Raw genomic sequence first — 56,258 nt, 5'->3', positions numbered from 1 at the left:
TCGGCACCGGCGTGCTGGCGCTGCTGTTCGTCGAGCACGAGACCGGGAGCGCTCTGCTGGCCGGGCTGGCCTTCACCATCGGCTTCATCGCCCTCACGCTGGCCCGCAGCGAGCTGTTCACCGAGGACTTCCTGGTGCCGGTGATGACGGTCGTCGCCCGGCAGGCCCGGGCCCGGATGCTGATGCGGCTGTGGATCGGCACGCTGGTGGCCAACCTGGTCGGCGGCTGGCTGTTCACCGGCCTGGTGCTCACCGGGTTCCCGCAGTTCGCCGACACCGCCATCGAGGCCGGCGCCTTCTACGTCGACCTGGGCCTCGGGATGAAGGCCTTCGCGCTCTCGGTGCTCGGCGGCGCCGTGATCACGCTGATGACCTGGATGCAGCACACCACGTCCTCCACCGGGCTGCGGCTGGTCCCCGCGGTCACGACCGGGTTCCTGCTGGCCGGGGCCCAGCTCAACCACGCCGTCGTCAACTCGCTGCTGATGTTCGCGGCGCTGCACACCGGCCGGGCGCCGTTCGGGTACGTCGAGTGGGCCCAGACCGCCGGGTTCGCCGCGGTGGGCAACCTCGTCGGCGGGGTCGTGCTGGTCACGCTGCTGCGGCTGTTCCAGTCGCCGCACACGATCGAGCGGGAGCGGGAGCGGCCGGCGCTCGGGGTGCCCGTCGGTGACGACCGGCGGGAGAGCGACCGGCCGAAGGCCGAGCCGGGCATCTGACCCCCCGCTGGTCAGCCGCCCTGCGCCGCCCGGCGGATCGCCACGACGTACCGGTCCAGCGCCAGCCACTGCACCCGGGAGCTGACCGGCCCGCCCAGCCGGGCCAGCGGCGTCGCCAGCCGGGAGAAGGCCCGGAGCGAGTAGACGACGTCGCCGTCCGCGTCCAGCGACACCACGAACGACTCCTCGCCGCTCTCCGGGTGACCCGGCAGCGTGCCGTAGCCGAAGCCCCGGCGGTCGGGCTCGTCGAGCACCCACACCACCCGGCAGGGGACGTCCAGTCCCAGCCGGCGCAGCCCCGCGGTCATCAGGACGACGGTGCCCGGGGTGTCCGCCGGGCCGCTGGCCTGCACCCGCAGCCCGGCACCGCGCTGGGCGCGCCAGTCGAACACGGCCGCCGCCGCCCGGTCGAGGGCAGCACGGCCGCGGCCCACCACCTCTGCCCGTTCGAGGTGGGAGTAGCCCGCGGGCAGCGGACCCTCCCGGGTCGCGCCCACCTCGGGGTAGGTGAACGGCGCGTCGGCCAGCTGCTGGAGGGTCGTGCGGCGGAGGACTCCCACCGGCCCAGTCTGCGTGCTGCCGCCGGAGCGCGGCCCGTAGGCTCCGCGGCACTGTGCTCCCCGCCGTCACCGCCACCCGCTACGTCACGCCGCTGCGTGAGGGCGGCTCGCTGCCCGGGCTGATGGAGGCCGACGACCTCGGCACCTACGTGGTGAAGTGGCGTGCCGCCGGGCAGGGCGTCCGGGTCCTGGTCGCCGAGGTGGTCTGCGGGGAGCTGGCCCGCCGGCTGTCACTGCCGGTGCCGGCCCTGGTGACCGTGGACGTCGCGCCCGAGCTCGCCGTGGGGGAGCCGGACCAGGAGGTGCAGGAGCTGCTGCGGAACTCCGCCGGGGTCAACCTGGGCATGGACTACCTTCCCGGCGCCCTGGACTTCGAGGCCGCCGCGGCCGGCGTCCAGCCCGAGCTGGCCGGCCGGGTGCTGTGGTTCGACGCGCTGGTCGGCAACGTCGACCGCTCCTGGCGCAACCCCAACATGCTGTTCTGGCACGGCCGGCTGCACCTCATCGACCACGGGGCCACGCTGACGTTCCACCACTCCTGGCCCGGCGCCGCGGCGGCGGTGGCCCGGCCCTACGACGCCTCCCAGCACGCCCTCGTCGAGTGCGACCCCGACGTGCGCGCCGCCGACGCCGCGCTGGCCCCGCTGGTGACCGAGCGGCTGTTGACCGAGGTGCTCGCGCTGGTGCCCGACGACTGGCTGGAGGGACCCACCCCGGAGGAGTCGCCCGCCGCCGTCCGGGTCCGCTACGTGGGCCAGCTGCTGGCCCGGCTGGCCGCCCGGGACGCCTGGCTGCCCGGGGTGGTCGCGGCGGCGGCCGCCGGGGGTGCCGGGCGCCGCGCCGCTCCCCGGGGACAGAACCGGCCGTCCTGGCTGGGGCCTCCGCCACCCGAGGGGGTCAGCCAGCGGTGAGGGACGGGACGTCGAAGGACACGTTCGAGTACGCGGTGCTGCGGGTGGTGCCGCGCGTGGAGCGCGGGGAGTCGCTCAACGCCGGGGTGCTCGTCTACTGCCGGCAGCGGGACTACCTGGGCTCGCGGGTGCACCTGGACGCCGACCGGCTGCGGGCGCTGGACCCGACCGCCGACCCGGCCGCCGTCACCGCGGCCCTGCAGGCGGCCGCCGACGTGTGCGCGGCCGCCCCGGTATCCGGGGCCGCCGGGCGGGAGGCGCTCGGCTCGCGGTTCCGGTGGCTTACCGCGCCGCGGAGCACCGTCGTCCAGCCGGGGCCGGTGCACACCGGGCTGACCGCCGACCCGGACGCGGAGGCCGACCGGCTGCTGCGGCTGCTGGTCCTGCCGGTCTCGGACTGAGGGAGCCCGGGCTCGGACCGCGCTCCAGCGCAGCCGGCTCGGCACGCTCCGCAACCGGTCGGCGACGGTGTCCGGCCCGCCACACCTGTCGTCGGGGGTTCATCCGCCGGCCATGTCCTCCGCCCGGCCGTCGGCCTGGGTTCCGAGTACTGGTCACGCCCCCTCGGAGGACATCCATGACCGATCCCGGCCCCGCCCGCCGACGCCCGCTGCTGCCGCTCCTGGACAGCCTCCGGCACGGCAGCCGCAGCCACACCACGTGCTGGTACAAGTGCGGCAACGCCTGTGACGCCCCCGTGCCGAACCGGACCGACAACCCCACCATCGCGGAGGTCGTCGAGGGGGCCTTCAGCCGGCGCAGCATGCTGAAGGCGGCCGGCGCCGGCGCCCTGGTGGTGGCGGTCGGCCCGCTGGCCTCCGCCGCGGCGGCCGAGATGCCCGGCGGGGACGGCGCCCCGGCCCCCGACGGACCGCTCACCTTCGAGCCGGTCCAGCAGAACCTCCTGGACGAGTTGGTCACCGCGGCCGGCTACGAGCACGCCGTCGTCCTGCGCTGGGGCGACCCGGTGGAGCGGGACGCGCCGGACTTCGACGTCGACGCCCAGACCGCCGAGGCGCAGGCCCGGCAGTTCGGCTACAACTGCGACTTCCTCGGGCTGCTGCCCCTCGGGCGGGACGGGCACCGCGGTCTGCTGGTGGTCAACCACGAGTACACCGACGAGCAGCTGATGTTCGCCGGCGTCGCCGACGAGGAGGCGCCCACCACCGACGAGCAGAAGCGCATCGCGATGATGGCGCACGGGCTGTCGGTCGTGGAGGTCCGGCGGACCGGGACGGCGGGGGCGTGGGAGGCCGTCCCGCGGGGGAAGCGCAACCGGCGGCTCACCGCGATGACGCCCTTCGAGCTCACCGGCCCGGTGGCCGGCTCCGAGTACGTGCGCACGTCCGCCGACCCGGGGGGCCGGCGGGTGCTGGGCACGCTGAACAACTGCGCCGGCGGCATGACCCCGTGGGGCACCACGCTGCACGGCGAGGAGAACGTCTACCAGTACTTCGGTGCCACCACCCCGGTGACCGAGGACCCCCGGGAGCCGCGGTACACCCGGTACGGCATCACCGTCGACGAGCCGGCCGGGCGCCGCTGGCACGTGGTGGACCCTCGGTTCGACATCACCGTCGAGCCCAACGAGCCGAAGCGCTTCGGTTTCATCGTGGAGCTGGACCCGTACGACCCGGCGTCCACGCCGAAGAAGCGGACCGCCCTCGGGCGGTTCAAGCACGAGGGGGCCAACGTCCACGTCGCCGAGGACGGTCGCGTCGTCGCCTACTCCGGCGACGACGAGCGGTTCGAGTACGTCTACAAGTTCGTGTCCCGCCGGCGCTACCGGCCGGGCACCGACGCGGCGTCCCGCGCGCACAACATGACGCTGCTGGAGGACGGCGACCTCTACGTCGCCCGCTTCACCGGCGACTCGCCACCGGAGCAGATCGACGGCGTCGCCACCGTGCCGGCCGACGGCGAGTTCGACGGGACCGGCCAGTGGGTGCCGTTGGTGCGCGGCGGGCAGTCGATGGTCCCGGGCAGGTCGGTGGCCTGGGTGCTCACCTTCACCCGGCTGGCCGCCGACCGGCTGGGCAAGGAGCTGGACGCCGCCGGGGACTTCCCGGACCCGGCCGCCCCTGTCGTCGTCGACCCGTCCAAGGTGCCGACCCGGATGGACCGACCCGAGGACATCCAGGTCAACCCGGTCAACGGCCGGGTCTACGCGGCGTTGACAACAACTCCCAGCGCGAGGTCGCCGACGAGGCCAACCCGGTGGCCCGGTCGTTCGCGTTCGACGTCGAGACGGGGACCTACGAGGAGCGCACCGGCAACCGCAACGGCCACGTGCTGGAGTGGCAGGAGACCGACGGGATCGACGGTGACGACTTCTACTGGCGGGTGTTCATCGTCGCCGGTGACCCGGACGACCCCGCGACGTTCTTCGCCGGCTTCGACAAGTCGCGAGTCAGCGCCATGTCCTGCCCGGACAACCTGGAGTTCGACCCGGCCGGGAACCTGTGGATCTCCACCGACGGCAACGCCCTGTCCACGGTGGACCAGGAGGCGGGCACGGTCGGGGGGACGAACGACGGGCTGTTCGCCGTCCCGACGGCCGGCCCGGAGCGGGGGCACCTCAAGGCCTTCCTCACCGTCCCGGTGGGCGCCGAGTGCAGCGGTCCGCTGATCACGACCGATGCCCGCTCGGTGTTCGTGTCCGTGCAGCACCCGGGTGAGACGACCGGGTCGACCCGCGACGCGCCGTCCAGCACGTGGCCGGACCGGCTGGCGGACCGGGGCTACCCGCGGCCGAGTGTCGCGGTGGTGTTCCGGAGCGACGGCGGCCGAGTGGGGAGTTGAGGAAGGACTGCCCTCAGCCCGGGAGCAGCGCGTCGATGCGGCGGGCGAGCTGCAGGTCCAGCTCGGAGACGCCGCCGGCGGAGTGGCTCACCAGGGTCAGGTGCAGGGTGCGCCAGCGCAGGTCGACGTCGGGGTGGTGGTCCATCTCCTCGGCGACGTCGGCGATCGACACGATCGCGGCGACGGCGTCCCGGAAGCTCGGGAGCTGCACCGTGCGACGCAGGCCGTCGGCGTCACCGGACCACCGGGGCAGCTCGGTCAGCGCAGCGGCGACCTCGTCGGCCGACAGCTTCGGTGGGCGTGGCATGGCCCGATCATGCCCTCATGGCCTCGTCCCGAGGCTCACCCGGCCTCGTCCCAGGGTCCCGCGGCGTCGGCCCCGTCCCGAGGCCCTTCCTCAGAGGTGCAGGCCGCACTCCGTCTTGCCCTTGCCGGCCCACCGGCCGGCGCGCGGGTCCTCGCCCGGGGCGACCGGCCGGGTGCAGGGGGCGCAGCCGATCGAGGCGTAGCCGATCTCGGCGAGCGGGTTGATCGGCACCTGGTGCTCGGCGACGTAGGCGTCGACGTCGTCCTGCGTCCAGGCCGCCAGCGGGTTGACCTTGACCATGCCGCGCTTGGCGTCCCAGTCCACGACCTTCGTGCCGGCCCGGGTCACGGCCTCGTCGCGACGCACTCCGGACCCCCAGGCGACCAGCCCGGACAGCGCCTGCGCCAGCGGCTGCACCTTGCGCAGCGAGCAGCACAGGTCGGGGTCGCGCTCGTGCAGAGCGGGCCCGTGCTCGGCGTCCTGCTCGGCCACCGTCTGCGCGGGGCGCACGTTGACCAGCGTGATCGGCAGGACGCTGCTGATCCAGTCCCGGGTGCCGATCGTCTCGGCGAAGTGGTACCCCGTGTCCAGGAAGACGACCCGGACGCCGGGGACGGCGGTGCTCGCCAGGTGCGCCAGCAGCCCGTCGGCCATCGAGGAGGTGACCGCGAAGTCGTCCCCGAACGTCCCCCCGGCCCACCGCAGGACGGCGAGGGCCTGCTCCACCGGGTCGGCGATGCCCTCGAAGCGGGCGTCGGCCTCGGCGGCGAGCTCCGGCGTCGGTCGGGCGACGGCGGTGGTCACGAGCGGGTCACCCCTGTTCCGGTCAGTCGGACGACGAAGCTGCGCAGGCAGGCGCCGCAGCGCCATCCCCCGTCGTCCTCACCGTGCGGGATGAGGTCCTCCTCCCCGCAGTACGGGCAGTGGAACGGGGGCAGCTGCCGGGTTCTTCCGGGCGAGGCCTGCGTCACGGTGGTCAGACCAGCCAGGCCTCGTCGGCCCGGGTCACGTAGGTGGCGAACCGCTCGCCCGGCTCGCGGCGCTCCTGGTACCCGCGCAGCAGCCGCACGACGTAGTCCGCGGTCTCCTCCTTGGTCACCTTGTGACCGCGGAGCTTGCGGCCGAATGCGGCCTCGACGCCCAGGTGGCCGCCCAGGTGCACCTGGAAGCCCTCCACGCTCTCGCCCTCGGCGTTGGTTACGATCATGCCCTTGAAGCCGATGTCGGCGGTCTGGAACCGGGCGCAGCTGTTGGGGCAGCCGTTGACGTTGATGCCGATCGGCTCGTCGAACTCCGGCAGCCGCTTCTCCAGGTCGCTGTAGAGGTCCTGGGCGAACTGCTTGGTCTCGACGATGGCCAGCTTGCAGAACTCCAGCCCGGTGCACGCCATCGTGCCGCGGCGGAAGGCGCTGGGCCGCACCTGCAGGTCGTGCGCCTCCAGCGCCTCGACCAGCGCCTCGACCCGCTCGTCGGGGACGTCCAGGACGACCAGCTTCTGCTGGGTCGTCGTCCGGATCCGGCCCTCGCCGTACTCGTCGGCCAGGTCGGCGATCCGGGTGAGCAGCGAGCCGGTGATGCGGCCGGTCCGCAGCGCGAAGCCGACGGCGTTGCGGCCGTCCTTCTGCTTCGCGACGCCGACGTGGTCGCGCTGGTCGTGCTTCGCCGGGGCGGGCGCCGGGCCGTCGGGCAGCGCCGCGTGCAGGTACTCGTCCTGCAGGACCTGGCGGAACTTCTCCGGGCCCCAGTCGGCCATCAGGAACTTGATCCGGGCGCGGTTGCGCTGCCGGCGGTACCCGTAGTCGCGGAAGATCGCGGTGCAGGCGGCCCAGACGTCGGTGACCTGGTCGGGCCGGACGAAGACGCCGATCCGCTGGGCGAACATCGGGTTCGTGGACAGCCCGCCGCCGACCCAGAGGTCGTAGCCGGCCTCGCCGGCCTCGTTCCGCACCCCGACGAAGGAGACGTCGTCGATCTCGGGCTCGGTGCAGTGGTCGACGCAGCCGGACATCGACGTCTTCCACTTGCGCGGCAGGTTGCTGAACTCGGGGTTGCCGACGTACTTCTCGACGGTCTCGGCGATGACGTCGGTGGCGTCGAGGACCTCGTCCTCGAGGATCCCGGCGAGCGGGCACCCGAGCATCACGCGCGGCACGTCGCCGCAGGCCTCCATCGTGCTGAGGCCGACCGACTCCAGCCGCCGCCAGATCTCGGGCACGTCCTCGATGCGGATCCAGTGGTACTGCACGTTTTGCCGGTCGGTGACGTCGGCGACGTCCCGGCCGAACTCGGTGCTGATCCCGCCGAGGACCCGGAGCGCGTCACTGGTCAGCTGCCCGCCGTCGATGCGGGCCCGCATCATGAAGTAGGAGTCCTCGAGCTCCTCGGCCTCCAGCACGGCGGTCTTGCCGCCGGGGATGCCCTGGGCGCGCTGGGTGTACAGCCCCATCCAGCGCATCCGGCCGCGCAGGTCGCCGGGGTCGATGCCGTCGAAGCCGGTCTTCGCGTAGATGTCCAGGATCCGCTGCCGGACCTCGAGGCCGTCGGAGTCCTTCTTCATCCGCTCGTTGGGGTTCAGGGGCTCCCGGTAGCCGAGCGCCCACTGGCCCTGCCCACGGACGGGGCGGTTGCTGGTGCGGGTGGGGGAGGACACGTCAGTACTTCTCCTCTGCGCCGGCGCGCGCCGCACGGGCGGGCGACCGGGGTGCTGCCGAAGGGGTCTGCAGCGGGGGCTGCGGCCAGAACCGGGTCAGCGCGCGGTGCGACACGCGGCGCTGGAGACCCGCGCCAGATCGACGTGCAGCCGCGCCACGAGGAGCGAGCCGCAGTCAGTCACCCGCCGATCGTCCCACACCCGGCCCGGATGGGCCCGTGACCCCGGCGGGTCGCGCTCAGGCGGGCGCCGTCGTGCGTCCGGCGGTGTCCTGCCCGCCGTCCGCCCGGCTGGACCCGGGGTCCTCGGGAGCGCCGAAGGAGCGCCAGGCGCTCTCCAGCTCGGCCAGCTCCGCCACGTGGGGCGGCAGGGTGCCGGCGACGACGTCGGCCAGCGTCACCCGCTCCAGGACCTGCCGGTAGCTCTCCCGGGCCGCCACCCAGACGCCGGCCAGGGGCGCCGCGGTGCCCGGGTACTCGACGTCCTCGGGCCGCTGGCCGTGGACCTCGGCGAGGAACCCCTGCTCGACGCGCATCACCCGGGCGATCGAGACCTGCTCCGCGGGGAGCGCGAGCCGGTAGCCACCCTCGCGGCCGCGCTGGCTGGTGACCAGCCGGGCGTGCTGGAGGTCGCCCAGGATCGCCTGCAGGAACCGCGAGGGGATGCCCTGCGCCTGGGCGATGCGGTCACAGGTCAGGGCGCCGGGGGCCGCGGCGGCCAGCTCGATGGCCGCCCGCACCGCGTAGTCGACTCGGGCGGATATGCGCACGGAGCCCATCCTGCCGTGTCTGACAGGCTGCGGCCGTGTCCCAGCTGCGGTTCACCACTCTGGTGGAGGCGCCGTTGACCGTGGCGTTCGACGTCGCCCGCGCCCTCGGCCGGCCCTGGCCGCACCCGCTGCGCGAGGTCGAGTCGGTCCGCCCGCACCGGGACGTCTACCAGGGTGCCTCCGGCGCGCTGACCCACACCCGGCACTTCTCGCCCACCCAGGCTGGCACGCTGGTGGTCGAGGAGGTCGACTGGGCGTCCGGCCGGTCGCCGCTGATCGGGCGGCCGGTGCTGCGGCGCCGGCTGCTGCGCTCGATGCAGGCCCATCGGGACGCCTATGCCGCGGCCGCCGCGCTGCGGGCCCTGTCGGTCACCCAGGTCGTCGGTGCCGCCCTCGTCGACCAGCGGCGCCGCGTGCTGGTCGCCCGGCGCGGGACCGGACCGCTGGCCGGGCTCTGGGAGTTCCCCGGTGGCAAGGTCGAGCGCGGGGAGGACCACCTGACCGCGCTGGTCCGCGAGTGCCAGGAGGAGCTCGGCGTCCTCGTCGCCCCGCAGGCGTTCCTCGGCGAGGTGCCGCTGGACGGCGTCGTCTCCGGCGGCGACCCGGGGGCCTCGACGCTGCGCGTGTGGTGGGGCCGGGTGGCCGTGGGTGAGGTGGTGGCCCACGAGCACAGCGAGCTGCGCTGGGTGGCCGGGCACGACCTCGAGGCGCTGGACTGGATCCCCGCGGACCGCCCCCTGCTCCCCGCCGTCCGCGCCCTCCTGCTGCGCCTCTGACCCCCACCCCCGCGCTTTCGGTACCGAAAGCACCCCGCGCTTTCGGTACCGAAAGCGCGCGGGGAGGCGCCGCCTGTGGACGGCGCGACGGTCGGCCGCTCCGCTCGGCCAGGCTGGCCGGATGCTGCGACGGCCGCTGCCCCACGGTGTCTTCCTCGGCAGCCATGCCATCGCCGAGGGCGCGGTCACCCGACGGCAGCTGCAGAGCGGCCTCTTCCGGCGGCTGCTGCACAACGTCTACGCCGACCCGGGCATCTCGCTCGACCACCAGCTGCTCAGCCGGGCCGTCGCCCTGGTCGCGCCGCCGGACGGGGTCATCGCCGGTCGCTCGGCGGCCGGCTGGTTCGGCGCGCCCTTCGCGAGCGCGTCCGATCCCGTCACCGTCATCGTCCCGGCGCTCAGCCCGTGGCGGGGACCGCGGGGTGTCCGGGTGCACCGCACCGACCTGGCACGTTCGGAGGTCGTGGTGGTCGAGGACGCCATCCCGGTGACCACTCCGATCCGGACGGCGTGGGACGTCGCCACCCTCGACCGGACTCCGGACGCCGTCGCGACCCTCGACGGCATGCTGCGCGACGGGGCCCTCTCGGACGTCGACCTGGCCGCGCTGCTGGGGCGTGCTCCGGGCAGGTGGCGCGGTCGGCGGGCGCAGCGCGCGCTGACTCTCGCCGACGGCAGGGCACAGAGCCCGCCCGAGTCCTGGGTGCGGGTGGCGTGCCAGGTGGCCGGTCTCGCCCCGCCCGTGCCGCAGTTCGTGCTGGCGGTCGAGGGGGCGTGGCTCGGTCAGGTCGACCTGGCCTGGCCGGAGCACAAGGTGGTCGTCGAGTACGAGGGTGCGTACCACTTCGACGGCCTGCAGATCGTGAGGGACGACCTGCGCTACGCCCGCATGACCGCGGCGGGCTGGCGGGTCATCCGGCTGAGCTCGGTCGATCTCCGCGACATGGACGCCGTCGTCCGCCGGATCCAGGCTGCGCTCGTCCTCTGAGCAGCGCCGCCGTGCCGCGCTTTCGGTACCGAAAGCGCGGAGGTAAGAGTGCGGCCCGGGGGTGGACGTGGCGGAGCGCCGTCGCGGACGGGCCGCGCCGGCGCTCCGACAGGGGCGGGCGGTGCACCGCCCGCGGTGGCTCCGGGGAGCCGGGCCTCACCAGGTGAGGCCGGAGGTCACTTGAAGATGTCCTTGACCTTCTCGCCGGCCTGCTTGGCGTTGCCGCTGGCCTGGTCCACGTGGCCCTCGGCCTCCAGGTCGCGGTTCCCGGTCGCCTTGCCGGCGGCCTCCTTGCCCTGTCCGGTGAGCTCCTCGGCCTTGTTCTTCATCTTGTCCATGGCACTCATGGGTCCTCCTCGGTGCGGCAACAGGTCTGTGGAGAGGTACCCGGGTGGGCGGTGCGCACACATCCCCGACCGCCGGGCCGGCGCGTCCGTCAGGCAGACCGCGACCGGCTCCACGGAACCGTGGGCCGGGCGCCCCTGCGCCCGGTTTTCAGTGGCGGCTCGGGGACGGTCCTGAGCACAGGTCACAAATCGGTGACGTCCGTGGACGGTGTCTTCCGGCACTGCCTAGGGTCCACCCGTCGCGCCTGTCACGCGGGGGCGACAGCTGTCCGACAGGCTGTGACGATTCCGTCCCCGGCCCATCCGGCCGATCCCGGGTCGGTCGACCTGATCATCCCTCCCGCACGAGCGGGTCGAGGAGGCAACCGAACGTGAAGTTGAGCAAGCGCAGTTCAGCGCTCATCGCCACCGGCATCGCCGGCGCGATGGCGCTGTCGGCCTGTGGTGGCGGCGGCGACGATGGAGGCGGCGACGAAGGCCAGGCCGGCGGCCCCTCCGGCCGGGTGGTCTTCGGTGAGTCGACGGACTTCCCCGAGAACCTCTACCCGAACATCGCAGCCGGCAACGCGACGTCGGTGGCCAACGTGCTCATCGGCGTCCTGCCCTCGCCGTACCACATCCAGCCCGACTTCACCGTCACGTACAACGACGACCTGCTGACCGAGGAGCCGACCCTCGAGGAGAACGGCGGGACCCAGGTCAACACCTACTCGATCAACCCGGACGCGGTGTGGAGCGACGGCACCCCGATCACCGCCGACGACTTCGAGTTCACCTGGCAGGCCAACCGCAGCGGTGACCCGGCTCAGGGCGGCTGCCCCGCGGTCCTGTCGACCACCGGCTACGACGTCATCGAGAGCATCGAGGGCGCCGACGACGGCAAGACCGTCACCGTCACCTACTCGACGCCGTTCGCCGACTGGCAGGGCAACTTCGAGAACCTGCTGCCCGCGCACCTGATGGCCAACGAGGACCCGGTCGCGCTCTGCGAGACCATCACCACCGGCTGGCCGATCAGCGAGGGCATCGTCGGCGACATCTCCGGTGGCCCCTGGCAGGTGCTGGCCGAGAACATCGACGCCGGTGGCCAGATCATCGTGCTCACCCCGAACCCCGAGTGGTGGGGCGAGGGCCCGAACCTCGAGCAGCTGATCATCCAGAACATCGGCAACGACCCGACGACGGCGGTGCAGGGCATCCAGTCCGGCGAGCTCGGCGTCATCTACCCGCAGCCGCAGCTGGACCTGGTCGACCAGATCCAGGCGCTGGAGCCCAACGTGTCCAGCGAGATCAACTTCGGTCTCTCGTTCGAGCACGTGGACTTCAACACCCAGGACCCGCACCTGGCCGACCCGAACGTCCGCAACGCCTTCGCCTACGCGCTGGACCGTGAGGAGATCGTCGCCCAGACCGTGGGCCAGTTCTCCAGCGACGCCCAGGTCCTCAACAACCGGATCTGGCTCAACACCCAGCCGGAGTACGAGGACACCGCGCCGGCCGAGGTCAAGACGCAGAGCGTCGACCAGGCCCGCCAGCTGCTGGAGCAGTCGGGCTACACCGCCGGCCCGGACGGGATCTACACCCACCCGCAGCGCGGCCCGCTCAACATCCAGATCGACACGACGGCGAACAACCCGCTGCGGCAGACGACGATCGAGGTGATGATCCCGCAGCTGCGCGAGGCGGGCATCAACGCGACGTTCAACGCCAACCCGGACATCTTCGCCGGGGCCGAGCAGCCGACCAGCCTCGAGGCCGGTGGCTTCCAGGCCGCGCTGTTCGCCTGGGTGGGCAACCCGTTCGTCACCTCTGCGCAGTCGATCTACCAGAGCCCGCAGGGCGACAACATCCAGCAGAACTACTCGCGGGTCGGGACGCCGGAGATCGACGCACTGTTCGCCGAGCTCGCCACCGAGCCCGACCGCGCGCGTCAGCAGGAGCTGGGCAACCAGATCGACGCCCTGCTCTGGGAGCAGATGGCCACCGTGCCGCTGTACCAGAAGCCGACCTTCGTCGCGTACCAGTCCTCCATCGAAGGGGTGCAGGACAACCCCACCGAGGCCGGTCCGCTGTGGAACTCGGAGACCTGGACCGTCCAGTGACCTCCGGTCGGCACTGAGCACCACCCGCACCGAGCACCGAGCACCACCCGCACCGAGCACCACCCCGGCCCGGCGCCGCCGTCCAGCGGCGGCGCCGGGGCCCGGGCCCGCGGCCCCTGGGACCACCTCCCGGGGGCCGTGGTGCGTCCGGGAGGGGCTGTCGGCGGCCTCGTCGGCAGCCCCTCCCGCCGCCCCGTCCGTGCCGCAGGATCGCTCGCTGAACAGGTCGTTCCGAGACCGGACGACTTCCGCTCCCGGCGTAAGGTCACCGCATGTTCTTCTTCACGATCCGGCGGATCATCGCGTCGGTCTTCGTGTTGCTGGTGAGCTCGTTCCTGGTGTTCGCGCTCTGCGCCGCCAGCTTCGATCCGCTGGCCCGGTACTACACCCAGAACCCCCGCCCCCCGGAGTCGTTCTTCAACAACCTCCGCGAGGAACTGGGCCTCAACGACAACTTCTTCGTCCGGTACTGGAACTGGCTGTCCGGCGCGGTCACCGGCGACTTCGGGCAGACCGTCAACGGGACGCCGGTGGCCGACCAGCTCACCGGCCGGATCCTGGTCACCGGGCGGATGATCCTGGCCGCCGTGGTCATCGCCATCCTGCTGGCGGTTGTGGTGGGCGTGATCGGCGCCGTCCGCCAGTACAAGGCCTCGGACTACGCCTTCACCTTCGTCGTCTACCTGCTCATCGCGCTGCCCACGTTCTGGTTCGCCGCGCTGCTCAAGGAGTTCGTGGCCGGCGGGGTCAACGACCTGCTGGGCTCCCAGGTGCTGTACACGATCGGTGAGGAGACACCCGGGCTCGGGTTGTACGCCGAGGGCTGGGAGCTGTGGTCCGACCGGCTGGGCCACCTGATCCTGCCCACGATCAGCCTGGCGGCGCTCTCGTTCGCCGCCTGGAGCCGGTTCCAGCGCGCGGCGATGCTGGACGTGCTGGGCTCGGACTACATGCGGCTGGCCCGGGCCAAGGGCCTCACCTACCGGCGCACGGTGGTCCGGCACGGGCTGCGGAACGCGCTCATCCCGCTGACCACCGTCGTCGCCCTGGGCATCGGCACCCTCTTCGGCGGCGCCGTGATCACCGAGACGGTCTTCGTCTGGCACGGCATGGGCGAGTACCTGCTGCTCAACGGCATCGGGAACAACGACATCAACGTCGTCCTCGGCTGGCTGCTGGTCAGCGCCGTCTTCGTCGTCCTCTTCAACCTGATCGCCGACATCCTCTACGCGGTCCTGGACCCGCGGATCCGGCTCGCCTGAGCCGCGCGAGAGAGAAGGACGACATGGCCACCACCCAGGCCGGCACCGACACCGCCGGCGGGGTACTGCCCGCCACCCCTGGCACGCCGCAGAGCGGCGGCGGGGTCGAGCGCGAGTTCACCGTCAAGGCCCGCAGCCAGCGGCAGCAGATCATCCGGCGGTTCTTCCACAACAAGGTCGGGATGACCGGGGTGGTCATCTTCGTGCTGCTGCTGGCCTTCGGGTTCCTCGGCCCCCTCGTCACGGGGGTGGACTACGCCACGCAGAACAGCAGCCAGCAGTCCGTGCCGCCGGGCACGGCCGGCTACCTGATGGGCAGCGACGAGATCGGTCGCGACCTGATGGCCGGGATCATGACCGGCGTGCAGCGCTCGCTGTTCATCGTGCTGCTGTTCGTGGTCATCGCCTTCCCCCTCGGTCTGCTCGTCGGGGCCCTGGCCGGCTACTTCGGCGAGTGGGTCGACAGCCTGCTCATGCGCTTCGTCGACCTGGTGCTGACCGTGCCGCTGCTGGTCGTGCTGATCGTCGTGGCGAGCAACTTCCCCGGCTCCCGCACCCCGCTCGGCGTCGGCATCATCCTGGGGTTGTTCGGCTGGCTGGACCTGGCGCGCATCGTGCGCAGCCAGTTCCTCTCGCTGCGCGAGAAGGAGTACGTCGAGGCCGCGCACGCCATGGGCGCCTCCGACAGTCGGATCATCTTCAAGCACCTGATCCCCAACACGCTGGGCTCGCTCATCGTGTGGACGACGCTGGCCGCCGCCACCGCCATCACCCTCGAGGCCGCCCTGACCTACCTCGGGTTCGGCGTCAACGGGGCCAACCAGACGTCGCTGGGCCGGCTGGTCTCCGACGGTGTGCAGGCCGCGAGCACCCGGCCGTGGCTGTTCTACTTCCCGGGGATCGCGCTCATCGCCATCGTGCTGGCGATCAACCTCATCGGCGACGGCATCCGCGACGCCTTCGACCCGAGCAACCGCCGCGTGCGGGCCTGACACGTCCCCTCGAACAGGAGATCCATGTCCACCCTCGGGACCCCCGGCCCCGGCGCGTCCGGTGCCACCGCCGTCGGGGCCTCCTCGGCCGGCACGCTGGGCACGAACGGCGGGCTCAGCCAGGCCGGTTCCCGCACCACCAGCCTCGGCGGCTTCGACCCCGCAGCGCCGCTGCTGCAGGTCAGCGACCTCAACGTCCGCTTCCCCACCGAGGACGGTCTGGTGCACGCCGTCCGCGGTGTCGACTACACGCTGCGCTCCGGTGAGGTGCTCGGCATCGTCGGGGAGTCCGGCTCCGGCAAGTCGGTGACGTCGCTGGCGGTCATGGGCCTGCTGCCGGGCTCGGCCCGGGTCAGCGGCTCGGTCCGGTACCGCGGGCAGGAACTGCTCGGCCAGAGCGACCGCAGCATGTCGCGCGTCCGCGGCAAGGGCGTCTCGATGATCTTCCAGGACCCGATGACCTCGCTGGACCCGGTGTACCGGATCGGGTTCCAGATCGAGGAGACGCTGCGCAGCCACGACAGGTCGCTGTCGTCCAAGGCGGCCGAGGCCCGGGCGGTGGAGCTGCTCGAGCTGGTCGGCATCCCCAACGCCGGGGACCGGGTGCGCGCCTACCCCCACGAGTTCTCCGGCGGCATGCGCCAGCGGGTGGTCATCGCCATCGCGATGGCCAACCAGCCCGAGGTGATCATCGCCGACGAGCCGACGACGGCCCTCGACGTGACCGTGCAGGCGCAGATCCTCGAGGTGCTGCAGACCGCGCTGCAGGAGACCGGTGCGGCCATGGTGCTCATCACCCACGACCTGGGCGTCGTCGCCGGCATCGCCGACCGCGTGCTGGTCATGTACGCCGGCCGCCCCGTGGAGATCGGCAGCGTCGAGGACATCTACTACGAGCCGCGGATGCCCTACACGCTCGGGCTGCTGGGCTCGCTGCCGCGGCTGGACGCCACCACCAAGGAGCGGCTGACCCCCATCCTCGGCGCGCCGCCCTCGCTGCTCAACATGCCCCCGGGCTGCCCGTTCGCGCCGCGCTGCCCGCTGCACGTCGCCCAGTGCGACGAGGCCGAGCCGCCGCTGCTCCAGGTCGGGGCGGGCCACCAGGCCGCGTGCATCCGCACCGAGCAGGTGGCCCGCGCGCACGGGGACGCGACCGAGGTGTTCAGCGACACCGCCGACGACTCCGGTCTGGCCGGGGAGCCGCTGCCCGCCGACCTGGCCACCGCCGAGAGCGCCCGGGACGCCGCCGCCCCCGGCACCCCGCCCGCCGAGCAGACCGAGAGCGGCACCGGCCGCGCCGACACCGGCAGCGTGGTCAGCACCTCGGCGCCCGCGCCCACGACCGGCACCACGAACGGAGAGCGGGCATGAGCGCCCCCACCACCCAGCGCCCCGGCGACGGGTCCACCCGCCGAGGGGAGCCGATCCTCACCGTCCGCGGGCTGGAGAAGCACTTCCCGATCAAGGGCGGCGGCCTGATCAAGCGGACGGTCGGGGCGGTCCGCGCCGTCGACGGCGTGGACCTGGACCTCTACCCCGGTGAGGTCCTCGGCCTGGTCGGGGAGTCCGGCTGCGGCAAGTCGACCACCGGCCGGGCCATCCTCAACCTGCAGCCGGCCACCGCCGGGTCGGTGACCTTCCAGGGACGCGAGCTGGTGGGGCTGTCCCGCAAGGAGATGCGGCCGCTGCGCCGGGACATCCAGCTGGTGTTCCAGGACCCCTACGCCTCGCTCAACCCCCGGCTGCCGGTCTTCGACATCGTGGCCGAGCCGCTGATCATCCACGGCCTGACCAAGGACGACACCGAGCTGCGGGCCCGGGTCCGGGAGCTGGTGGAGACCGTCGGGCTCAACCCCGAGCACACCAACCGGTACCCCTCGGAGTTCTCCGGTGGGCAGCGGCAGCGCATCGGCATCGCCCGGGCGCTCGCGCTGCAGCCCAAGGTGCTGGTCCTCGACGAGCCGGTGTCGGCGCTGGACGTGTCCATCCAGGCCGGCGTGATCAACCTGCTCGAGGACCTCAAGAACGAGCTGGCGCTGTCCTACCTGTTCATCGCGCACGACCTGTCGGTGGTCAAGCACATCTCCGACCGGGTCGCGGTGATGTACCTGGGCCGGATCATCGAGATCGCCGACCGCGACGAGCTCTTCGACTCACCGGCGCACCCCTACACGCAGGCGCTGCTCTCGGCGATCCCGCTGCCCGACCCCCGCCGGGAGCGCGCCCGGCAGCGGATCATCATCTCCGGCGACGTCCCGAGCCCGGCCAACCCGCCCTCGGGCTTCCGGTTCCGCACCCGCTGCCAGAAGTTCGCCAACGAGCTGTCCGACGCCGAGCGCCAGCATTGCATCACCGTCGACCCCGCGCTCGAGGAGCGGGGGGCCGGCCACCTGAACGCCTGCCACTACGCCGAGGCGACCAGGGTGTTGTAGGAGGGGGTGATCACGGCTGCGGTCCAGTCGTGATCGGGCGCGGGCCCGCAGGGTCCCGCCGGAGTGCGTCGCAGCAGCTCCACGAACCAGGGGACGGCTCGTGGCCGCGGTGCGATCCGGCAGGATCGCGATGTGAACAGACGGCTCCTGCTCGTGCACGCCCACCCCGACGACGAGACCATCAACAACGGGGCGACCATGGCCCGGTACGTCGCCGAGGGGGCGCAGGTCACCCTGCTCACCTGCACCCTCGGTGAGGAGGGCGAGGTGCTGGTGCCCGAGCTGGCGCAGCTGGCCGCCGACCAGGCCGACCAGCTGGGCGGGTACCGGATCGGCGAGCTGGCGGACGCGATGGCGGCCCTGGGCGTCACCGACTGGCGGTTCCTCGGCGGAGCGGGCCGGTACCGGGACTCCGGGATGATGGGCACGCCGGCGAACGACGCGCCGCGGGCGTTCTGGAACGCCGACCTGGACGAGGCCGTCGACGCGGCGGTCGCCGTGGTCCGCGAGGTCCGCCCGCAGGTGGTGGTCACCTACGACGAGCAGGGCGGCTACGGGCACCCCGACCACATCCAGGCCCACCGGGTGACGATGCGCGCGGTGGAGCGGGCCGCCGACCCGGCACACCGGCCCGACCTGGGCGCGGCCTGGGACGTGGCCAAGGTCTACTGGTGCTGCACGCCCCGCTCGGTGCTCCGGCGGGGCATCGAGGCGATGGCCGCGCTCGGGGAGGCCTCGCCGTTCGAGGGCCTGGGAGACGTCGACGAGCTGCCCTTCGCCGTCGACGACGACCTGGTCACCGCCGCGGTCGACGGGACCGCCCATGCGGGGCAGAAGGACGCTGCGATGCGCGCGCACCCCACCCAGATCACCGTCGACGGGCCCTTCTTCGCGCTGTCGAACAACCTCGGCCTGGAGGTGCTGGGCGTCGAGTACTACCGGCTGGTGCGCGGGCAGCGGGGCCCGGAGGGGTCGGGCCCGGAGGGCTGGGAGGACGACCTGTTCGCCGGGCTGACGTGAGCCGGGCGCTGCGACTGCTCGGCTGGGGCCTGCTCGCCGTCCTGGTCGCGGCCTGGCTGGCGCTGGTGGAGGTCTTCTGGCTGCCGTGGCGGCTGGGCGGGGTCCCGGTGCCGGTGTCGGTGGTCGCTGCGGTGGCCGGCAACCTGGCGCTGGTCACCCTCGCGCACCGCTGCTCCGGCTCGCGACTGGTCGGCGTGCTGCCCGCGGTGGTCTGGCTGGTGATCGCCGTCCGCGGGTCCGTCCCGACCTCGGAGGGGGACCTGCTCATCACCGGTGGGGACGGCGTCACCCAGCTGGTGAACCTGGCCTTCCTGCTGCTCGGGGTGCTGGCCGCCGCCGTCGCCGTCGGCCGCGTGCTCGGCACCCCGCGACCACCGGCGGCCCCCCGCCCGGCGCTCACCCCGGCCGGCGCCGGTAGTGGTAGCGGTGGTGCTCGATGAACCCGTCCCGCCGGTAGAGGGCCAGCGCCGGTGCGTTGTCCGCGGTGACCTGCAGGTACACCGAGGTGGCACCGCGCTCGGCGGCCCAGCGCTGCAGCGCTGCCATCACCTCGGTGGCCAGCCCGCGGCGGCGGTGCCGCTCGTCGACGGTCACCGCGGTGACCCCGAGCCAGCCCCCGGTCAGCACACCGCGGGCGACGGCGACGGGCGGGGCGGGCGCCGGGTCGGGCCGCACGGCGGCGAAGACCACGTCGGACGCGTTGGTCAGCACCCGGACGGCGACCGGGGGCAACGGCGCCCCCCGGTACCGGTAAGCGGCCAGCCAGCCGTCGTCCGGGGCGAACGAGAGGTCGACCGGCACGTCGCCGGGCGGGCGGGGCGCCACCGGGGCGGTGAGCACCAGCACGTCACCCTCGCGCTCCCACCCGGCCGCGGCGAAGGCGGCGTCCGCGGCGCGCGCCTGCCGGCCGGGCAGCTGAGCGCGGGGACGCAGGCCGCGGGCGTCGTACCAGCCGGCGACGGCGTCGACCGCGTCCCGGGGCGCGATGCCTGGGTCGCCGACGACCAGCGCGGAGTTGGCCCGCCCGGTGAAGCCCCCGCCGGCCCGGAGCAGCCAGTCGCCCAGCCGGGCCTCCTCCAGGCCCTGCCAGCCGCGGGCGGCGAGCAGCTCGAGGTCGGCCACGCCGAGGGGCGATCTGCGCTGTCCCATGGGGCGATCCTGCTGGCGCTGGGGGACGCCCCCGACGAGGGGGTGGGCCGCCGACCCGTTTCGCCCGGGAGGAGCGGGCAGGGGATACTCCAACCGATCGAATCGACCCTGGGCCGTGCCCAGGAGTCGCCGCCCGTGCGCCCCCGGAGGAACCCCGTGACCTACGTCATCACCCAGGCCTGTGTCGACGTCCTCGACAAGGCGTGCATCGACGAGTGTCCGGTGGACTGCATCTACGAGGGCGAGCGGATGCTCTACATCCACCCCGACGAGTGCGTCGACTGCGGTGCCTGCGAGCCGGTCTGCCCGGTGGAGGCCATCTACTACGAGGACGACGTCCCGGACAAGTGGAAGGACTTCTACAACGCCAACGTGGAGTTCTTCTCCGACCTGGGCAGCCCGGGCGGCGCCGCGAAGACCGGGAAGATCGCCAAGGACCACCCGCTGGTGGCCGCCCTCCCGCCGCAGGGAGAGTGACTCCGGCGGCACCGCGGGCGGCGTCCCCGCGCCGGCTGCCGGACTTCCCCTGGGACTCCCTCGCCCCGGCCCGGGCGCGCGCCGCCCAGCATCCAGGCGGGGTCGTCGACCTGTCCATCGGCACACCGGTGGACCCGACCCCGCCGGTGCTCGCCGAGGCGCTCGCCGCGGCCGGCAACGCACCCGGTTACCCGACCGCGCTGGGCACCGCGGACGTCCGCCGGGCGGCCGCCGGCTGGCTGCAGCGCCGGCTGGGCGTCACGCTCGCCGACCCGTTCGCCGCCGACCCGTCGGTGGTCCCGACGATCGGCTCCAAGGAGCTGGTGGCGTTCCTGCCGACGCTGCTGGGGCTGGCCGGGCGGGGCACGGTCGTCGTCCCCGAGGTCGCCTACCCCACCTACGAGGTCGGCGCGATCGTCGCCGGGCTGGACGTGCTGCGCTCCGACGTCCCCCCGGACGACGCGGCCGACGTCGTCCTGGTGTGGCTGAACTCGCCGGGCAACCCGCACGGCCGGGTGCTCACCGACGAGGAGCTCTCCCGCTGGGTGTCCTGGGGCCGCGAGCACGGGGTGCCGGTGGTCGCCGACGAGTGCTACGTCGAGCTCGGCTGGGACGTCGCGCCGCGCTCGGTGCTGCACCCGGCCGTGGCCGGGCCCGACCACGCCGGCCTGCTGGCGGTGCACTCGCTGTCCAAGCAGTCCACCGCGGCCGGCTACCGCGGCGGGCTGCTGTCCGGTGACCCGGTCCTGGTCCGGCGGGTCTGGGAGGCCCGCCGGCACCTCGGCCTGCTGGTGCCCACCCCGGTCCAGGCGGCGATGGCCGCCGCGCTGTCCGACGACGCGCACGTCGCCGAGCAGCGCGCCCGGTACGGCCGGCGCCGCGACCGGCTTGCCGCGGCGGTCCGCGCCGCCGGCGCCCGGATCGACCACTCCGAGGCCGGGCTGTACCTGTGGGTCACCCGGGACGAGGACTGCTGGACGACGATCGACTGGCTGGCCGGGCTCGGGCTGGTCGCCGCCCCCGGCACCTTCTACGGGCCGGCCGGCTCCCGGCACGTGCGGATGGCGCTCACCGCCTCCGACGAGCGGGTCGGGGCGGCGGTCGAGCGCCTGACTGGATGAGGGCGGCCGGATGAGCCCGGCGGTCGACGTCCCCGCTGCCCTGCGGACGGCGATGACGGCGGCCCACGGCGAGGCCGGGACGGCGTGGTGCGACCGGCTCCCCGAGCTGGTCGCCCGGTACGCCACCCGCTGGGACGTGCAGCCGGGGGCGCCGTTCCCGGTGACCTGGCACTGGGTGGCGCCGGCGGGGGAGACCGTGCTCAAGATCGGCTTTCCCACGGCCGAGCGCGACGTGGCCCGGGAGGCGGCCGTCCTCGCCGTGTGGGACGGCCGGGGCGCGGTGCGGCTGCTGGCCGCCGACGTCGGCGGGGACGACGCCGAGGCGGTGCTGCTGGAGCGGGCCCGCCCCGGCACCGACCTGCTGGCCGCGCCCGACGAGGAGGCGTTCCCGCTGATGGGCGCGGTGGCCCGGGCGCTGCACACGGCGGGGCACGCCCGCCCGGACCGCGCCGTCGACGCCGGCGCCCTGGTCGACCTGCGCACCGGCCATCCCGACCTGCCGCCGGAGGTGACCGGCTCGGCGGCCGACGTGCTGGACGGGTTGCTGGCCACGACCCGGGTGCGGGCGCTGTGCCACGGCGACCTGCACCACGCCAACGTGCTGCGTTCGGCGTCCGGGCCGGTGGTCATCGACCCGCGCGGGGTGTGGGGCGACCCGGCCCTGGACGTGGGTGTCGCCCTGCTCAACCCGCTGGGGTCGCTGCCCGGCGAGCGCGCCGCGCTGCGCGGCCTGCTCGAGCGCCGGCTGGAGCTGATCTGCCCGGCGATGGGCGTGGACGCCGACCGCGGCCGGCGCTGGACGATCGTCTGCGCCGCCGTCTCGGCGCTGTGGACCGCGCAGGACGGCGGTGGGGTTGACGCGACGGCGCTCGCCGTCGTCGAGGTGCTCGGCTGACCGGGGTCCGACGTCCCCGGTCTCAGCGGGCGAGCGAGAGGGTCAGGGGTGCCCCGGCGGTGGCCGCGTCGGCCGCCCAGCCGCCGTCCGGCGTCCAGCGCCAGCCGTCCCGGACGACCTCGGCCAGCTGGAGCCGCTCGGCGTGGGCGACGGCCCAGGTGGCCTCCGGCCAGCCGGCCGGGGTCACCGACACCACGCCGTCGGGCAGCACGGTCGGGGGGCCGGCCTCGCGGCGGACGACGTCGGCGACGGCGACGGCCCGGTCGTCCAGCGGGCCGTCGGCGTCCGGCGGGCTGTAGGTGCACGACAGCTGTGCCGGCGTGTCGGCCAGGAGCGCGCCGGTCAGCGTGCCGGCCATCGCCTCCCACTGCTGGTACGCCTCGGGGAAGCCGCTGCGTTGCACCCGCTGGGCCACCTCGGTCAGCCGGCCGGTCTCCCAGCCGGGGACCTCGATCAGCCCGTCGAAGAACTTCCCGGCCGAGTAGACCGGGTCCTGCACCTGCGCCTCGCTGCCCCAACCCTGGGACGGGCGCTGCTGGAACAGCCCCAGCGAATCGCGGTCGCCGTGGTCGAGGTTGCGGATCCGGGACTCCTGCTGCGCCGTGGCCAGGGCGATCACCGTCGCCCGCGCGGGGAGCCCGCGGCTGCGCGCCACCGCGGCGATCGTGGCGGCGTTGGCCGCCTGGGCGGTGGTCAGCGTGAGGTCCGACCCGGCGACGGTGCAGCGCCCGGCGATCGGCGTCCCGGCGGGGTCGTCCCGGTGGGCGGCGAGCACGGCCACCAGGATGAGGGCGGCCACCGCGAGCAGCCAGCCCAGCACGCGCCCGGCGGCCGGCGGTCGGCGATGCCCCCGCCCACGCCCCGGCGACCGGTGCCGCCGCGCAGAGGTGGCGCGTGCGGTGGACCGGCCGGCGGTCGTCGCGCCGCCCCGGGCCGGCGGCCGGCGCGGCGTCACCGGGGGACTCGACATCGCCGCCGATGGTAGGTGGCACGGCTGTGCGTTCCCTGGTCACTGGCCCGGCGCGCCCGGGCTGGCTAGCCTCGCGCCGGACGCCGACGCCGCGGCGACCGCGGCCCCCGGGAGACCCTGCATGCCCCTCGATCCTCTGCTGCCCGGTGTCGTCGTCACGTCCGTGGACACCGCGCGGCTGACCCAGCAGGTGCTCTCCGCCGAGGGCGTCGACCCGTACGGCCCCGGTGACGCGCTGCTGTTCGTGCACGGCAACGTCAGCTCGGCGGCGTTCTGGCAGCCGCAGCTACTGGGTCTGCCGGCGGAGCTGCGTCCCCTGGCGGTGGACCTGCGCGGCTTCGGGGGCACCGAGCCGCTGCCGGTCGACGCGCGGCGCGGGGTCCGGGACTGGTCCGACGACCTGGCCGCGCTGGTCGACGCGCTCGGCCTGGACCGGGTGCACCTGGTCGGCTGGAGCATGGGTGGCGGCGTCGTCCTGCAGCACCTGCTCGACCACCCGGACCGGGTCGCCTCGGTGGCGCTGGTCGCGCCGGTCTCGCCGTACGGCTTCGGGGCCACGACGGGCAGCGACGGGACGCCGGTCCACCCGGACGGCACCGGGTCCGGTGCCGGCGGGGCGAACCCGGACTTCGTGGCCGCCCTCGCCGGCGGGGACACCACGGCCGACCACCCGAACAGCCCGCGGTCGGTGCTGCGGTCCTTCTACGTCGCGCCGGGGTCGCTGCCGCTGGACCCGGTGCTGGAGGACGTCTTCGTCGCCTCGATGCTGACCACCCGGACCGGTCCGGACCACTACCCGGGCGACGTCGTCCAGGTGGCGACCTGGCCGGGCGCGGCACCGGGGGAGCGGGGCGTGCTGAACACCATGGCGCCGACCGTCTTCGACGTCTCAGGGATCACCGAGCTGCCGGTCCGGCCGCCGGTGCTGTGGGTCCGCGGGGACGCCGACCTGATCGTCTCCGACACCTCCGCGTTCGACCTGGCCTTCCTCGGCTCGATCGGCGCCGTCCCGGGGTGGCCGGGGGAGGCGGCGTTCGGCCCGCAGCCGATGGTCAGCCAGACCCGCGCCGTCCTGGACCGCTACGCCGCCAGCGGCGGGCGGTACCGGGAGGTGCTGCTGCCCGGGGTCGGCCACTCACCGCACGTGGAGCGTCCGCAGGAGTTCACCGTCGCGCTGCTGGAACACCTGGCCTCCCCGGCCGCGCCGCCGTCCAACTCACCGGAGACCCCCGACCCCGACGCCATGGACGGCGCCTGAGCCCGAAAGAACACGCGCGCTCGAGCCCGAAAAAGCACGCGGGGTCAGCCCCCTTGCGGGGTCCCGCCGCGAGCCTGCGAGCGGTGGGGGCAAGGGGGTCCTTCCTCTAGTTCGCGTGCAGGGCGGCGTTCAGGGAGCCCCAGTCGCCGTCCCGGGGCAGTGCCTCGAGCGCGCCGGACACCGAGTTGCGGCGGAACAGCAGGCCGTCCCGGCCGGACAGCTCCGCGGCCTTGACCACCGAGCCGTCGGGCAGCGTGACCCGCGAGCCGGCGGTCACGTAGCAGCCGGCCTCCACCACGCAGCGGTCGCCCAGCGAGATGCCGATGCCGGCGTTGGCCCCGAGCAGGCAGCCGGCGCCGATCGAGACGACCTGCTTCCCGCCGCCGGACAGCGTGCCCATGATCGAGGCGCCGCCGCCGATGTCGGAGTCCGGGCCGACGACGACGCCGGCGCTGATCCGGCCCTCCACCATCGAGGGCCCGAGGGTGCCGGCGTTGTAGTTGACGAAGCCCTCGTGCATGACCGTGGTGCCCTCGGCGAGGTGGGCGCCCAGCCGCACCCGGTCGGCGTCGGCGATCCGGACACCGGGAGGGACCACGTAGTCGACCATCCGGGGGAACTTGTCGACCGAGTACACGGTGACCGCGCCGAGGGCGGCCCGCATCCGGACGGCGGAGAAGCCGGCCGCCTCCACCGGCCCGGCGCTGGTCCAGGCCACGTTGGTGAGCAGCCCGAAGACGCCCTCCAGGCTCGTCCCGTGCGGGCGGACCAGCCGGTGCGACAGCAGGTGCAGCCGCAGGTACACGTCGTGCGCGTCGACCGGCGGGGCGGCCAGGTCGGCGATCACCGTGCGGACGGGGACGACCTGCACGCCGCGGGTGTCGTCGGTGCGCACCAGCCCGCCGTAGTCGGGGCCGAGCTCGCCCTCCGCCTCGAGGATCCCGATCTGCCGGGTGCCGGTGGACTGCCCGTCGGGCGCACCCAGCCGCGGGGCGGGGTACCAGGTGTCGAGGACGGTGCCGGCGGTGGTCACCGTGGCGAAGCCGACAGCGGTCGCGCCGGACGTCGGCGGCGTTGCGGAGGTCACGGGCGTCGAGCGTAGTGACCTGACTGGACTGCCCCGCTCGGGGCCGGGCGCCTGCCGTCGGCCCGTAGGCTCGGGAGTCGTGAGCGCCCCGGCCGGTCCACCTCCTGTCCTCGACCTGTCCGCCGACGTGCTCGCGCTGACCCGTGCTCTGGTCGACGTGCCGTCGGTGTCGGGCACCGAGCGGGTGCTCGCCGACGCGGTCGAGGCGGCGCTGCGGGCGCTGGGCGGGCTGGAGGTCGTCCGGGTCGGCGACACGGTGCTGGCCCGCACGAACCTGGACCTGCCCGCGCGGGTGGTGCTCGCCGGGCACCTGGACACCGTCCCGCTGGCCGGCAACGTGCCCAGCCGGGTCGACGAGGCCGCCGGGCTGCTCTACGGCTGCGGCACCAGCGACATGAAGGCCGGGGACGCGGTGATGCTGCGGCTGGCCGGGCGCTTCGGCGTCCCCGGGGCGCGGCCGGCCTCCGACCTCACCTTCGTCTTCTACGACAACGAGGAGGTCGAGGCCTCCCGCAACGGCCTGGGCCGGGTCGCCCGGGAGCTGCGGGGCTGGCTGTACGGGGACCTGGCGATCCTGCTGGAGCCGACCGACGGCGTGGTCGAGGGCGGCTGCCAGGGGACGCTGCGGGTGGTGCTCGACGTCCCGGGCCGGCGGGCGCACAGCGCGCGCTCCTGGCTCGGGGTCAACGCCGTGCACGGCGCCGCCGGGATCCTGGCCACCCTGGCCGGCTACGCCGCCCGGGAGGTGGAGATCGACGGGCTGACCTACCGGGAGGGCCTCAACGCGGTGCGGATCGAGGGCGGGGTGGCCGGCAACGTCGTCCCCGACTCGTGCCGGGTCACGGTGAACTTCCGGTACGCACCGGACCGGGACGAGGACCAGGCCCTCGCGCACGTGCGGGAGGTGTTCGCCGACGCGCTCGCGTCCGGGGTGACGTGCGAGGTCACCGACTCCTCCGGCGGCGCGCTGCCCGGGCTGTCCGAGCCGGCGGCGGCCGCCTTCGTGGCCGCGGTCGGGCAACCGGCCCGGGCCAAGCTGGGCTGGACCGACGTCGCCCGGTTCGCCGCCTTCGGCATCCCGGCGCTGAACTACGGGCCGGGCGACCCGCAGCTGGCCCACACCGTCGACGAGCACGTGCGCATCGACCGGCTGCAGCCGGCCGAGGACGCCCTCGTCGCCTACCTGTCCGACACCGGGGGGAACCGACCATGACCGACCCAGACCACGACCGGCGGCGCACGACGCGGCACCGCGGCCCGATCACCGTGCGCGGCGGCGAGCGCGACCCGCAGACCGCGGGGACGACGACCGACCAGCGGCTGCTGGACCGCCGGACCGGCAGCGACTGGGTGCACACCGACCCCTGGCGGGTGCTGCGCATCCAGGCCGAGTTCGTCGAGGGCTTCGGCCTGCTGGCCGAGCTGCCGCGGGCGGTCAGCGTCTTCGGCAGCGCCCGCACCCCGGCCGACTCGGAGTACTACGCGGCCGCCGAGCAGGTCGGCGCCGCCCTCGCCCGGGCCGGGTACGCGGTGATCACCGGCGGCGGGCCGGGCGCGATGGAGGCGGCGAACAAGGGCGCCTGCGACGCCGGGGGCATGTCGGTCGGACTGGGCATCGAGTTGCCGTTCGAGCAGGAGCTCAACGAGTGGGTCGACGTCGGCGTGCTGTTCCGCTACTTCTTCGTGCGCAAGACGATGTTCGTGAAGTACGCGCAGGCCTTCGTCATCCTGCCCGGCGGCTTCGGCACCCTCGACGAGCTGTTCGAGGCGCTGACCCTGGTGCAGACCCGCAAGGTCACCCGCTTCCCGGTGATCCTGTTCGGCAGCAGCTACTGGTCGGGGCTGGTCGACTGGATCCGGGAGACGATGGTGACCGCCGGGACGGTGTCCCCAGGGGACCTCGACCTGCTGCACGTCACCGACGACGTCGACGAGGTGATCGAACTGATCCAGGCCGCGGACGCCGCCCGGGCCAGCAACCCCGACGGCCCGCCCCCGGGGACCCCGGTACCCCGTCCGGCTCCCGTCGACGACTGACCGCACGTGTCCGGCGTCGTCTTCGTCCTCAGCCTGCTCGTGGTCGGCGGGCTGCTGTTCCTCGGCGCCTCGGTGCTGCTGGGCCGCGGGGAGACGCAGCCGCCGGCCGAGCTGGACCGCTCGCCGGTCGAGCTGCCCGACGACCGCCCGGTGGTCGGCGACGACCTGCGCGCGCTGCGCATCTCGCCGACCTTCCGGGGCTACCGGATGGCCGAGGTGGACTGGCTGCTCGACCAGCTGGCCCGCACGCTCGACGAGCGCGACGCCACGATCGCCGCGCTGCGGGCCGGTGCCCCGGCCGGCGTGCGGGACGACGACACCGATCCGGAGGGCATCCCCGTGTCCGCCGGCGACGACGAGGAGCGCACCGGTGCCTGAGCTGGTCGAGACCGTGGACGTGGCCGCACCCGCCGAGCAGGTCTGGGCGGCGCTGGTCGACTGGGACCGGCAGGGCGAGTGGATGCTGCTGACCGACGTGCACAGCGAGGACGGCGAGGTCCCGGGCGCGCAGGGCGTCGGCGGCCGGCTCGCGGCGCGCACCGGCGTCCCGCTGCCCGGAGGACGGCGGCTCGGCGTGCTGGACCGGATGCTCATCACCGGCTGGGACGCCCCCCGGCGGGTCGACGTCCGGCACCTCGGGCGGGTGGTCCGCGGCACCGGCACGTTCGAGGTCCGCCCGCGCGGGGCCTCGGCGTCCACGTTCGTCTGGACCGAGTCGCTGGACCTGCCGCTGGGCCGGCTCGGGCGGCTGGGCTGGCCGCTGGTGCGCCCGGCGATGGTCGCCGGCGTCCGGCTGTCGCTGAAGCGGTTCGCCGCCTACGCCGAGGCGCACCCGGCCTAGCAGGGGCTTTTGGTACCAAAAGCCCCGTGGGGCTTCCTCGGGCTGGAGCACGCGGGCTCTTTCGGGCTCAAGCCCGGGTGCGACGGGCGCGGCGGACGGCGACCGCCGCCCAGGCCCCGGCGGCCAGCCAGACCGCGGCGACGAGCAGCACCAGGTCGCGGCCGTAGGGCCGCGGCAGGAACGACGGGTTGGCCGGGTCGGCGCCGAAGCCGAGCACGAACGGCAGCGCCACCAGGACCAGCACCCCGCTGACCACGGCGCCGACCGCGACCGCGGGACGGGCCGCGTGGGGCAGCAGCCGGGCCGCCAGCCACCCCAGCCCGATCCACAGCGGCGCGACCACCAGGTCGTGCACCAGGACGCCGCCGAGGAACCAGGTCAGCCACGACCCCAGCGGCACCCGGTCGCCGGCGGTGAGCAGACCGTGCGCGCCGTACCCGACGGCGGCCAGCCCGGGCAGCAGGAACAGCCACCGCCACCACGGCCGCGGCACGCCGGCCGGCGGGTCGGTGTCGAGGGTGCCGCCCGTCCGGGCGGCGTCCGGGGACGGGCTCATGCCCCGACCCCGGCCGCTCCGGGGGCCACCCGGGCGACCCACTTCGTCTGCATGACCCCGGGCCGGTTCGGTGCGATCAGCCGCACCGGGTACCCGTGGTCGGGGTGCAGCTCCTCCCCGTCCAGCGCGAGCGCCAGCAGCGTGCGCGGGCTGCGGGCGTGCGGCGGGGAGACGGTGGAGACCCGGTACAGCCCGCCGGTCTGCAGCGACTCGACGGTGACCCGGGTGTCGCGGGGCAGCCCGGCCTCCTCCAGCAGGTCGCCGAGGCGGACCCCGGTCCAGGTGGCGTCGGCGCTCCAGCCCTCCACGCAGGTGATCGGAAGCCGCTCGGTGCGCTGCGGGAAGCGGGCCAGCTCGGCCACGGACAGCTCCAGCCGGTTCGGCCCCTCGACGACCAGCCGGTAGGCCGCCCCGACGTCGGTGGTCCCGGCCCGCTCGGCGGTCTGCCGGACGGGCAGGCCCTGCGGGCCCAGGTCGGGGACCCGGGGGGCCAGCAGGGAGACCGGCGACAGCGGCGACAGGGTCTGGCCGACCGTGGTCAGGGTGACCGTGGCGACGCCCAGGCCGGTCGCCGCCACGAAGGCCCGGCGCGGGACGGCGTTGGTCTCGGCGGCGTCGTCCACCGCGCGCACCTCGGCCGCCTGCGCGGGAGCCAGCCCGGCGACGGCCGCGGAGGAGCCCCGGCGGGCCAGTCCGCGGCGGATCTGCGGGGCCTTGGCGCTCACGTGCACCGCGATCGCCCCGACGGCGATCCAGCCGGTCCAGTGGTGCGCGGTCGGGAAGAAGAACCCCCAGGGGTACCACTCGGAGATGTTCACCAGCCCGGTCACCAGCTGCAGCGTGGCCGCGCCGACCAGCACCAGGATCGACGAGCGGCTGACCACGCGGGCGGGGGACCGCGCCGGCGGCCACTCGAACAGCGCCGGGTAGACCGTCCAGAGCTTGACCAGCAACAGCGGCACCGCGGCGATCCCGGTGGCCACGTGGGTGCCCTGGGTGACCCGGTACAGCCACGACGGGGAGGCCGGCCAGGTGGACCAACCCGGCGGATGCTGGATCCAGGAGCTGACCAGCCCGGTCAGGAAGCAGACGGTGAAGGCGACCCCGAGGACGGCGCCGGTGCGGGCGGCCCGCCGCTCGGAGTGCAGCGGGCTCGGGAACGCGCCGTCGGCGAACGGCCCGCGGCGCAGGGCGTCCGGCGGTGCCGGCAGCCGGGCACCCAGCACCCGGTCCAGCGGCCCGGTCACCGGGTGGGGACCAGCCCGGCGGCGACCTCGTCGACGACCCGCCGGGTCCGGCTGCCGGGCGGGCACAGCGCCGCCACCTCGACGGCGTCGGGGAAGTGGTCGATGTCGGCCAGCGGCGGGAGGTCCAGCACCGCCAGCCCCACGCCCTCGAGCGCCGCCCGGGTCAGCTCCCCGGTGTCCGGGCGCGACATCGGCACGCCGGGCAGGACCCCGGCGGCGGCCGCGGCGTGCACGCCCAGGGCCCACCAGCCGCCGTCCGGGGCGGTCCCGAGGACCGCCGTGCCGGGACCCGCCGCGACCAGCGCGTCCAGCGCGGCGGCGAGCAGGGCGGGGGAGACCTGCGGGGTGTCCATGCCGATCAGCAGGGTGGGCAGGTCCTCGCCGGGTGCGGCCATGGCATCGGCGAACGCGTGCGCCAACCGGGTGCCCAGGTCGCCGTCCACCTGCGGGACGACGACGCACCCGGTGAGGTCGAGGTCGTCGGGAACGCCGTCCAGGGCGACCACCCGGCGGAGGGCCGGCGTCGCGCGGACGACGTCCAGGGTGTCGCCGACCGCGGCCGACGCGATGGCCGCGGCCTGCTCGGGCGTGCAGGGCGGGGTGAGCCGGGTCTTGCTGCGGCCCGGCACCGGGGCCTTGGTGATCACCAGCAGCTGGGCCCTCACCGGGCGAGCACCGCCCGCATGTCGCGGACGGTGCGGACCGTCCCGAGCACGGTCCCGGTGACCTTCGAGGTCGTGCCCTCCGCGCGGGGGGCGTAGCGCACGTCGACCTCGGTGATCCGCCACCCGGCGTCCGCCGCCCGGGTGACCATCTCCAACGGGTATCCGAAGCGCCGGTCCGTGATGCCCAGCCCGAGCAGTGCCTCCCGGCGGCCGGCGCGCATCGGGCCCAGGTCGTGCAGCGCGATGCCGGTGCGCCGGCGGAGCATCACCCCGAGCGCGGTGTTGGCCACCCGCGCGTGCACCGGCCAGGCGCCGCGCCGGGTGGGGCGCCGGCGGCCGAGGACCAGGTCGGCGTCCCCGGCCAGCACGGCGTCGGCGACCCGCGGCAGCTCGGCGGGGTCCATCGAGGCGTCGGCGTCGCAGAAGCAGACGACGTCGGCGGTGGCCGCCTCCAGGCCGGCGTGCGCCGCGGCACCGAAGCCGCGCTGCGGGACGTGCACCACCGTGGCGCCGAGGTCGGCGGCGATCCGGGCCGAGCCGTCGGTCGAGCCGTTGTCGGCGACGATGGCCCGGTAGCCGGCGGGCAGCCGGCCCAGCACCCAGGGCAGCGCCCCGGCCTCGTCGAGGCAGGGGAACACGACGTCCGCCACGGACCGACGGTACCCAGCGTGACCGCTCATCGTCCGGTGTTCGCGGCCACGGGGCGCCCCGGATGCACGACGGCCCTCCGGCGAGGGTCAGGCCAGGTGCAGCTCGTAGGAGTCGTGGCCGTCGGCTGCCTCGGTCCGTTCGACGGTGAGGACGGCGTCCTCCCGCGGCAGGGTCACGGGCAGCTCGTCCTCCCCACCGCACGGGTCGCCGTCCCCCCGCTGCAGCCGGGTCCAGGTGACCACCTCGTCGGCCGTGCTGAAGACGTAGAGCACCGCCACCTCGCTCGTGTCCGGGCCGGGGAAGTCCGCCCAGTCGAACCCCAGCCGCTCGGTCACCACCTGCTCGTCCTCGTACGGGCACACGAACGTGAGCTGGTCCCAGTCCCCGTCCACCACCGCGGCGAGGTCCAGCACGTCCCCGTTGGCACCGGCCTCCTCGATCGCGCCGACGATCTGCGGGGCCAGGTCCCGGTCGCCCACGACGCACCCGGTGAGCACGCTGCAGCACACCAGGGTCAGCGCGGTCCGCCAGGGCACGGCCGCAGGCTAACGGCGACGGCCGCGCCCGCCCGTGACGTCGCTGTTGCGGTCGTGCGCCTGCTCCTCGGTGCTGCCCGACCGCAGGAGCAGGCAGACGACCGCAGGAGCGGCGGCCAACGAGCCGACCTACGCTCCGGCAGCGTGACCCTCACCGCCCCCGCGCGACCGGGGCAGCGGAGCGGGCGCCGCGCGGCGCCGGTGGTCGCGGTGGCCGTCGCCGCGGTCGCGGTGCTCCTCGTCGGCTGGGCCGGGTACCGGCTGACCCGGGACGGCACGGTGCTGCACCTGCTCGGCGGTCACGTGCTGCGTGGCCGCTTCGGCGTCGTCCTCACCCCGCGCGTGCTGCTGCCCGTCGCGGTGGGCCTGGCCGGCGTGCTGCACGGCCCGGCGCTGGCGGCCCGGCTGCGCTGGGCCCTGCTGCTGCCGGTCAGCGCCGCGGCGGCGGCCGGGTGGGCGGTCGCCCTGGCGTTGTCCTCCGGCTGGCACCGGCTCCCCGAGCCGCTGTCGGTGCGCTTCGAGTACCCGCACGACGTGCCCCGGGTCACCGACCTCGGCAGCTACCTGTCCACCTACGTCGCATCGGTGCCGGCCGACTCGGCCGACCCGTGGACGACGCACGTGGCCGGGCACCCGCCCGGCGCGCTGCTGGCGTTCGTGCTGCTCGACCGGGCGGGGCTGAGTGGGCTGGGCTGGGCGGCGGCGCTGTGCGTCGCCGGGGGAGCGCTCGCCGTGCCCGCCGTCCTGGTCACCGTGCGGGCGGTGGCAGGGGAGGACCCGGCCCGCCGGGCGGCGCCGTTCCTGGTGTTGGCGCCGGTCGCGCTGTGGGTGGCCACCAGCGCCGACGCCCTGTTCGCCGGCGTGGCCGCCTGGGGCGTGGCGGCGCTGGCGACGGCCGCCGCCCGCGCGCCCGGAGCGGGTGCGGACCTCCGCGCGCTGGGCGGCGGCCTGCTCCTCGGCGCAGCGCTCTTCCTGTCCTTCGGGCTCACCGCGCTGGGGCTGGTCGCGCTCGTGGTCGTCGGCGTGCACCGGGCCCGGCTCGGCTGGGGCGGGGTGGCCCGGGTGCTGGCCGTCGGCGCGGCCGGCGTGCTCGCCGTCGTCGCGCTCGCCGCCCTGGGTGGCTACTGGTGGGGAGAGGGGTTCCTGGCCGCCGGGGACCGGGTGCGGTCCGGCCCGTCCTACGCCGACCGGCCGCTGCCGTTCTTCCTGGTCGCCAACCTGGCGGCCGCGGTGCTGGCGGTGGGGCCGGCCGCGATCGCCGGGCTGGCCTGCCTGCGCCGGACCCCGCTGGCGCTGCTGCCGCTGGCCGCCCTCGCCGGCGTGCTGGTCAGCGACCTCACCGGCCTGGTCCGCGGGGAGACCGAGCGGATCTGGCTGCCGTTCTTCCCCTGGGTGCTGGTCGTCACCGCCTTCCTGCCGGCCCGCGGCCGCCGGCGGTGGCTCGCGCTGTCCGCCGTCCTGGCGGTCGCGATCGAGGTGACCGTCCGCACCGAGTGGTGACCCCGGCCGCGCTTCCGGTACCGGGAGCCCGCGCGCTCTCGGTACCGAAAGCCCCCCGGCGGGGGTGTCGGTGCGTTCGGCGATGATGGCCGGGTGACGACGACGTCCGGGGTGCCCGCGTGAGCCGGCGGGGATGGCTGCTGTTCGCCGCCATGTCGGTGATCTGGGGTGTCCCCTACCTGCTGATCAAGGTCGCCGTCGGTGAGCTGTCGCCGGTGGTCGTGGTGTTCCTGCGCTGCCTGGTCGGCGCCGTCCTGCTGGTGCCCTGGACGCTGGCCCGCGGCCAGCTGCGCGGGGCGCTCGAGCACTGGCGCGCGCTGCTGGTGTTCACGGTCCTGGAGATGACCGGCCCGTGGCTGCTGCTGTCGTGGGCCGAGCAGTCGCTGTCCAGCTCGCTCACCGGCCTGCTCGTCGCCGGGGTGCCGTTCGTCGCCGCGCTGGCCGCCCGGCTGGCGGGGGAGGAGGAGCGGCTCTCGCCGGTGCGGATCGGCGGGATGGTGCTGGGCGTCGTCGGCATCGCCCTGCTCCTCGGCCTGGACGTCGCCGGTGCGCAGCTCGGCGCGATCGGCGCGGTCGCGCTGGTCGTCATCGGCTACGCCACCGCCCCGATGGTGGTGAGCCGGTCCCTGCCCGGCGTCTCGGGGGTGACCGCCAGCGCCGTCGCCCTGGTGGTGACCTCGGTGGTCTACGCCCCGTTCGCGGTGCCGCAGCTGGGCCAGGTGGCCGACGCCTCGGCCGGTGCGCTGCTGTCGCTGCTGGTGCTCGGCGTGGTGTGCACGGCGCTGGCGCTGGCGCTGTTCTTCTCGCTCATCCGGGAGGCGGGCCCGCAGCGCGCGCTGGTCATCACCTTCGTCAACCCGGCGGTGGCGGTGCTGCTCGGCGTCCTGCTGCTCGGCGAGCCGTTCACCCTCGGCCTGGCCGTGGGGCTGCCGCTGATCCTGGCCGGCTGCGTGCTGGCCACCCGGCGCAGCCCGGTGCGCACCGAGCGGTCCGAGCTCAGCGACGTGGACGCCGCCGTCCCCTGATCCCGCCCGGGGCGCGGAACGCGACTGGACTCAACCACCGCGCCACGGTGCCGAGAACGCGGGAGGCGCCCTCCCTCCTTCCCGGGTGCCAGGGCGGAGGCACCGGTGGACCACCAGGACGTCCCCGCCGTCCGTCGGCGTCGCGGCTGGGGAGCCCGCACGCTGCTGTCCCTCCTGTTGCTGGCCGGGGTGCTGGTCGGCGCGGTGCCGCCGGCGGACTCCCCGGCGCTCCGCCCGGCCAGCACCACCGACCCGGTCCCCCCGACCAACGTCGCTGCCACCGGGGCCGACCGGGCGCTGGCCGTCTCCTGGACCGCCTCCGCCGAGGCCTTCATCACCGGCTACCGGGTCTTCGTCGACGGGACCCTGGCCGCCAGCCCGACGGGGACCTCCGCGATGCTGGGCGGCCTGGTCAACGGGCACACGTACAACGTCACGGTGCGGACGGTGACGTCCTTCCTCGGGACCACCTACGTCGGGACGACGGCGAGCACCCCGGTGCTCGGCATCCCGCGGGACGCCGTCGCCGCGGCGCCGCCCACCGGGGTGACCGCCGTGCGCGGGGACGGCCAGGTGACCGTCTCCTGGGCGGCGAACACCGCCGACTACGACGCCGACGGCTACCGGGTGCTCCGGGACGGCGTCCCGGTCACCGGCCTGCTGGCCGGGCGCGCGCTGACCAGCCACGTCGACCCCGGCCTCCAGAACGACCGGTCGTACTCCTACACCGTGCAGACCCACGACACCTCCGGCAACTGGTCGGCGTCCTCGGCGCCGCCGGTCGTCGTGACGCCGACCGACCTGACCCCGCCCGCGGCACCCGCGCCGCCGACGGCGACCAGGGGGGACGGCGAGGTGTCGCTGACCTGGCCGGCGAACGCCGAGCCGGACGTGGCCTCCTACCGGGTGCGGCGCAACGGCGTGCACGTCGCGGACGGGCCGGCGACCACGTACGTGGACCGCGGGCTGGTCAACGACACGCCGTACTCCTACACGCTGGTCGCGGTGGACCGGCACGGCAACGTCTCGCCGGCCTCCGCGCCGGTGACCGCCACGCCGACCGACCTGACCCCGCCCGCGGCACCCGCGCCGCCGACGGCGACCAGGGGGGACGGCGAGGTGTCGCTGACCTGGCCGGCGAACGCCGAGCCGGACGTGGCCTCCTACCGGGTGCGGCGCAACGGCGTGCAGGTCGCGGACGGGCCGGCGACCACGTACGTGGACCGCGGGCTGGTCAACGACACGCCGTACTCCTACACGCTGGTCGCGGTGGACCGGCACGGCAACGCCTCCCCCGCCTCCGCGCCGGCGGTGACCGCCACGCCGACCGACCTGACCCCGCCCGCGGCGCCGACCGGTCTGACGGCCACGGCGGGGGACACCCTGAACACCCTCGCGTGGACGGCGAACCCGGAGCCGGACGTTGCCTCCTACCGGGTGCTGCGGGACGGCGTGCAGGTCGGCGAGGTGCCGGGCACCGACCACGTGGACCGCGGGCTGGTCAACGGCACCTCGTACGCGTACACGCTGGTGGCGGTGGACCGGCACGGCAACGCCTCCCCGGCCTCCGCGCCGCCGGCCCGCGCCACGCCGGTGGACGTGACGGCGCCGACGGCGCCCACCGGCGTCCGCGCGACCGCCGGCGACCGGCAGGCGGTCGTCCACTGGGCCGCCGCGCCGGAGCCCGACGTGGTCGCGCACCGGGTGCTGGCCGAGGACGGCACCGTCGTCGCCACCGCTGCCGCGCCGGCCACCTCCGCGCCGGTGACCGGCCTGACCAACGGCACCACCTACCGCTTCACCGTCGTCGCGGTGGACGGGGCCGGCTGGGTGTCCCCGGCCTCGGCCGCCGTGTCCGTCGTCCCCGCCCCGTCCGCGGTGCCCGTCGACGGTGCCGGCCAGTCCGGCGGCCTGGCGGTCAGCCGGGACGGCCGGTACCTGGTCGTCGGCACCCGGGCCCAACGGGAGCCCGCCGACACCAACACCGCCTACGAGCTGTACCTGCTGGACGAGACGGCGGACACCGCCCGGCGGATCGCGCCGCTGCCCGCGTCGGCCACCGGCGCCACCGACCCGACCAACACCGGCGCGCCGGCGGTCAGCGACGACGGCCGCTTCGTCGCGCTGGCGACCACCGCGGCGCTGGTGCCGGCCGACCGGAACGGGATGGCCGACGTCTACCGGCTGGACACCGGGACCGGGGTCTGGTCGCTGGTCAGCGTGCCGGCCGCCACGGGGACGGTCAGCTCCACGGCCGCGGGCACGCTGCTGCAGACCGGCTCCTCGGTGTACGCCACCAGCCCGCCGGTGGCGCTGTCCGCCGACGGCGACCTGGTGTTCTTCTACTCCGCCCGCCCGGACCTGGTCACCGGGGACACCAACGGCGCCGTGGACGTCTTCGCCAAGCGGATGTCCGACGGCATGGTCACCCGGGTGTCGGCGACGGCCACCGGCGGGAACCTGCCCCGCACGGCGACCGGCCCGGCGCTGGCGGTCACCCCGGACGGCCGGTTCGCGCTCTTCCCGGCCACCTCCTCCACCGGCCCGGTGGTGCTGTACCGCAAGACGCTGTCCGGGGCCGGCGCGGGGACCGTCACCGTCGTCTCCTCGGTCGTCGTCTCGGGCCGGACCACCGAGTACGGCGTGTTCCGGGACACCGGCGACATCGCGATCAGCGACGACGGCCGGTACCTCGCCCTGGTCACCGCGGCCAAGCTCGGCACCGCCACGCCCGGTTCCAGCTGGCCCACCGGCCTGGCCTACCGGGTGGACACCGCGACCGGCGACGTGCTGCCGATGGGCACCGGGCAGACGACCGTCTGGGAGCACCAGGTGGCCCTGGACCCGACCGGCCGGTACGGCTTCTTCGCCACCGCCGCCGCCGTGGTGCCCGGCGACGGCAACGGGCACACCGACCACCACCGCCGGGACCTCGACGGCGGGACCGTCGGGCCGGTGGTGCTGGCCACCGCCGACGCCGCCGGCCTGGCCACGACCGGGCCGACCGGGTCGGTCACGACCAGCGAGTACGGCCGGCTCGTCGCGCTGACCGCCGACCGGGTCGTGGTCACCACGTCCCAGGCGCTGGTGCCGACCGACACCAACCGGGTCCGCGACCTCTACACCAAGGACCTGCTCACCGGCGCGGTCGGCTCCCCGGTCGGCTGACCGGCCTCACCCCAGCCGGCGCAGCTCGGGCCAGATCCGGTCCCACGGCACCCGGCGGTCCGAGGCCACCCACACGGTCCGGCCCTGCTCGTCGTTGTCCAGGCCGACGCCGTTGTCGATCCGGGCCGCGGCGTCGACCCGGCCGAACCAACGGCGCAGCTCCGCCTCGGCGACGCCCACGGCGACCACCGTGGTGACGTCGTCGTCCGGCGGCCCCCAGTCCCAGTACGAGTTGTGCCCGCTGTACGCCGGGGCGAGTTCCGGGAGGTACCGGTCGACGGCGCCGGCCTCGCCGTAGTCCCCGGTGAGGACGGCGACCCGCTCGCCGGCCGGCAGCCCGTCGCGCACCTGCTCCACGGTGGCGGCGAACCGCGGCCAGCCGACCGTCTCCCCGGCGTCGTAGTTGACCTCCGGGACCGGCGTGCCGGCCAGCCGGGCAGCCGGCAGCACCGGCAGGAAGAGCACCGCGGCGATGCCCAGGCTGACCACCGGAGCCGCGGCCAGCAGCCGGAGCCGCAGCCGGGACGCCCCCCGGCGCGTCCAGCGCAGCGCCGGCTCCGCGCCGGCGGCCAGCAGCAGCGGGTACAGCCCGGCCAGGTAGTACGGCTTGCCGCCGGTGAGCAGGAAGACGGCGGCGAGCAGCGGGTACGCGACGGCGAAGGCCCGCCAGGTGCGCAGCGCCGGGTCCCGCGCCAGCCGCCACCACCCCGCGACCCAGACCGGGACGAGCACCGGGCTGACCAGCACCAACTGGAAGGGGAGGAACAGGTACCACGGCTCACTGGTGCCCGAGCTGCCCGACGCGATGGCCCGGGACATCTCCAGCTGGGGCAGACCGTTGGCCACCTGCCAGACCGCGTTCGGCGCCGCCAGCGCCGCGGCGAGCAGCGCGGCCAGCCAGGGCCACCGGGACCGCAGCACCCGGCGGGGGCCCACCGCGAGCAGCCCGAGGGCGACCGCGGCGAGCAGGAACACCGGCAGGGTCTTGTTCAGCAGCGCCACCCCGGCGACCGCGCCGACGGCCAGCCAGACCGGTCCGCCGTCCCGCAGCGCCCGCACCAGCAGCCAGCTCAGCGCCGTCCAGCCGAGCAGGTCGAACGTCGAGGTGGACAGCAGGTGGCCGACCGCCAGCAGCACGGCGGCGCCGGCCGTCGAGGCGGCCGCCAGCAGCTGACCGGACCGGCCGCTGCCGAACTCCCGGGCGAGCAGCCCGGCCAGCACCACGACCAGCCCCGCCGCCAGCGCCGACGGCAGCCGGAGGGCGACCAGCGACCCGGGCGCCAGGGTGTCCATCAGCCGGGCGAGCAGCGGCGTCAGCGGCGGCTGGTCGACGTACCCCCAGGCGGGCTCCTGCCCGGCGCGGAGGAAGTACAGCTCGTCCCGGTGGTACCCGTACCGGCCGGCCGTGGCGAGCAGCAGAGCCGCGAGGCCGCCGGCCACCGCGAGCAGCGCCGGCCAGGCGACCGGCGGCCGCGCGGCCGGTGCCCTCCCCGTCCGGAACCCGACCTCCACCACCCCGCGCAACCTAGCGCCTCGAGCCGGGCTCGAGCCGGGCTCGAGCCGGGCTCGAGCCCGGGGGAGTCCCAGGGGCGTTCAGGGGGCCGGCCGCAGCGGGGCGGTGGCGAACTCGGCCATCCCGTCGGCGAAGGACACCTGCGCGGTGAACCCGAGCTCCGCCTCGGCGCGCGCAGGCGAGGCGACCACGTGCCGCACGTCGCCGATCCGGTACTCCCCGGTGACCACCGGCGCCGGCCCGCCGAACGCCGCCGCCAGCGCGGTGGCCATGTCCCCGACGGTGTGCGGCACGCCGGACGCGACGTTGTACGCACGCAGGGCCCCGCCCCCGGCGGACGGCGGCGGCGCCTCCAGCGCGCGCAGGTTGGCCCCGGCGACGTCGGCGACGTGCACGAAGTCCCGCTGCTGGCCGCCGTCCTCGAACACCCGGGGAGCCCGGCCGCCCTCCAGCGCGCTGCGGAAGATCGAGGCCACCCCGGCGTACGGGGTGTCGCGCGGCATGCGCGGGCCGAAGACGTTGTGGTAACGCAGCGCGACCACGTCGCCGTCGGTCGACCGGGCCCAGGCGGCGGCCAGGTGCTCCTGCGCCAGCTTGGTGGCGGCGTAGGTGTTCCGCGGGTCGGCCGGGGTGTCCTCCTCGACCTCGCCCCAGGTCAGCTGGCGGCCGCAGACCGGGCACGGGGGTTCGAACCGGCCGGCGTCCAGGTCCGCCCGGCGGCGCGGGGCGGCCGGGACCACGCCGTGCTCCGGGCACTCGTAGCGGCCCTCGCCGTACACCACCATCGAGCTGGCGAGCACCAGCCGGCCGGTGCCCGCCCGGGCCATGGCGGCCAGCAGCACCGCCGTCCCGAGGTCGTTGATGCCGGCGTACTCGGGCATGTCCTGCACGTCCACGCCCAGGCCGACCATCGCTGCCTGGTGGCAGACCGCGTCCACGCCGGACAGCGCGCGGTCGACGGCGTCCCGGTCGCGAACGTCGCCCACCAGCAGCTCCACCCCGTCCAGTCCCGGGACGCCGCCTGGGTAGCGGGGGTGCACGGCGGGCAGCAGGGCGTCGAGCACCCGCACCTCGTGACCGGCCGCGGCGCAGGCCTCGACGACGTGCGAGCCGATGAAGCCCGCCCCTCCGGTGATCAGCACGCGCACGAGGCCAGACGCTAGCTTCGCAGGCGTGGAACGGTGTGGCTGGGCGACCAGCGCCGAGGAGTACGTCCGCTACCACGACGAGGAGTGGGGCACCCCGCTGCGGGGGGACGACGCGCTGTTCGAGCGGCTGACCCTGGAGGCCTTCCAGTCCGGGCTGTCCTGGATCACCATCCTGCGCAAGCGGCCGGCGTTCCGGGCGGCGTTCGCCGGCTTCGCGATCGACGCGGTCGCGGCCTTCACCGAGGAGGACGTCGAGCGGCTGATGGCCGACGCGGCAATCGTCCGCAACCGGGCCAAGGTCACCGCGGCGGTGCGGAACGCCCGGGCCGCGCAGCAGGTGCCGGAGGGGCTGTCGGCGCTGCTGTGGTCCTTCGCGCCGGCGGTGCCGCCGCCACGCCCGCGGACCCTGGCCGAGGTGCCGGCGACCAGTCCGGAGTCGACGGCCATGGCCCGGGAGCTCAAACGCCGCGGCTTCGCGTTCGTCGGCCCGACCACCGCCTACGCGCTCATGCAGGCCACCGGCATGGTGGACGACCACGTCGCCGGCTGCTTCCGGGCGGGTGCGGCCGAGCGCGGCTGAGGCGGCCGGCCGGGGGGTCAGGTTGGTCCAACTCCGGCGGATACGGGATCATTGCACCGAAGAGCTCTGGAACCACACGGATCTCGGACAGAACGGATGCCACACCGCGGCCAGCCCGGCCCGCGGGTGGCCGGTGAAGGAGGCACGCATGGCGGCCATGAAGCCGCGCACGGGTGAAGGACCGCTCGAGGTCACCAAGGAGGGTCGCGGCCTGGTCATGCGGGTCCCCCTGGAGGGCGGCGGCCGGCTGGTCGTCGAGCTGTCCCCCGACGAGGCGACCGCCCTCTCCGAGGCCCTGAAGGGCGCGACCAGCTGACCAGTGCCGCGAGCCTGCCCCCGGGCAGCCCCGCGCACGACGACACGGCCCCGGCCGCCGGCAACCCGCCGGCGACCGGGGCCGCGCCGTTGCCGCGGGTCGAGGTCTCCTCCGCGCTCCCGGCGCTGGGGGAGGACGACGTCCTCGCCGTGCCGGTCGGTGCCTCCGGTGCCCTCCCGGCCTGGGTGACCGACCCGGCGCCCGGCACCCCGCCGACGGTCGACGCCGACCTCCTCGCCGGCGCGCTCGCCGACACCGGCAACGGCGGCAAGCCCGGCGGGATCACCGACCTGCCGGTCGCCGGGCGCCGTCCGCGCAGCGTCGTGGCCGTCGGGGTCGGCGACGCCACCCTGCCCGACCTGCGCGCCTACGTCGCCGTCGCGGTCCGCCGGGCCCAGACCCTCGCCGAGCACGGCGCCCGCCGGCTGGTCCTCCCCGTTGACACCCCGGCCGCCCCGGCCGGCGCCGACGAGGTGCGGGCCGCGGTCGAGGCCGCGCTGCTGTCCGGCTACCGCTTCCGGGACACCTCCACCCCGCACCCGCCCCGGCTCACCGAGGTGGTCGTCGTCGCCGCGGACGCAGCCGACCCGGGCGTCGCCGCCGCCGCGGAGGCCGGCCGGGTCGCCGCCGCGGCCGTCACCTGGGCACGCGACCTGGTGAACACCCCGAGCGGCACCAAGGACCCCGCCTGGCTCGCGGACCAGGCGGTCGGCCGGCTGTCCGGGCTGGCGCACGTGAGCGTCGAGGTGCTCGACGTCGACGCCCTCCGCGCCGGGGGCTTCGGCGGCGTGCTGGCCGTCGGCGGCGGGTCGGCGTCCCCGCCACGGGTCGTCGTCGCGGCGTACCGGCCGCCGGGGGCGGGGCCGGACTCCCCGGTCCTGGTCGGCAAGGGCATCACCTTCGACACCGGTGGCCTGTCGATCAAGACCACCGCCGGCATGCGCGAGATGAAGACCGACATGGCCGGCGCCGCGGCGGTGCTGGCCGCGGTCGACGCGGCGGCCCGGCTGCGGCTGCCCGGCTCGGCCACCGCGGTGGTCGCGCTGTGCGAGAACGCGGTGTCCGGCTCCAGCTACCGGCCCGCGGACGTCGTCCGGCACGTCGGCGGCCGGACCACAGAGGTGCGCAATACCGACGCCGAGGGCCGGATGGTCCTCGCCGACGCGCTGGCCCACGCCCGGCTGCGGCTCGGCGCCACGGCGCTGGTCGACGTGGCCACCCTGACCGGGGCCATGCGGACGACGCTGGGCGCCCGGACGGCGGGGCTGTACGCCACCACGGACGGCCTGGCCGACGCGCTGCTCACCGCCGCGGCGCACACCGGCGAGCGGTTCTGGCGCCTGCCGCTGACCGACGAGCACGTCGGGCACCTGCGCGAGCTGCTCGACTCACCGGTGGCCGACGCCAACAACGCCCCGGGCGACCCCGGCTCCACCACCGCGGCCCTGTTCCTGCAGCCGTTCACCGGCGGGCTGCCGTGGGCCCACCTGGACGTGGCGGGTCCGGCCCGGGCCGGCAGCGACGACGCCGAGACGGTCAAGGGCGGCACCGGCTTCGCCGCCCGCACGCTGCTGCGCTGGCTGGAGGCCGGAGCGCCGTGTGAGGACCCCGTCCCCCCCATTCCTCGCAAGCCCGGGACGGGGCCGGGTCCGACCGTGGTCGACTCATGAGCGAGCAGGGGGTCGTCTTCCCCGCCGGCCCGGACGGCCGGCGGAGCACCGCCGCGCTGGGTCGCGCGGTGGTCGCCGACGCGCTGCGCCCGGTCGACCCGCCGGGAGCGCGGGCGGCCGAGCAGGAGACCAACTGGCGGGCCGGCTACCTGAGCCACGTCCGCCGCACCGTCGAGGCCGGCCTGGCCTCGCGCGAGGCGGCGCTGTCCGTCGCCGGTGCCGGCCTGCGGTCGCTGCACGACCGGATGCGGGTGGCCGGCCCGGACGGCGACGAGCAGCCCCTCGGCGTGCTGCGCAGCGCCCCGCCGTCCCGCTCGCTGGCCACCGAGGAGGTGCGCGGCACCGCTGCCCCGGAGGAGGGGTTCTCGCTGCCCTACCGGGGGCAGCGGCTGCGCGGCGACGAGCTGTCCCACCGGCTGGACGCCTGGGTCGGTGCCGGGGTGGTCGAGCCGTCCTGCGCGGACGCGGTGCGCACCGTCATGGCGAACCCGGGGTGGCTGTCGCTGCCCGGCACGACCGTGACCGTGCTGGGCGCCGGTGCGGAGATGGGGCCGCTGACCGCGCTGCTGCGCTGGGGGGCCCGGGTGGCGGCGGTGGACCTGCCCCGGCCCGCGCTCTGGCAGCGGGTGCTGGACACCGCCCGGCGCGGGGCCGGGACGCTGCTGGTGCCGGTCGCCGAGGGCGGCGGCGACCTCGCCGCGCGGGCCGGCGCGGACCTGATCGCCGAGGTGCCCGCGGTCGCCGACTGGGCGGGCGGGCTGTCGGGCCGGCCGGTGCTGGGCAACTACGTCTACGCCGACGGCGCGACCAACGTGCGGGTGTCGGTCGCCGTCGACGCGCTCACCCTGCGGCTGGCCGGGCTGCGCCCCGACCTCGCGCTGGCGTTCCTGGCCACCCCCACCGACGTGTTCGCCGTCCCGCGGGAGGCCGTCGAGGCCTCGGTCGGCGGCTACGCCCAGCGGTCCCGGACGGCGAAGCTGCTCGGCCGGCCACTGCGCACGCTCTCGGCCGGCCGGCTGCTGCGCCGGGCCTACCTGCCCGGCAGCGACCCGGGGATCAGCGACAGCCTGGTGCCGCAGCAGGGCCCCAACTACGCCCTGGCCAAGCGACTGCAGCGCTGGCGGGCCTCGGTGGCCAGGGCCGAGGGCGCCACGGTCTCGCTGAACGTCGCCCCGCCCACCCGGACCCGCTCGGTGCTGAAGAACCGGGCGCTGGCCGCGGCCTACGCCGGTGCCCACCGGTTCGGGGTCGAGGTGTTCGAGCCGGCGACGGCCAACGTGCTGATGGCGGCGCTGCTGGTGCACGACCTGCACACCGGCGGCGGGCCGGCGCACGAGCACCCGTGGCAGGACGAGGCGTACGCCGCCGCGCACGGTGGCCTGTGGCGCACGCCGTACGCGCCGCGCAGCGCGCTGGGCCTGGCCGCCGTGCTCGGTCTGGGCGCGGCCCGCGGCTGACGGGGACTCAGGTCAGCGCCCGCCGCAGGGCGGACACCACCACCGCCTCCAGCGCCGGGTCCACCGGCGGCCGGCCGCGGGCCGGCCGCGACGGGCCTCCCATCGGAGCCTCCGCGTGCTCGGCGCGGACGCCGCCGGCCAGCAGCGCGTCGAGGTAGCGCAGGCCGTCGCCGCGCAGCGGGTCGTGCTCCGCGGTGACCACCAGCGCCGGCGGCAGACCGCGGTGGTCCTCGGCGAGCAGCGGGGACACCAGCGGGTCGAGCGGGTCGGCGAGCTCGCCGAGGTAGCGGTCGGCCCACTGGCGCACGTCCGCCTCGCCCGGCAGCGGTGCGCCTCCGGTCCGGGCGGGAGGCCGCACCGGGCCCAGCGCGGCCAGGGTCAGGTCGGTGGCCGGACGGACGAGGACCTGGAACGCGATGGCGGGCCGGCCGCGGTCCCGGGCGTCCAGTGCCACGGTGGCCGCGACGGTCGCTCCCGGCCCGTCGCCGAGCACCGCCAGCCGGTCGGGCCGGGCACCGAACCGGGTGGCGCGCTCGGCCAGCCATGCCGTCGCGGCGTAGGCATCGAGGTGCGCGGCCGGAGCCGGGTGCTCGGGAGCCACCCGGCAGCCGACGTGCACGACCACCGCGCCCACCCGGGTGGCGATCCGCCCGCACGGCCACACCGAGGCACCGACGCCGCCGCGGACCCAGCGGCCGCCCGGGATCGCCACCACCAGGGGGCGCCCACCCGCGGGCGCCGGGCCCCGGGGCACGTACAAGCGGACCGGGACGTCGCGTTCGCCGCCGGCCGCCAGCCGGTCCAGGGTGGTGACGCCGGCGGCGGGGCGCCGTTCGAGCAGGCGCCGCCTGCGGTCCGGTCCCATCGGGCCTCCAACGGTGATGCCGTGCCTCCGCCACCCGCGGTGGCCGGCCGTTCCCCCTCGACGGCCGGCCACCGGCCCCGGGGGGGCTCAGAGCGGAGCGGCGGTGCTGGCGGCGACGACGTGCTGGTTCCCGGGGCTCGGCGCGTCGTCGCCGGGAGGGACTGTGGCCGGTCGGGCGCCGGGTGACCACGGACAGCGCCACCGGTCGAGCAGCGTGCGGGTGCTGTACGGGTCGTAGGCTCCTCCCGTGCCGAGGGAGGACGTGCTCCCCGAGCGGGAGCCCTTCGCAGCACTGCTCCGCCGCCTCCGCGAGGGCCGGGCGCTCACCCAGGAGGAGCTGGCGAACCGCGCCGGGCTCACCGCGCACGGCATCAGCGCGCTGGAGCGCGGTGTCCGGCGCCGCCCCTATCCCCACACGGTCCGCCGCCTCGCCGAGGCACTGGACACCACGCCCGAGGAGCGGGCCGCCCTGCTGGCCGCGGCCCTGGACCGGGCTCCGGACACGCCCCCGGCCGGCGGCGCGCCCCCGCGACGGAGGCTGCCGGCCCCGTTGACACCGCTGCTGGGTCGCGACCACGACGTCGGCGCCGTCGCCGCGGCGCTGCGCCGGTCGGTGTCGCGGCTGGTGACGCTGACCGGCACCGGCGGGGTGGGGAAGACCCGGCTGGCCCTGGCCGTCGCCCGGGAGACCGAGCAGCGGTACGCCGACGGTGCGGCCTTCGTCGCGCTGGCGGCGCTGGACGACGCCGCGTTCGTCCTCCCCGCCGTGGGCCGGGCCGTGGGCCTGGCCGGCGTGGAGGACGAGGGGGCCGACGACCGGGTGCTCGACCAGGTGCGCGGCCTGCAGCTGCTGCTCGTCCTGGACAACCTGGAGCACCTGCCCGGCGCTCCGTCGATCGTCTCCCGGCTGCTCACCGAGTGCCCCGAGCTCGTGGTGCTGGCGACGAGCCGGGCGGCGCTGCGGCTGCGGGGGGAGTCCGAGTACGTGGTCCACCCGCTGGCGCTGCCGCCCGACGGCGCCGCCGACCTGGCCGAGGTCGAGTCCGCCGCCGCCGGCGCCCTGCTGCTGGAGCGGGCCCGTGCGGTGTCACCCGGCTTCGGCAGCGGACCGGGCGGAGCCGCCGCGGTGGCCGCCCTCTGCGAGCGGCTGGCCGGGATCCCGCTGGCCCTCGAGCTCGCCGCGGCACGCGCGCGGGTCCTGGACGCGCCCGCGCTGCTGGAGCGGCTCGACGACGCGATGAGCCGCGCCGGGGCCCCGGACCTACCGCTGCGCCAGCGGACCATGCGCGCCACCCTCGACTGGAGCCATCGCCTGCTGGGGGAGCAGGACCAGGCGTTGCTGCGCCGCCTGTCCGTCTTCACCGACGGGTGCACGCTGGAGGCCGTCGAGGCGGTGGCCGTCGACCTGGACGACCCGGTGGGCTCCCTGGAGCGGCTGATCGAGCACTCGCTGGTCGTCGTCCTCGGCGAGGGCGTCGCCCGCCGCTACGGGATGCTCGAGCCCGTCCTGCAGCACGCCCGGTCCCTGCTCGACCGCGAGGAGGAGGAGCGGGCGCGCACCGCCCACGCGACCTTCTACCTGGCTCTCGCCGAGCAGGGGACGCCCGGCCACGGGGAGGCGGACCAGGTCGCCTGGCTGGACCGGGCGGACCCGGAGGTCGCCAACCTGTCCGCCGCCGTCGAGTGGTGGCTGGACACCGGGAACGCCGACGTCGCCGGCCGGATGGCCTGGGCGCTGGGGCTGCTCGGCTGGCTCCGGGGCCACCTGCGCCGGAGCCGGCGCCTCGCCGAGACGGTGCTCGAGCACGAGCTGTCGGCCGGTGTCCGGGTGCGGGTGACGCTGGCCGCGGCGGCGATCTCGTTCGCCCAGGGGGACCTCGGACCCAGCGGGGCGTGGTGGCGGCAGGCAGGTGAGCTGGCCGCGGCGACCGACGACCTGGAGGGCCAGGCGTACTCCACGGCCGGCCAGGGCCTGGTCGCACTGGTCGGCGGCCGGCCCGCTGCCGCTGAGCCGTACTTCGTCGCGGCGCTCGAGCTCTCCGATCGGGCGGGGCCGACCACCGAATGGCTCGCCGCGCTGACCCACATGTGGCTGGGCACCGTCCGGTTGGTCTCCGGCGACCCCGGCGGCGCCGTCCCGCACCTCCGACGGGGGCTGGACTCCGCCCGCCGCCGGGGTGACCACCTGGCCGTCTACGTCGCCCTGTTCGGCCTCGTCCAGGTCGAGCTGGCCGAGGACCGGCCGGTGGCCGCGCGGCAGCACCTCGTGGAGGGCATCGAGCTCTCCGAGCGGACCGGCGACCTGGCCAACCTGGCCTTCTTCGTGGAGAGCCTGGCCGTGGTCGAGGGCGCTGCCGGTGCGCACGCCCGGGCCGCGTCGCTGCTCGGCGCGGCGCAGGGGCTGCGGGAGCGGGTCGGCTCGGCCGTCTACGGCTACTACCTGCCCGATCCCGGGCTGCGCACGCGGACCGAGGCGGCCGCCCGGGACGCGCTCGGGGACGACGCGGTCGACGACGCCCTCGCCGCCGGTGCGGAGCTCGCCGTCCCGTCCGTGGTGGCCCTTGCGCTGCGCCGGGCGGACCCGCCTGGCTGATCGGGCCGGCCCCGTCGGGGTCCGGCTCAGGGTGGCGCTCGGGGTCGGGTCAGGGACCGGTCCAGGGTGCTCCCCGATGTGCCGCACCCTCCGCCGCGGACACGCTCTGCGGCATGACTCCTCAGCCCACCACCCGCCCCGGGGCGACGACGTGATCGTCGCGCAGGGGCTCACCAAGACCTACGACGGCAAGGCCGCGGTCGACGGCATCAGCTTCACCGTCGAGCCCGGCCGGGTGACCGGCTTCCTCGGTCCCAACGGCGCCGGCAAGTCCACCACCATGCGGATGGTCCTGGGCCTGGACCGCCCGACCGCCGGCTCGGTGACCGTCAACGGGCGCCGCTATGCCGACTCGCCGGCGCCGCTGCGCGAGGTCGGCGCCCTGCTGGAGGCCCGGGCCGTCCACCCCGGCCGGTCGGCGCGCGACCACCTGCGCTGGATGGCCGCCAGCAACGGCATCCCGGCGGCCCGGGTCGACGAGGTGCTCGACCTGGTCGGCCTCACCTCCGTGGCCGGGCAGCGGGCCGGGCGCTACTCCCTCGGCATGGGCCAGCGGCTGGGCATCGCCGCCGCGCTGCTGGGCGACCCGCCGGTCGTCGTCCTGGACGAGCCGGTCAACGGACTGGACCCCGAGGGGATCCGCTGGGTCCGCACCCTGGCCCAGGACCTGGCCCGGCAGGGGCGCACGGTGTTCGTGTCCAGCCACCTGATGTCGGAGATGGCGCTGACCGCCGAGCACCTCGTCGTCATCGGCCGCGGCCGGGTGCTGGCCGACTGCTCCACCGCGGAGTTCATCGCCCGGCACGCCGCCTCCTACGTGCGCGTCCGCAGCCCGCGCCGCGGCGAGGTGGCCGACCTGCTCCGCGGGCACGGCCTGGAGGTCACCGCCGCCGACGACGAGCTCCGGGTCCAGGGCCTGGACGCCGCCGGCATCGGGGACCTGGCCGCCGCCGCCGGCCTGGGCCTGCACGAGCTGACCCTGGTGCGCTCCTCGCTCGAGGACGCCTTCATGACCCTGACCGCCGACAGCGTGGAGTTCTCCGCGCAGACCGCAGGAGCCCTCCGATGATCGCCTCCGCCACCACCGCCCACGCCGCGTCCCGCGGCCTGGCTCCGCGGCAGGCCCAGCCGGCCCGGCCCGGCTTCGCGCAGACCCTGCAGGCCGAGTGGATCAAGTTCTGGACCGTCCGGTCGACGTTGTGGTCCACCGTCGCGCTCTTCGGCCTCGGGGCCGGGCTGACCGTGCTCGTCTGCGCGACCAGCGCCGACTGGCTGGCCAGCGGCGAGGCCGACGAGTCGCCGGGCTCGTTCGTGACCTGGGGGATGATGTTCGCCCAGATCACCGCGATCGTGCTCGGCACGCTCACCGTGACCAGCGAGTACGGCACCGGGATGATCCGGGCGACGCTGGCCGCCACCCCGCGGCGCGGCTCCGTGCTGGCCGCCAAGGCACTGGTGCTGACCGGGACCCTGTTCGTCGCCGGCACCGTCACCGCCGTAGCCGGCTACCTCGGCGGCAACTGGTTCCTCGACGCGGCCGGCGTCGGCGTCGACCTGGGGGACGACGGCGTGCTGCGTTCGCTGGTGGGCAGCGGCCTCTACCTGGCCGGCCTCGGGCTGTTCGCCGCGGCCGTCGGGGTGCTGGTGCGGCACACCGCCGCCGCGCTGTCCATCGTGCTGGCGCTGGTCTTCGTGGTCGGGAGCATGGCGTTCCTGCTGCCGGGGTCGTGGGGCGAGTGGACGGCGAAGCTGCTGCCGGGCAACGCCGGGTCCGGCATCGCCACGCCGGTGTCGTTCAACCCCGAGCTGCTGGGCCCGTGGACCGGTTTCGCGGTGTTCGCCGCCGAGGTGGCGGCCGTGCTGGTCGTCGGCTTCTGGGTCTTCCAGCGCCGCGACGCTTGAAGGACCCCCGTGCCCCCCACCGCTCGCAGGCTCGCGGCGGGGCCCTGCACGGGGGCCGCCCGGCCCCCCACCGCTTGCGGGCTCGCGGCGGGGCCCTGTACGGGGGCCGACCGTGCCCCCCACCGCTGGGACGCGCGCGGTGGGGGGCCCGTGCGCGTCCTGGCACGCGCACATGAGGCGTGGCATGCTCAGTCCATGGATGCCACGGTGGTGCTGGGCCAGCAGGGTCGACTCGTCATCCCGGCGGAGGTCCGCGCGGCGCTCGGTCTGGCCCCAGGAGACCGACTGCACCTGCGGCTGGCGGGCCGCCGGCTGGTCCTGGAGCGGCCGCAGGACGCGGCCGCAGAACTGCGGGGTCTGGCGTCGGCTGTGCCGCGCAGTCGCTCCCTGGTCGACGAACTGCTCGCCGAACGGCGCGCCGCTGCAGCGGCCGAGTGAGCGTGCTCGACGCATCCGCGGTGCTGGCTCTCGTGCACGACGAACCGGGCGCCGACGTGGTGGCGGCGGAGCTGGCCACCGCGTCGCTGAGCACGGTCAACCTGGCCGAGGTCGTCGGCCAGCTGGTGGACGCCGACGTGGCAGTGACCCGGGTGCGGGGGCTCCTCGCTGCCGCAGGCGTCACCATCGAGCCGCTGCTGGAGGAGGACGCCCTCCTGGCCGGCGCGATGCGTTCGCTGCCGGGCGGTCGGGCGCTCTCCCTGGGGGACCGCTGTTGCCTGGCCCTGGCGGTCCGGAGTTCACCTCCCGAGGTGCTCACCGCCGACCGGGCGTGGTCGGACCTCGACCTGCCGGTCCAGGTCCGACTGCTCCGCTGAGGAAGGACCCCTCTGCCCCCCACCACTCGCAAGCTCGGGCGAGCCTCCGGACGGGGCCTCCCAGGCTCGCGGCGGGACCCTGCAGGGGGCCGACCAAGGGGCCGAGGCCCGGGGGCAGCGGGGTCCTTCCTCAGGCGGGGCCGACCAGGCCGGCGACGATCTCCGCGGACAAGGTGACCAGCGGCAGCCCACCCCCCGGGTGGGCCGACCCGCCGACCAGGAACAGCCCGGGCACCGCCGCGGCGTTGGCCGGGCGCAGGAACGCGGCCCGGGCGCCGTTGCTGGACGTGCCGTAGATGGAGCCCCCGACGCTGCCGGTCTCCCGGGCGAGGTCCGCGGGGGTGCGGACCACCCGCCAGCGCACCCGGTCCCGGACGTCCAGCCCGCGCCGGGCCATCGTGGCCAGCACCGAGTCGGCGTGGGCCTCGGCCAGGCCGGGGGCGTCCCAGTCGACGCCGTCGCCGGGTTCGTGCCGGGGCGCGTTGACCAGCACGAACCACGACTCGCTGTCCGCGTCGGGCCGGGTCGCCGGGTCGTCCGGCGCGCTGACGTAGACGGTGGGGTCGGCCACCGGCTGCCGGGGCGCCGACCGGGTGCCGAACAGCGCGTCGAACTCGGCGTCGTAGTCGGCGGGGAACAGCACGGTGTGGTGGGCCAGCCCCGGCGTCCGGCCGCGCAGCGCCAGCAGCAGCACGAACCCCGACGAGGACGGGGTCACCCGCCGCAGCGCCGCCCGGGCCCGCCGGGTCCGGGCCGCGGGCAGCAGGTCGCGGTACAGCGCCGCGGCGTCGGCGTTGCAGACGACGACGTCGGCCGGCACCCGCTCGCCGTCGGCCGTCCGCACCCCGGCGGCCCGGCCGCCCTCCACCAGGACCTCGGCCACCGGCACCCCGGTCCGGACCACCGCACCCCGCTCGACCGCCCGGTCGGCGACGGCCTCGACCAGCCGGCGCAGCCCGCCGCGGACGTACCAGGAGCCGTGCGCCTGCTCGACCCACGGCACGGTGGCCAGCGCGGCCGGCGCGCGCCGCGGGTCGGAGCCGGAGTAGGTGGCGTAGCGGTCCAGCAGCATCCGCAGCCGCGGGTCGGTCAGGTACCGGCTGCCCAGGCCGCGCAGCGAGCGCCACGGCGCGATGGTGGCCAGGTCGCCGCCGCGCCGGGCCAGCCGCAGCAGCGTCGCCGGACCGGCCAGTGGCGAGCGCAGGAACGGCTGCTCGGTGACCCGCCACATCGCGTCCGCCCGGTCCAGGAACGCCGACCACTGTGCCCCGGCGCCGGCGCCGAGGGCGTCGTCCAGCGCGGCCGGGACGGCGTCGAGCCGGCCGGGCAGCGCCAGCCGTGTGCCGTCGGCGAACCGGTAGCCCACCGCCGGGTCCAGCCGCTCCAGGTCGAGGACGTCGGCCAGCGGCGCCCCGGTGGCGGAGAAGAGGTCCTCGAGCACCTGCGGCAGCGTCACCAGGCTCGGCCCGGTGTCGAAGCCGTGCCCGTCGCGGGCGTACCAGCCGAGCTTCCCGCCCACCTGCGGCGCCTGCTCCAGCACCGTCACCGCGTGTCCGGCGGCGCCCAGCCGGGCCGCGGCGGCCAGGCCCCCGAGCCCGGCGCCCACCACCACGACCCGCGCCATGCCGCCCACGGTAGGTCAGCCGGGAGGGCGCACACGATCGGGTGACACCGGTGGCCGGGGCGGGGCGCCGGTACCTACGGTCCGCGGACGCGCGGGACGGAAGGACCGTCCTCGCGGAGGAGGACCCGTGCCCCAGGACGACGAACTGCGCCCCCTCTCCCCGGAGGAGCTCGCTGCCGAGACCGCGGCGCCGCTCCCGGACAAGGAGGTCATCTCGCTGCTCGACCTCAACGCCGACCTCGACCTCGCCCTGGACGCCGCCGCGCCGATCGACCTGGCGGTCGCCGCCAACGCCAACGTGGCCGCGCCGATCGACGCCGCGGTGGGCGCCAACGTGCTGTCGGTGGGCTCGACCGCCCAGGCGCTGTCCGACCAGGGCGTCCTGATCGACCAGGGCATCGCCGGCGAGGCGGTGGCCACCGCTCCTCAGGACAGCACCATCGACCAGGCCGAGGACGCGGCCGGGACTCCCGAGCCCGCGCCCGCCGGCGACACCACCGGGACCACCGACGTCGGCGCGGCGGCCCCCGACGCCGCCGGCGCGCTGGACGGCGACCTGTTGGACGTGGACGTGGACCTGGCCGCCGACCTGGACCTGGCCGCCCCGATCAACGGCGCGGTGGCCGCCAACGCCAACGTCGCCGCACCGATCGACGCCGCGGTCGCGGCCAACATCGGCTCGGTCGACTCGGTGGCCACGGCGGTGTCCCAGCAGGACGCGGTCATCACGCAGGACATCGACGCGAACGCGGAGGCGACGGCCGAGCAGACGTCCACCATCACCCAGTGACCCGGCGCCGGCTGGACGCACGGGCATGACCGATCCGCAGACCACGCCCCTCGCCGTCCCGCCCACCGCCGGGCTCCCCGGGCGGGACGGCGAGGTGCTGGCGCGCGCCGGCGGCGTCGAGCTGCTCGGTGAGGTGCCCGGGTCGGGCTACCGCCGGCCGCCGGCGCTGGTCCGCCGGGGCGACGGCCAGGTGCTCACCCTGACGCCGCTGCTGCAGCAGGTGCTGTCCGCGGTCGACGGCCGGCGGACGGTCGCCGAGGTCGCCGGTGTGGTGGGCGCGGCGACCGGCCGGCTGGTGCGGCCCGACGACGTCCGCAGCCTGGTCGACGCCAGCCTCCGGCCGCTGGGCCTGCTCCGGCTGGCCGACGGGCGGGAGCCCGAGGTCCGCCGGTCCGAGCCGCTGCTGGGCCTGCGGTTCCGCCGGGTGGTGACCGACCCCGCGGTCACCCGGCGGCTGACCGCACCGTTCGCGGTGCTCTTCAGCCCGCTGGTCGTCGTCCCGGTGGTGCTGGCCTTCGTGGCCGTGTCCGGCTGGGTGCTGTTCCGCGAGGGGCTGGCCGCGGCGACCGCGCAGGCCTTCGAGTTCCCCGCGCTGTTCCTGGCCGTGGTCGCGGTGACCGTGCTGTCGGCGGGCTTCCACGAGTTCGGGCACGCCGCCGCGGCCCGCTACGGCGGCGCCACGCCCGGGGCCATGGGCATGGGGCTGTACCTGTTCTGGCCGGCCTTCTACACCGACGTCACCGACAGCTACCGGCTCGGCCGCGCCGGTCGCGTGCGCACCGACCTCGGCGGCCTGTACTTCAACGCGATCGTGGTGCTGCTCGCCTTCGGTGTGTGGTGGGGGACGGGCTGGCACGGGGTGCTGCTCGTCGTGGTCACCCAGGTGCTGCAGATGGTGCGCCAGCTGGCGCCGCTGCTCCGCTTCGACGGCTACCACGTGCTCGCCGACCTCACCGGCGTCCCGGACCTGTACCAGCGGATCGGGCCGGTGCTCCGCGGGCTGCTGCCCGGCCGCAGCGAGCCCGAGGCCACGGCGCTGCGGCCCTGGGCGCGCGCGGTGGTGACCGGGTGGGTGCTGCTCGTCGTCCCGCTGATGGCCGTGGCGCTGCTGCTGACCGTGCTGTCGCTGCCCCGGCTGCTGGCGACCGCCTGGGCGTCGGCGCAGCGGCAGGGGGCCGAGCTGAGCGCGGCCTTCGGCGCGGGGGACGGCCTCGGCGTGCTGGCCCGGGCCCTGGCGATCGCGGCCCTCGCGGTGCCGCTGCTGGGCATCGGGTACCTGCTGACCCGGATGGTCCGGCGGACCGCGGGCGGGATCCGGCGGCGCACCGCGGGACGCCCGGTCCACCGGGGACTGGCCTGCCTGCTGGCCGCGGCGCTGGTCGCCGGCCTCGGCTGGGCCTGGTGGCCTGCCGCGGACCGGTACCGGCCGGTGCGCGCCTACGAGGGCGGCACCGTGCTCGACGCCGTGCCGGCGGCGGCCGCCGGAGCCCTGCAGCTGGGTGCGGAGCCGGGCGGCGCCGGCGCCGCGCTGTGGCCCGAGGACGGTGGCGCCCTGCCCACCGCGGACCGGCCCGCGCTGGCCCTGGTCCTGGTCCCGGCCGGGCAGCCGGCCCCGGTCGGGGCGGCGGCGGCCGGCCCGGCCCAGCCGACCGGGACGGACAGGCGCGGGAGCGACACGCCTCCCGGCGCCGCCGCGCCGACCTGGGTCTTCCCCTTCGACCGTCCGCTGCCGCCCGCCGCGGGGAACAACCAGGCGCTGGCGGTGAACACCACCGACGGCTCGGTCCGCTACGACGTCGCGTTCGCCCTCGTGTGGGCCGACGGGGAGACCGTGCTCAACCGCAACGAGGCGTACGCGCTGGCCAGCTGCACCGGGTGCCGCACGGTGGCGGTGGCCTTCCAGGTGGTGTTGCTGGTGGGGTCGGTGGACGTCGTCGTCCCGCAGAACCTGTCCGCCGCGGTGAACTACGCGTGCGTGCAGTGCGTCACCCAGGCGCTGGCCACCCAGCTGGTGCTCAGCGTCCCCGGGGAGCTGAGCGATCAGGCCGGCGCGGAGCTCGCGGCCATCTGGGCGGAGCTGTCCGCGTTCGGCGAGCGGGTGGCGGACCTGCCCCTGTCGGAGCTGCGGACGCAGCTGTCGGTGTTCGAGCAGCGCATCGCCGCCGTGGTGACCCGGGAGGCTGACGGGCCGGCCCCGGCCGACGGGTCCGCCGGCACGGGGAACCCGTCCCCGAGCACGGTGCCGACCGGCTCCGTCCCGGCGGAGAGCTCGCCGGCGCCGACGTCGGAGAGCGGTCCGACGCCCACGCCCACCGCCACCACCCCACCGCCGTTCACCGCCGAGCCGGCGCCGACGCCGTCGTCGACCGGGAGCGCGGCCGCCACCCCGTCCGCCGAGGACCCGTCCGCCATCCCGACCGGCGCGACGACGGACCCGGCCGCCGGATCGACGGCGGCGCCGGGGAGCGAGGGCTGAGTCCCCCGAGATCGGCTCACCCGTTCGGGTGATGTTGCCAAACCGCTACCTACATCTCGTTCGAACACCTGGGTGCAAGGGGTATCACCCCTCAGCAAGTCCACAGCGGGGCGGCGCACCGTCCCGCTGACGTCCGTTCCAGGAGGAAAACCCCCGTGACCAACACATCGCACGGCCGCGCGACTGCCGGCCAGGACCTGCTCCGCACCGCAGCCAAGGTCGTCGGCGCGGTGTTCCTGCTCGTCGGCGTGCTCGGCTTCGTCCCCGGGATCACCAGCAACTACGGCGACATGAGCTTCGCCGGCCACGAGTCGACGGCGATGCTGCTCGGGATCTTCCAGGTGTCGATCCTGCACAACATCGTGCACCTGCTGTTCGGCGTCGCCGGCATCCTGATGTCCCGCACCGACTCCGGCTCCCGCACGTTCCTCGTCGGCGGCGGCGCCATCTACCTGGTGCTGTGGCTCTACGGCCTGGTCATCGGCCACGACACCGCGGCGAACTTCGTCCCGGTGAACAGCGCCGACAACTGGCTGCACCTGCTCCTGGGCGTGGCCATGATCGCCCTGGGCGTGCTGCTGTCCCGCCGCCACTCCGGCGTCCGGGCCTGACCCCGGCCCGTCCGGCCTGACGGACGACGCGATCGCAGCCTGATCGCAGCACCACCGCCCCGACCGCGGTGGCCGGCT

55 protein-coding genes and 1 pseudogene (1 of these 56 only partly in view) are annotated in these 56,258 nt (G+C 75.6%); 37 read left to right on the top strand and 19 right to left on the bottom strand.

Going from position 1 to position 56,258, the window contains the following annotated elements:
- Nucleotides 1-719, top strand: partial view of a formate/nitrite transporter family protein gene (locus tag ACWIX6_RS19135; protein ID WP_448614021.1) — the 3' portion only. Its footprint begins 199 nt before the window's first position; only the last 719 of its 918 coding nucleotides appear in the window; the start codon falls outside the window, past its left edge; the stop codon is at nt 717-719.
- Nucleotides 720-730: 11 nt separating this feature from the next.
- Here ACWIX6_RS19135 and ACWIX6_RS19130 read toward each other — a convergent pair whose 3' ends face one another.
- Nucleotides 731-1,279, bottom strand: a complete 549-nt coding sequence (locus tag ACWIX6_RS19130; protein ID WP_448614020.1) for a DUF1990 family protein — start codon at nt 1,277-1,279, stop codon at nt 731-733.
- A gap of 53 nt (nt 1,280-1,332) precedes the next feature.
- Between ACWIX6_RS19130 and ACWIX6_RS19125 the strand changes: the two genes are divergently transcribed.
- The 4 genes and pseudogenes from ACWIX6_RS19125 to ACWIX6_RS19110 all read left to right on the top strand — a co-directional run bounded on the left by ACWIX6_RS19125 (nt 1,333) and on the right by ACWIX6_RS19110 (nt 4,992).
- Nucleotides 1,333-2,190: a HipA family kinase gene (locus ACWIX6_RS19125; RefSeq protein WP_448614019.1), complete on the top strand. Its 858-nt coding sequence runs from the start codon at nt 1,333-1,335 to the stop codon at nt 2,188-2,190.
- Nucleotides 2,187-2,591: a DUF3037 domain-containing protein gene (locus ACWIX6_RS19120; RefSeq protein WP_448614018.1), complete on the top strand. Its 405-nt coding sequence runs from the start codon at nt 2,187-2,189 to the stop codon at nt 2,589-2,591. The genes ACWIX6_RS19125 and ACWIX6_RS19120 overlap by 4 nt, the downstream gene beginning before the upstream one ends.
- Before the next feature lie 176 nt (nt 2,592-2,767).
- Nucleotides 2,768-4,318, top strand: a pseudogene (locus tag ACWIX6_RS19115) (PhoX family protein); the annotation flags it as partial.
- An 89-nt stretch (nt 4,319-4,407) separates the two neighbouring features.
- Nucleotides 4,408-4,992, top strand: coding sequence for a PhoX family protein (locus tag ACWIX6_RS19110; RefSeq protein WP_448614017.1), 585 nt, complete (start codon nt 4,408-4,410; stop codon nt 4,990-4,992).
- A gap of 13 nt (nt 4,993-5,005) precedes the next feature.
- Here ACWIX6_RS19110 and ACWIX6_RS19105 read toward each other — a convergent pair whose 3' ends face one another.
- The 5 genes from ACWIX6_RS19105 to ACWIX6_RS19085 all read right to left on the bottom strand — a co-directional run bounded on the left by ACWIX6_RS19105 (nt 5,006) and on the right by ACWIX6_RS19085 (nt 8,727).
- Complete coding sequence (locus tag ACWIX6_RS19105; protein ID WP_448614016.1) at nt 5,006-5,299, bottom strand: 4a-hydroxytetrahydrobiopterin dehydratase; 294 nt, start codon at nt 5,297-5,299, stop codon at nt 5,006-5,008.
- Between the two features lie 90 nt (nt 5,300-5,389).
- Nucleotides 5,390-6,103 (bottom strand): phosphoadenylyl-sulfate reductase, encoded by a 714-nt coding sequence (locus ACWIX6_RS19100; RefSeq protein ID WP_448614015.1) that lies wholly within the window; start codon nt 6,101-6,103, stop codon nt 5,390-5,392.
- A gap of 172 nt (nt 6,104-6,275) precedes the next feature.
- A complete protein-coding gene (locus ACWIX6_RS19095; protein WP_448614014.1) occupies nt 6,276-7,949 on the bottom strand; it encodes a nitrite/sulfite reductase in 1,674 nt (557 codons plus the stop codon).
- A gap of 96 nt (nt 7,950-8,045) precedes the next feature.
- Complete coding sequence (locus ACWIX6_RS19090) at nt 8,046-8,132, bottom strand: putative leader peptide (RefSeq protein ID WP_448617011.1); 87 nt, start codon at nt 8,130-8,132, stop codon at nt 8,046-8,048.
- A gap of 55 nt (nt 8,133-8,187) precedes the next feature.
- Entirely contained in the window at nt 8,188-8,727 is a 540-nt protein-coding gene (locus ACWIX6_RS19085) for an RrF2 family transcriptional regulator (protein ID WP_448614013.1), read from the bottom strand.
- 26 nt (nt 8,728-8,753) lie between these two features.
- On the opposite strand from ACWIX6_RS19085, the gene ACWIX6_RS19080 reads away from it, so the two are divergent.
- A complete protein-coding gene (locus ACWIX6_RS19080) occupies nt 8,754-9,494 on the top strand; it encodes a (deoxy)nucleoside triphosphate pyrophosphohydrolase (RefSeq protein WP_448614012.1) in 741 nt (246 codons plus the stop codon).
- Between the two features lie 121 nt (nt 9,495-9,615).
- Entirely contained in the window at nt 9,616-10,482 is an 867-nt protein-coding gene (locus ACWIX6_RS19075) for a DUF559 domain-containing protein (protein WP_448614011.1), read from the top strand.
- Nucleotides 10,483-10,658: 176 nt separating this feature from the next.
- Here the strand turns inward: ACWIX6_RS19075 and ACWIX6_RS19070 are convergent, their stop codons facing one another.
- The gene (locus tag ACWIX6_RS19070; protein WP_448614010.1) at nt 10,659-10,829 is read right to left on the bottom strand and encodes a CsbD family protein; all 171 of its coding nucleotides are present in this window, start codon (nt 10,827-10,829) and stop codon (nt 10,659-10,661) included.
- Between the two features lie 371 nt (nt 10,830-11,200).
- Here ACWIX6_RS19070 and ACWIX6_RS19065 point away from each other — a divergent pair, with 371 nt between their 5' ends.
- From ACWIX6_RS19065 to ACWIX6_RS19035, 7 genes are all read left to right on the top strand, one after another.
- Complete coding sequence (locus tag ACWIX6_RS19065) at nt 11,201-12,931, top strand: ABC transporter family substrate-binding protein (protein ID WP_448614009.1); 1,731 nt, start codon at nt 11,201-11,203, stop codon at nt 12,929-12,931.
- Between the two features lie 272 nt (nt 12,932-13,203).
- Nucleotides 13,204-14,193, top strand: coding sequence for an ABC transporter permease (locus ACWIX6_RS19060; protein ID WP_448614008.1), 990 nt, complete (start codon nt 13,204-13,206; stop codon nt 14,191-14,193).
- Nucleotides 14,194-14,216: 23 nt separating this feature from the next.
- Entirely contained in the window at nt 14,217-15,185 is a 969-nt protein-coding gene (locus ACWIX6_RS19055) for an ABC transporter permease (protein WP_448614007.1), read from the top strand.
- A gap of 24 nt (nt 15,186-15,209) precedes the next feature.
- Nucleotides 15,210-16,556 carry an ABC transporter ATP-binding protein gene (locus ACWIX6_RS19050; protein ID WP_448614006.1) on the top strand — a complete coding sequence of 449 codons (1,347 nt, stop codon included), beginning with the start codon at nt 15,210-15,212 and terminating at the stop codon, nt 16,554-16,556.
- Nucleotides 16,553-17,617, top strand: a complete 1,065-nt coding sequence (locus tag ACWIX6_RS19045) for an ABC transporter ATP-binding protein (RefSeq protein WP_448614005.1) — start codon at nt 16,553-16,555, stop codon at nt 17,615-17,617. Before ACWIX6_RS19050 ends, ACWIX6_RS19045 begins: the two co-directional genes overlap by 4 nt.
- 132 nt (nt 17,618-17,749) lie before the next feature.
- Nucleotides 17,750-18,637, top strand: coding sequence for an N-acetyl-1-D-myo-inositol-2-amino-2-deoxy-alpha-D-glucopyranoside deacetylase (gene mshB, locus ACWIX6_RS19040; RefSeq protein WP_448614004.1), 888 nt, complete (start codon nt 17,750-17,752; stop codon nt 18,635-18,637).
- Nucleotides 18,634-19,077, top strand: coding sequence for a hypothetical protein (locus tag ACWIX6_RS19035; RefSeq protein ID WP_448614003.1), 444 nt, complete (start codon nt 18,634-18,636; stop codon nt 19,075-19,077). The genes mshB and ACWIX6_RS19035 overlap by 4 nt, the downstream gene beginning before the upstream one ends.
- On the opposite strand, the gene ACWIX6_RS19030 is transcribed toward ACWIX6_RS19035, so the two are convergent.
- On the bottom strand, nt 19,034-19,786 hold the full coding sequence (locus ACWIX6_RS19030) for a GNAT family N-acetyltransferase (RefSeq protein ID WP_448614002.1): 753 nt from the start codon (nt 19,784-19,786) through the stop codon (nt 19,034-19,036). The two genes, ACWIX6_RS19035 and ACWIX6_RS19030, sit on opposite strands and share 44 nt — an antisense overlap.
- 156 nt (nt 19,787-19,942) lie before the next feature.
- Here ACWIX6_RS19030 and fdxA point away from each other — a divergent pair, with 156 nt between their 5' ends.
- The 3 genes from fdxA to ACWIX6_RS19015 are packed head-to-tail and all read left to right on the top strand — an operon-like array spanning nt 19,943 to nt 22,279.
- Complete coding sequence (fdxA, locus tag ACWIX6_RS19025; protein ID WP_448614001.1) at nt 19,943-20,263, top strand: ferredoxin; 321 nt, start codon at nt 19,943-19,945, stop codon at nt 20,261-20,263.
- Nucleotides 20,260-21,384: a succinyldiaminopimelate transaminase gene (gene dapC / locus ACWIX6_RS19020; RefSeq protein WP_448614000.1), complete on the top strand. Its 1,125-nt coding sequence runs from the start codon at nt 20,260-20,262 to the stop codon at nt 21,382-21,384. The genes fdxA and dapC overlap by 4 nt, the downstream gene beginning before the upstream one ends.
- Nucleotides 21,385-21,394: 10 nt before the next feature.
- Nucleotides 21,395-22,279, top strand: coding sequence for an aminoglycoside phosphotransferase family protein (locus ACWIX6_RS19015; RefSeq protein ID WP_448613999.1), 885 nt, complete (start codon nt 21,395-21,397; stop codon nt 22,277-22,279).
- Between the two features lie 22 nt (nt 22,280-22,301).
- Here the strand turns inward: ACWIX6_RS19015 and ACWIX6_RS19010 are convergent, their stop codons facing one another.
- Complete coding sequence (locus ACWIX6_RS19010) at nt 22,302-23,249, bottom strand: hypothetical protein (RefSeq protein WP_448613998.1); 948 nt, start codon at nt 23,247-23,249, stop codon at nt 22,302-22,304.
- A gap of 121 nt (nt 23,250-23,370) precedes the next feature.
- On the opposite strand from ACWIX6_RS19010, the gene ACWIX6_RS19005 reads away from it, so the two are divergent.
- The gene (locus ACWIX6_RS19005; protein ID WP_448613997.1) at nt 23,371-24,507 is read left to right on the top strand and encodes an alpha/beta fold hydrolase; all 1,137 of its coding nucleotides are present in this window, start codon (nt 23,371-23,373) and stop codon (nt 24,505-24,507) included.
- 106 nt (nt 24,508-24,613) lie between these two features.
- On the opposite strand, the gene dapD is transcribed toward ACWIX6_RS19005, so the two are convergent.
- Complete coding sequence (gene dapD, locus ACWIX6_RS19000; protein ID WP_448613996.1) at nt 24,614-25,594, bottom strand: 2,3,4,5-tetrahydropyridine-2,6-dicarboxylate N-succinyltransferase; 981 nt, start codon at nt 25,592-25,594, stop codon at nt 24,614-24,616.
- A gap of 79 nt (nt 25,595-25,673) precedes the next feature.
- Between dapD and dapE the strand changes: the two genes are divergently transcribed.
- Genes dapE through ACWIX6_RS18980 form a run of 4 tightly spaced genes read left to right on the top strand, consistent with a single transcriptional unit; the run spans nt 25,674 to nt 28,472 of the window.
- The gene (dapE, locus tag ACWIX6_RS18995) at nt 25,674-26,807 is read left to right on the top strand and encodes a succinyl-diaminopimelate desuccinylase (protein ID WP_448613995.1); all 1,134 of its coding nucleotides are present in this window, start codon (nt 25,674-25,676) and stop codon (nt 26,805-26,807) included.
- Entirely contained in the window at nt 26,804-27,631 is an 828-nt protein-coding gene (locus tag ACWIX6_RS18990) for an LOG family protein (protein WP_448613994.1), read from the top strand. Before dapE ends, ACWIX6_RS18990 begins: the two co-directional genes overlap by 4 nt.
- Nucleotides 27,632-27,637: 6 nt before the next feature.
- Complete coding sequence (locus ACWIX6_RS18985; protein WP_448613993.1) at nt 27,638-28,009, top strand: DivIVA domain-containing protein; 372 nt, start codon at nt 27,638-27,640, stop codon at nt 28,007-28,009.
- Nucleotides 28,002-28,472 (top strand): SRPBCC family protein, encoded by a 471-nt coding sequence (locus tag ACWIX6_RS18980; RefSeq protein ID WP_448613992.1) that lies wholly within the window; start codon nt 28,002-28,004, stop codon nt 28,470-28,472. Before ACWIX6_RS18985 ends, ACWIX6_RS18980 begins: the two co-directional genes overlap by 8 nt.
- A gap of 67 nt (nt 28,473-28,539) precedes the next feature.
- On the opposite strand, the gene ACWIX6_RS18975 is transcribed toward ACWIX6_RS18980, so the two are convergent.
- The 5 genes from ACWIX6_RS18975 to ACWIX6_RS18955 all read right to left on the bottom strand — a co-directional run bounded on the left by ACWIX6_RS18975 (nt 28,540) and on the right by ACWIX6_RS18955 (nt 32,127).
- Nucleotides 28,540-29,028: a hypothetical protein gene (locus tag ACWIX6_RS18975; RefSeq protein ID WP_448613991.1), complete on the bottom strand. Its 489-nt coding sequence runs from the start codon at nt 29,026-29,028 to the stop codon at nt 28,540-28,542.
- Nucleotides 29,025-30,275, bottom strand: coding sequence for a molybdopterin-dependent oxidoreductase (locus tag ACWIX6_RS18970; protein ID WP_448613990.1), 1,251 nt, complete (start codon nt 30,273-30,275; stop codon nt 29,025-29,027). Before ACWIX6_RS18970 ends, ACWIX6_RS18975 begins: the two co-directional genes overlap by 4 nt.
- Nucleotides 30,272-30,940, bottom strand: coding sequence for a TIGR04282 family arsenosugar biosynthesis glycosyltransferase (locus ACWIX6_RS18965; RefSeq protein WP_448613989.1), 669 nt, complete (start codon nt 30,938-30,940; stop codon nt 30,272-30,274). Before ACWIX6_RS18965 ends, ACWIX6_RS18970 begins: the two co-directional genes overlap by 4 nt.
- Nucleotides 30,937-31,590 (bottom strand): glycosyltransferase family 2 protein, encoded by a 654-nt coding sequence (locus tag ACWIX6_RS18960; RefSeq protein WP_448613988.1) that lies wholly within the window; start codon nt 31,588-31,590, stop codon nt 30,937-30,939. The genes ACWIX6_RS18965 and ACWIX6_RS18960 overlap by 4 nt, the downstream gene beginning before the upstream one ends.
- Nucleotides 31,591-31,677: 87 nt before the next feature.
- On the bottom strand, nt 31,678-32,127 hold the full coding sequence (locus ACWIX6_RS18955; protein ID WP_448613987.1) for a hypothetical protein: 450 nt from the start codon (nt 32,125-32,127) through the stop codon (nt 31,678-31,680).
- A gap of 144 nt (nt 32,128-32,271) precedes the next feature.
- Here ACWIX6_RS18955 and ACWIX6_RS18950 point away from each other — a divergent pair, with 144 nt between their 5' ends.
- The 3 genes from ACWIX6_RS18950 (at nt 32,272) to ACWIX6_RS18940 (ending at nt 37,820) form a co-directional block, all read left to right on the top strand.
- On the top strand, nt 32,272-33,627 hold the full coding sequence (locus ACWIX6_RS18950) for a hypothetical protein (RefSeq protein ID WP_448613986.1): 1,356 nt from the start codon (nt 32,272-32,274) through the stop codon (nt 33,625-33,627).
- A 119-nt stretch (nt 33,628-33,746) separates the two neighbouring features.
- Nucleotides 33,747-34,652: a DMT family transporter gene (locus tag ACWIX6_RS18945; protein WP_448613985.1), complete on the top strand. Its 906-nt coding sequence runs from the start codon at nt 33,747-33,749 to the stop codon at nt 34,650-34,652.
- 105 nt (nt 34,653-34,757) lie between these two features.
- A complete protein-coding gene (locus ACWIX6_RS18940; protein WP_448613984.1) occupies nt 34,758-37,820 on the top strand; it encodes a fibronectin type III domain-containing protein in 3,063 nt (1,020 codons plus the stop codon).
- Nucleotides 37,821-37,826: 6 nt separating this feature from the next.
- On the opposite strand, the gene ACWIX6_RS18935 is transcribed toward ACWIX6_RS18940, so the two are convergent.
- Nucleotides 37,827-39,335: a glycosyltransferase family 39 protein gene (locus ACWIX6_RS18935; RefSeq protein WP_448613983.1), complete on the bottom strand. Its 1,509-nt coding sequence runs from the start codon at nt 39,333-39,335 to the stop codon at nt 37,827-37,829.
- 78 nt (nt 39,336-39,413) lie between these two features.
- Nucleotides 39,414-40,481, bottom strand: a complete 1,068-nt coding sequence (locus tag ACWIX6_RS18930; RefSeq protein WP_448613982.1) for an NAD-dependent epimerase/dehydratase family protein — start codon at nt 40,479-40,481, stop codon at nt 39,414-39,416.
- A 25-nt stretch (nt 40,482-40,506) separates the two neighbouring features.
- Between ACWIX6_RS18930 and ACWIX6_RS18925 the strand changes: the two genes are divergently transcribed.
- The 4 genes from ACWIX6_RS18925 to ACWIX6_RS18910 all read left to right on the top strand — a co-directional run bounded on the left by ACWIX6_RS18925 (nt 40,507) and on the right by ACWIX6_RS18910 (nt 44,504).
- Nucleotides 40,507-41,061, top strand: a complete 555-nt coding sequence (locus tag ACWIX6_RS18925; RefSeq protein ID WP_448613981.1) for a DNA-3-methyladenine glycosylase I — start codon at nt 40,507-40,509, stop codon at nt 41,059-41,061.
- A 148-nt stretch (nt 41,062-41,209) separates the two neighbouring features.
- Complete coding sequence (locus ACWIX6_RS18920) at nt 41,210-41,377, top strand: DUF3117 domain-containing protein (protein WP_081807929.1); 168 nt, start codon at nt 41,210-41,212, stop codon at nt 41,375-41,377.
- Nucleotides 41,378-41,466: 89 nt separating this feature from the next.
- Nucleotides 41,467-43,047, top strand: coding sequence for a leucyl aminopeptidase family protein (locus tag ACWIX6_RS18915; RefSeq protein ID WP_448613980.1), 1,581 nt, complete (start codon nt 41,467-41,469; stop codon nt 43,045-43,047).
- Nucleotides 43,044-44,504 (top strand): hypothetical protein, encoded by a 1,461-nt coding sequence (locus tag ACWIX6_RS18910; protein ID WP_448613979.1) that lies wholly within the window; start codon nt 43,044-43,046, stop codon nt 44,502-44,504. The genes ACWIX6_RS18915 and ACWIX6_RS18910 overlap by 4 nt, the downstream gene beginning before the upstream one ends.
- A 7-nt stretch (nt 44,505-44,511) precedes the next feature.
- On the opposite strand, the gene ACWIX6_RS18905 is transcribed toward ACWIX6_RS18910, so the two are convergent.
- Nucleotides 44,512-45,369, bottom strand: a complete 858-nt coding sequence (locus tag ACWIX6_RS18905) for an alpha/beta hydrolase (RefSeq protein WP_448613978.1) — start codon at nt 45,367-45,369, stop codon at nt 44,512-44,514.
- 247 nt (nt 45,370-45,616) lie between these two features.
- Here ACWIX6_RS18905 and ACWIX6_RS18900 point away from each other — a divergent pair, with 247 nt between their 5' ends.
- The 5 genes from ACWIX6_RS18900 (at nt 45,617) to ACWIX6_RS18880 (ending at nt 50,679) form a co-directional block, all read left to right on the top strand.
- Nucleotides 45,617-47,962 carry an ATP-binding protein gene (locus ACWIX6_RS18900; RefSeq protein WP_448613977.1) on the top strand — a complete coding sequence of 782 codons (2,346 nt, stop codon included), beginning with the start codon at nt 45,617-45,619 and terminating at the stop codon, nt 47,960-47,962.
- 151 nt (nt 47,963-48,113) lie between these two features.
- Nucleotides 48,114-49,031: an ABC transporter ATP-binding protein gene (locus ACWIX6_RS18895; RefSeq protein WP_448613976.1), complete on the top strand. Its 918-nt coding sequence runs from the start codon at nt 48,114-48,116 to the stop codon at nt 49,029-49,031.
- On the top strand, nt 49,028-49,864 hold the full coding sequence (locus ACWIX6_RS18890) for an ABC transporter permease subunit (RefSeq protein ID WP_448613975.1): 837 nt from the start codon (nt 49,028-49,030) through the stop codon (nt 49,862-49,864). The genes ACWIX6_RS18895 and ACWIX6_RS18890 overlap by 4 nt, the downstream gene beginning before the upstream one ends.
- A gap of 195 nt (nt 49,865-50,059) precedes the next feature.
- The gene (locus ACWIX6_RS18885; protein ID WP_448613974.1) at nt 50,060-50,302 is read left to right on the top strand and encodes an AbrB/MazE/SpoVT family DNA-binding domain-containing protein; all 243 of its coding nucleotides are present in this window, start codon (nt 50,060-50,062) and stop codon (nt 50,300-50,302) included.
- 2 nt (nt 50,303-50,304) lie between these two features.
- On the top strand, nt 50,305-50,679 hold the full coding sequence (locus ACWIX6_RS18880) for a type II toxin-antitoxin system VapC family toxin (RefSeq protein ID WP_448613973.1): 375 nt from the start codon (nt 50,305-50,307) through the stop codon (nt 50,677-50,679).
- Between the two features lie 130 nt (nt 50,680-50,809).
- Here the strand turns inward: ACWIX6_RS18880 and ACWIX6_RS18875 are convergent, their stop codons facing one another.
- Nucleotides 50,810-52,303 (bottom strand): phytoene desaturase family protein, encoded by a 1,494-nt coding sequence (locus ACWIX6_RS18875; protein WP_448613972.1) that lies wholly within the window; start codon nt 52,301-52,303, stop codon nt 50,810-50,812.
- A gap of 127 nt (nt 52,304-52,430) precedes the next feature.
- Here ACWIX6_RS18875 and ACWIX6_RS18870 point away from each other — a divergent pair, with 127 nt between their 5' ends.
- The 3 genes from ACWIX6_RS18870 (at nt 52,431) to ACWIX6_RS18860 (ending at nt 56,180) form a co-directional block, all read left to right on the top strand.
- On the top strand, nt 52,431-53,093 hold the full coding sequence (locus tag ACWIX6_RS18870) for a hypothetical protein (protein WP_448613971.1): 663 nt from the start codon (nt 52,431-52,433) through the stop codon (nt 53,091-53,093).
- 25 nt (nt 53,094-53,118) lie between these two features.
- Entirely contained in the window at nt 53,119-55,569 is a 2,451-nt protein-coding gene (locus ACWIX6_RS18865; RefSeq protein WP_448613970.1) for a hypothetical protein, read from the top strand.
- 155 nt (nt 55,570-55,724) lie between these two features.
- A complete protein-coding gene (locus ACWIX6_RS18860) occupies nt 55,725-56,180 on the top strand; it encodes a DUF4383 domain-containing protein (RefSeq protein ID WP_448613969.1) in 456 nt (151 codons plus the stop codon).
- Nucleotides 56,181-56,258 lie beyond the last annotated feature (78 nt).

Source organism: Modestobacter sp. URMC 112 (assembly GCF_053502575.1).
Note: the sequence above shows the minus strand (reverse complement) of the source record. Positions and strands in the feature narration are given on the sequence as shown.

Excerpts from the sequence above, each read along its gene's own strand:
- ACWIX6_RS19105 (WP_448614016.1), bottom strand. The coding sequence starts at position 5,299 with ATGCCACGCCCACCGAAGCTGTCGGCCGACGAGGTCGCCGCTGCGCTG.
- ACWIX6_RS19085 (WP_448614013.1), bottom strand. The coding sequence starts at position 8,727 with ATGGGCTCCGTGCGCATATCCGCCCGAGTCGACTACGCGGTGCGGGCG.
- ACWIX6_RS19075 (WP_448614011.1), top strand. The coding sequence starts at position 9,616 with ATGCTGCGACGGCCGCTGCCCCACGGTGTCTTCCTCGGCAGCCATGCC.
- ACWIX6_RS19070 (WP_448614010.1), bottom strand. The coding sequence starts at position 10,829 with ATGAGTGCCATGGACAAGATGAAGAACAAGGCCGAGGAGCTCACCGGA.
- ACWIX6_RS19060 (WP_448614008.1), top strand. The coding sequence starts at position 13,204 with ATGTTCTTCTTCACGATCCGGCGGATCATCGCGTCGGTCTTCGTGTTG.
- ACWIX6_RS19055 (WP_448614007.1), top strand. The coding sequence starts at position 14,217 with ATGGCCACCACCCAGGCCGGCACCGACACCGCCGGCGGGGTACTGCCC.
- ACWIX6_RS19050 (WP_448614006.1), top strand. The coding sequence starts at position 15,210 with ATGTCCACCCTCGGGACCCCCGGCCCCGGCGCGTCCGGTGCCACCGCC.
- ACWIX6_RS19045 (WP_448614005.1), top strand. The coding sequence starts at position 16,553 with ATGAGCGCCCCCACCACCCAGCGCCCCGGCGACGGGTCCACCCGCCGA.
- ACWIX6_RS19030 (WP_448614002.1), bottom strand. The coding sequence starts at position 19,786 with ATGGGACAGCGCAGATCGCCCCTCGGCGTGGCCGACCTCGAGCTGCTC.
- ACWIX6_RS19015 (WP_448613999.1), top strand. The coding sequence starts at position 21,395 with ATGAGCCCGGCGGTCGACGTCCCCGCTGCCCTGCGGACGGCGATGACG.
- ACWIX6_RS19010 (WP_448613998.1), bottom strand. The coding sequence starts at position 23,249 with ATGTCGAGTCCCCCGGTGACGCCGCGCCGGCCGCCGGCCCGGGGCGGC.
- ACWIX6_RS19005 (WP_448613997.1), top strand. The coding sequence starts at position 23,371 with ATGCCCCTCGATCCTCTGCTGCCCGGTGTCGTCGTCACGTCCGTGGAC.
- ACWIX6_RS18990 (WP_448613994.1), top strand. The coding sequence starts at position 26,804 with ATGACCGACCCAGACCACGACCGGCGGCGCACGACGCGGCACCGCGGC.
- ACWIX6_RS18975 (WP_448613991.1), bottom strand. The coding sequence starts at position 29,028 with ATGAGCCCGTCCCCGGACGCCGCCCGGACGGGCGGCACCCTCGACACC.
- ACWIX6_RS18920 (WP_081807929.1), top strand. The coding sequence starts at position 41,210 with ATGGCGGCCATGAAGCCGCGCACGGGTGAAGGACCGCTCGAGGTCACC.
- ACWIX6_RS18910 (WP_448613979.1), top strand. The coding sequence starts at position 43,044 with ATGAGCGAGCAGGGGGTCGTCTTCCCCGCCGGCCCGGACGGCCGGCGG.
- ACWIX6_RS18905 (WP_448613978.1), bottom strand. The coding sequence starts at position 45,369 with ATGGGACCGGACCGCAGGCGGCGCCTGCTCGAACGGCGCCCCGCCGCC.
- ACWIX6_RS18890 (WP_448613975.1), top strand. The coding sequence starts at position 49,028 with ATGATCGCCTCCGCCACCACCGCCCACGCCGCGTCCCGCGGCCTGGCT.
- ACWIX6_RS18885 (WP_448613974.1), top strand. The coding sequence starts at position 50,060 with ATGGATGCCACGGTGGTGCTGGGCCAGCAGGGTCGACTCGTCATCCCG.
- ACWIX6_RS18875 (WP_448613972.1), bottom strand. The coding sequence starts at position 52,303 with ATGGCGCGGGTCGTGGTGGTGGGCGCCGGGCTCGGGGGCCTGGCCGCC.
- ACWIX6_RS18865 (WP_448613970.1), top strand. The coding sequence starts at position 53,119 with ATGACCGATCCGCAGACCACGCCCCTCGCCGTCCCGCCCACCGCCGGG.